This window comes from Streptomyces sp. NPDC005496 (assembly GCF_042872045.1).
Classification (GTDB): Bacteria; Actinomycetota; Actinomycetes; order Streptomycetales; family Streptomycetaceae; genus Streptomyces.
The window spans coordinates 678,522-735,009 of record NZ_JBIAJQ010000002.1 but is presented as its reverse complement, the minus strand read 5'-3'; the positions used below and the strand labels follow the sequence as shown (position 1 = coordinate 735,009).

The window sequence follows — 56,488 nt, the reverse complement described above, 5'->3', positions numbered from 1 at the left end:
ACCCACACCGTGCTTGGGGTCTTGTGTCTACCCCACCGCCCCGCGCCGCCCCGCCGGCCCGCCCGGGCGCCCCGGCCCCGCCCGGCCGGGGGCGCACGGACGGTCCGGGCGGGAGCCCGTGGGCCCCCGCCCGGCCGGTGCTACGGCGCGCTGCGCTGCCCCGGCAGGCTCGGTCGGCCCGCCGCGTAGAAGTCCTGGCCGTGCTTGGCCGGGTCCGTGGACAGCGAGGTGGACGGGCCGATCGCGCCGGCGGCCGCCGTACGCCGGGTCTGCAGCGGCACCGGGCTCTCCTGGTGCAGCGCGGGAGCCGGTCCCGGCGGCCCCGCGGAGCCGTCCAGGTCGGAGGGCCGGTCGCCCTGCGGACGGCGCGCCCGGTAGGCGGCGCGGTACGCGGCGGGCGAGGAGCCGAGCTGGCGGCGGAAGTGCCCGCGCAGCGCCACCGGCGAGCGGAAGCCGCAGCGGCCCGCGACCTCGTCCACCGAGTAGTCCGACGTCTCCAGCAGCCGCTGCGCCTGGAGCACCCGCTGCGTGATCAGCCATTGCAGCGGAGCGCTGCCGGTGAGCGAGCGGAAGCGGCGGTCGAAGGTCCGCCGGCTCATGTAGGCGCGCGCGGCGAGGGTCTCCACGTCGAACTGCTCGTGGAGGTGCTCCAGCGCCCAGGCGACGACCTCGGCGAGCGGGTCGGCGCCGATCTCCTCCGGTAAAGAGCGGTCGAGGTAGCGCTCCTGGCCGCCGCTCCGGCGCGGGGGGACCACCAGCCGGCGGGCCAGCGCGCCGGCCGCCTCGTTGCCGTGGTCCGTCCGCACGATGTGCAGACAGAGATCGATTCCGGCCGCGGTGCCGGCCGAGGTCAGTACGTCCCCGTCGTCCACGAACAGCTCGCGTGGGTCGACGTGCACCGACGGATAGCGCTTGGCCAGCGTCGGCGCGTACATCCAGTGGGTGGTGGCCGGCCGTCCGTCCAGCAGCCCGGCGGCGGCCAGCACGAAGGCGCCGGTGCACAGCCCGACGATGCGGGCCCCCTCCTCGTGCGCCCGGCGCAGTGCGTCGAGCGCCTCCTCCGGTGGCGGCGAGGTGATCGACCGCCAGGCCGGTACGACGACGGTGCCCGCCCGTGAGATCGCCTCCAGCCCGTGTGGCGCGGTGAGTTCGAGGCCCCCTGTGGTCCGCAGTGGGCCTTCCTCACCCGCGCTCACCAGGAGGCGGTAACGCGGTACGCCCGCGTCCTGGCGGTCGATGCCGAACACCGACAGCGGTATGGAGCTCTCGAAGATGGGGCCGCCGCTGAACAGCAGCACCGCGACGATCTCCTTGCGGCGTCGCCCGGAGAGTTTCCGGGCCGCGGCTTCCGGCGCGGCAGCGGAGTCGTGGCTCATACTGCTAAGCCCCCCTCGGTGGTCGCGGCACCCTTAACCTTTCGGGTCTGTCGCTCCAACACGTTTCCCCTCGGTCCTGCACGAGTCCCCCGCCGTAAGACAGTCATGATCGAATCTACTGTGTCGCGTGGTGCCGGCGTGACCAGTTCACCATCCGGCACATTGTCGACATGGCAACTTGGCGTGAAGCATTCGATCACGAAGCGTTGCACTCGTGGGCCGTGCAGGGAAGTGCGCCTTGTGCCGGTGGCCGGTCCCCATAGGGTGCGCATGTCCCCGGCGACCCTGTCCGTGCAGGTGGAACGGGGGTTGGGGGGTCGTTCGACCAAGCCATGCGCCGGTAAGTGAAGTTGGCTGAAAAGAAGCGGGGGCGTGCGCACAAACCGGTCAGTCGACCGGCGTATCTCCCCCTGTTCGACGGCCGCCTCTGTGCGCCCCGGGACCGTTCCTCCCGTGTGCCCCGGCAGCCCCGTGGGAACCACCCCGCCCGCCGTGGCCGCCGGCCATCGCGTGCGCGCCGCCCCGTCCCCACTCGCTCCTGCCGGGGCCCTCGCCCCGCGGCGGACCGGGCCGGCCGTGCCGCCCGCGGTGCTGCGGCTCCTCCTGTGCGCGCAGCCGGGCGGCGCCCCGTTCGGACTGCCTCAGCAGCATCCGGCAGGCGGCGGTCACCGCTCCGAGCCCGAGCGCCGTGCCGGCCGCGCCGGCGAGCGAGGTGCCGTACAGGACGAGCACCACGGGGACCAGGACGCAGCTGAAGGCGGCCCAGCGCACGACGTCGCTCGCCGTGTCCTGCGGGGGCGGCGCGGGCGGACGCGGCGCGGGGGCGGACTGGGACGCGGTCTCTGGTGCGGGCACGCTGTGCTCCCTGGTGCTCCCGTGCTTCCCATGGTCGTGGCTCACCCGGTTCAACGCGTGTTCGAGCGCCCGGTCACTGCCCGGACGCCGAAGACCGGCCGGACCCCGCCCCGCCGCGTCGGGCCGGGGTCCGGGCCGCGCTCGGGTGAACCCCGTGCAAACCGCCTGTACGGGGCAGCAACCATTGCGTTACGGGCGCCCCCTCATGCATGCTCCCTGGAACCCCGCGCGGCAGGCGCGGGATATGGGCAGAGGAGGCGTGCCGCCGTACCCTTGGGGGTATGGGGTTGGGAAGGTGATTCCCGGACACACAGCTCCGCCGCTCTCTGTCGTCCCACCCACGAGGATCCACACGCCGAGACACTCATGGCCGGTCACGAATTCTTCGATCCCGCGGACCGCAAGCGCCCGCTCGCCGATCCCACGGCGGCCGAGCCCTTGGCGGCGGAAGAGCCACGTCGTTCCTGCGACCCCGCGTTCAAGCACGGCGTGGTCGTCGGCTTCGACGGCTCCACGTCCAGCGAGCGGGCGCTCGCGTACGCGATCGGCATGGCCCACCGCTCCGGTTCGGGCCTGATCATCGTGCACGTGGCCAACCGGCTGCCGACCACCGTCTGGGCGGGCTGCGAGCCCCCCGTCTTCGTGGACGTGCCGGACCACCGCACCGAGGTCCTCGGGCTGGAGCTCGCCTGCGCGGAGTACCTGTCCGAGGTGCCCTGGATCCTCGTCGAGCGCGGGGGCGACATCTGCCACGAGCTCGAAGAGGTGGGGCAGGAGTACGAGGCGGACGCGATCGTCGTCGGCTCCACGCACGGCATCGTCGGGCGCATCTTCGGCTCGGTGGCCGGCCGGCTCGCCAAGCGCGCCCGGCGGCCCGTCGTCGTCATCCCCTAGCGCGCCGCGCCCCTCACGCGCCCTTCGAGTGCAACTCGCTCCCGTCCCAGGTGGGATGAGGGGCGGGTAGCTCGGTTCCCTCGCCGTATCGCGTCAATCTACCGACGCGTAGAGGTGTTTGTGCCTTTGTGAAGGGCATATACCGGTCGCCGGTCCCGGTATGTCGGCCCGGGACCCTCGCGGACGCGCCGCCGGCCGGGGGGTGACGGCCACCGGCTGAAGCAGGCGCGGGCCGGGGCAATGGGCGGCCCCGGCCCTGACAGAGCGACCCCCTGCGCGAAGGTGGCACACGCAGGGGGTCGTTCACGCTCCGGCGGGCCCAAGTCCCGTGTCCGGCGGGCGGATTACTCCACCGTCACCGACTTGGCCAGGTTGCGCGGCTTGTCGATGTCCCGGCCCAGGGCCAGCGCCGTGTGGTAGGCGAGGAGCTGGAGCGGGATGCCCATGAGGATCGGGTCGAGCTCGTCCTCGTTCTTCGGGACGACGATCGTCTGGTCGGCCTTCTCCTGCTCGCGGTGGGCGACGGCGAGGATCTTGCCGCTGCGGGCCTTGATCTCCTCCAGCGCGGCGCGGTTCTTCTCCAGCAGGTCGTCGTCCGGGACGATCGCGACGGTCGGCAGCGCGGGCTCGATGAGCGCGAGCGGGCCGTGCTTCAGCTCGGAGGCGGGATAGGCCTCGGCGTGGATGTACGAGACCTCCTTCAGCTTCAGCGAGGCCTCGCGGGCCACCGGGTAGCCGCGCACCCGGCCGATGAAGAGCATCGAGCGGGCCTCGGCGTAGTTCTCGGCCAGCTTCTTGATCTCGTCCTCGCGCTCCAGGATCTCGGAGATCTGGGCGGGCAGCTTGCGCAGGCCCTCGATGATCCGCTTGCCGTCGCGCACCGACAGGTCGCGGGTGCGGCCCAGGTGCAGCGCGAGCAGCGCGAAGGCCACCGTGGTGTTGGTGAAGCACTTGGTGGAGACGACGCACACCTCGGGGCCGGCGTGCACGTACATGCCGCCGTCGGCCTCGCGGGCGATCGCCGAACCGACGACGTTGACCACGCCGAGGACGCGGGCGCCCTTGCGCTTGAGCTCCTGGACGGCCGCCAGCACGTCGTAGGTCTCACCCGACTGGGAGACCGCGACGTAGAGGGTGTCGGGGTCCACGACCGCGTTGCGGTAGCGGAACTCGGAGGCGGGCTCGGCGTCCGCGGGGATACGGGCCAGCTCCTCGATCATCTGGGCGCCGATCATGCCCGCGTGGTACGAGGTGCCGCAGCCGAGGATCTTCACCCGGCGGATCTGGCGCGCCTCGCGGGCGTCCAGGTTCAGGCCGCCGAGGTGCACGGTGGAGAAGCGGTCGTCGATGCGGCCGCGCAGCACGCGGTCCACGGCGTCGGCCTGCTCGTGGATCTCCTTGTGCATGTACGTGTCGTGGCCGCCCATGTCGTACGACTCGGCCTCCCACTCCACGGTGGTCGGCTCGGCCGTGGTGCGGGTGCCCTCGGTGGTGTACGTGCGGAAGTCGTCGGCCTTGAGGGTGGCCATCTCGCCGTCGTCGAGGGTGACGATCTGGCGGGTGTGGGTGACGAGCGCGGCGACGTCCGAGGCGACGAACATCTCCTTCTCGCCTATGCCGAGGACGACGGGGGAGCCGTTGCGGGCCACCACGATGCGCTCGGGGAAGTCGGCGTGCAGGACCGCGATGCCGTAGGTGCCCTCGATGACGCGCAGCGCCTCGCGGACCTTGTCCTCCAGCTTCTCGGCCTGCGAGCGGGCGATGAGGTGGGTGAGGACCTCGGTGTCCGTCTCGGAGAGGAACTCCACGCCGTCGGCCTCCAGCTTCCTGCGCAGGTCGCCGGCGTTGTCGATGATGCCGTTGTGGACGACGGCGACCTTGCCGTCGTGCGAGAGGTGCGGGTGCGCGTTCACGTCGGAGGGGGCGCCGTGGGTGGCCCAGCGGGTGTGCGCGATGCCGGTGGTGCCCTTGAAGCGCGCGGGGACCTTGGCCTCCAGGTCGCGGACCCGGCCCTTGGCCTTCACCATCTTCAGGCCGGCCGCCTTGGGGGTGGTGACGACGATGCCCGCCGAGTCGTAGCCCCGGTACTCCAGGCGCTGCAGGCCCTCCAGGAGCAGTGGTGCCACGTCACGCCTGCCGATGTAACCGACGATTCCGCACATACGTCTTCCGGTTCCCCTCTGTCGTTCTGTTCGCTGTGTCGTCCGGGTCCGCCGTCGGGCGGTCAGCCGTAGACGATGCGGCGCAGCTGCCGGAGCGTGAGCTCGGGAGGCGCGACCGCGCGGTACTTCAGGTCCGCCTCGATCCGTTCGAAGATCGACGTGTTCACCAGGCCCTGGGCCTGGAGCTCGCGGTGGCGGCGACGGACGTATTCCTCGGTCGTCTCGTCGAAGTAGGCGAGCACGTCCTGGACCACCCGCAGTGCCTCGCCCCGGTTCAGGGCGGTGGAGCGCGTCAGGTGATCAACAAGTTCGTCGTGCACCCGTTGATCCTGGGGTACGGGAAGGCGTTTCGCAAGAAACCTGCCCGATATCGGGCAGGGCAGTGTTGAAACTCTTATGGACCGCTGTTTGCGAGCTGTCCACCCTGCGTCCCGCGAAGCGTTGCTTGCCTGGAGCAACTTCTGGCTCCATGGACATACCACGCATGGGCGTACCGGAGCGGCTCGCCGACCGGATGAGCATGGCCGAGCAGCACGAATACCTCCGGGCGCGCTTCTCGCGGCGCACGATGATGCGCGGCGGCGCCGTCACCCTCGGCGCCGTCGCCGGCGGCGTCTTCGTACCGGGCGCGAGCGCGCGGGCCGCGACCGCGTCGTCCGCGGCACCCGCCCGGGCGACGAGCACCGGGAAGGTGGACGGCGCCCTCGTCGCCCCCTTCGGCCGCCACCTCGCCTACGGCGCCGACCCGCGCACCGAGATGACGGTCTCCTGGCAGGTCCCGGTCGCCGTCCGCAGGCCCTACATCCGCATCGGCGCGCACCCCTGGGACCTCTCCCGCAAGATCGAGGCCGAGGTCCGCGAGCTGTTCACGCCGGCCGGCGTCGGCGCGAGCGGCGACCACACCCAGTACTACCTGCACGCCCGCCTCACCCGGCTGCGCCCGGGCAGGACCTACTACTACGGCGTCGGCCACGACGGCTTCGACCCGGCGTCCGCCCACCTCGCAGGCACCCTCGGCACCTTCACCACCGCCCCCGCGCACGCGCGGCCGTTCACCTTCACGGCCTTCGGCGACCAGGGCGTCAGCTACCACGGCCTGGCCAACGACAGCCTGATCCTCGCCCAGAACCCCGCCTTCCACCTGCACGCGGGCGACATCGCCTACGCCGACCCCGCGGGCCAGGGCAAGAGCGCCGACACCGGCTTCGACTCGCGCACCTGGGACCAGTTCCTCGCCCAGACCGAGTCGGTCGCCAAGCAGGTGCCGTGGATGGTCAGTTACGGCAACCACGACATGGAGGCCTGGTACTCGCCCAACGGCTACGGCGGCGAGGAGGCGCGCTGGCAGCTGCCGGAGAACGGCCCGGACAAGGCGAACCTGCCCGGCGTCTACACCTTCACGCACGGCAACACCGCCGTGATCTCGCTGGACGCCAACGACATCTCCTTCGAGATCCCGGCCAACCTCGGCATCTCCGGCGGCACCCAGACGAAGTGGCTGGAGGCGCAGCTCAAGAAGTACCGGGCCGCGAAGGACATCGACTTCGTCGTCGTCTTCTTCCACCACTGCGCGTACTGCACCTCCACCGCCCACGCCTCCGAGGGCGGGGTCCGCGACGAGTGGGTGCCGCTCTTCGAGAAGTACACCGTCGACCTGGTGATCAACGGCCACAACCACGTCTACGAGCGCACCGACGTCGTCAAGGGCGGCAAGGTGGCCAAGGAGCTGCCGATCGGCGGCACCGCGTACCCCGAGACGGACGGCGTCGTGTACGTGACGGCGGGCGCCGCCGGGCGCAGCCTGTACGCGTTCAGCGCCACCGAGTCCTACCAGGGCCACGAGAAGGACCTGGAGTCGGTGTCGTCGTTCGTTTGCGTCGACGGCGACCGGCAGAACGAGACGGTCGCCTGGTCGCGGGTGCGCTACCTCGACTACTCGTTCCTGCGGGTCGACGTGACGCCCGCGCCGAAGGGCCGCACCGCCACGCTGACGGTGCGCGGGATCGCCGAGACGGGCGAGGAGGTCGACCGGTTCACGGTGGCCCGCCGGGTCTGAGCCACCGGGGCGGCGGTCCTCACATCCTCCTGAGGACCGCCTGCTTGGCCAGCGCGAACTCCTCGTCCGTCAGGACGCCCGAGCGGTGCAGCTCGCCCAGTTCACGCAGCCGGCGCAGCAGGGCGTCATGGCCGTCCTCGGCCGGCTCTCCGGCGGTGAGCGCCTTCGGGCTCTCCGGCGGTGCCTCCCGCGCGGCGGCGGCCGGGTGCGGAAGCCGGGCCTGCACCGCCGCCGCCACCAGCGCCATCAGCGGGTCCTTCCGGAAGCCCCACAGCTGCACGGAGTTGGGGTCGTACTTCGGCGGCACCTTCGTCCGCTCGCCGCGCACCGTGAAGCGCAGGTAGCCGTCCTCCAGGCCGACCGAGGGCTGCCACTCCACGCCGATGATGTCGGTGACGGCGAGGGTGCGGGCGCCGGCCGCCGCTTTCGCGTCCTCCGTCTTCCAGTTCCACTCCAGGCGCACCCGCTCCCCGTCGAAGCCCGCCGTGCCGTCGCCCGCGGACACCGACAGCGGCACCGCGGGGCCGGGCAGCAGGTACGAGGCCACCGGGTCCGCCGGAATCCCCTCCAGGAGCAGGGAGTTGCGGACCTCCTCCACCAGGTACTCGGCCACCCCGTAGCGGTCCGACTCGACCACGAGCTGGTACGGGTCGGCCGCGTCGGTGAGCCTGCCTCCGGTCGCCTGGAGCAGCGGGTCCGCGCCCTCGCGCAGCCGCAGCCGCAACCGGCCCGCCTTACGGCCCTGTTCGAAGGAGATGCCCGCCAACGCCTCAAGGGGGACGGTCAGTTCACCCAGTGTCCGGCGCAGCAGGCCGACGCTCTTGTCGCGGCCCGGAGTCAGGCGCAGTGCGTCGCCCTCGAAGGTCCACGTGCCGTCCCGCTGGATGATTTCCGCCATGAGAGGGATTGTTTCACCGGCTGTGCGGGAGAGTGGTCTATACCGATCCGGGTCCAGACCAGGGGACCCCACCGGAGCTCGTGGAGCTTCATGGAAGGGAGCGCATGTGAGACAGCACCACAGAACGCCCCGCCTGCTCGGTACGCTGCTGCTCGTGGTGGCTGCCGGTATCTCCGTCGTCGGCGCGGCTCCTGCCGCGACCGGCGTCCCCGTCCCGCTGGGCCAGGTCGTCCCGGCCCCCCTCTCGGTCGAGGCGAAGGGGGCGCCGTACCGCATCACCGGCGACACCCGCATCCGCGTCGACGACTCGCCCGGGGCCCGCCGCGTCGGCGAGTACCTCGCGGACGTGCTGCGGCCCTCCACCGGCTACCGGCTGCCCGTCACCTCGCGCGGCGGGGACGGCATCCGGCTGCGGCTCGGCTCGAACTCCGCGCGCGCACTGGGCGACGAGGGCTACCGCCTCGACAGCGGCAGATCCGGCGTCACCATCACCGCGCGCAAGGCAGCCGGGCTCTTCCACGGCGTCCAGACGCTGCGCCAGCTCCTGCCGGCCGCGGTCGAGAAGAGGTCCGCGCAGCCCGGCCCCTGGCTCGTCGCGGGCGGCACCGTCAAGGACGCCCCGCGCTACGGCTACCGCGGCGCGATGCTCGACGTCTCCCGGCACTTCTTCACGGTCGCCCAGGTAGAGCGGTACATCGACCAGCTGGCGCTCTACAAGATCAACAAGCTGCATCTGCATCTCTCCGACGACCAGGGCTGGCGCATCGCGATCGACTCCTGGCCGCGCCTGGCCACCCACGGCGGCTCGACCCAGGTCGGCGGCGGAACGGGCGGGTTCTACACGAAGGACCAGTACCGGCGGATCGTACGGTACGCGGCCTCACGCCACCTGGAGGTCGTCCCGGAGATCGACATGCCGGGGCACACCAACGCGGCCCTCGCCTCGTACGCCGAGCTGAACTGCGACGGCGTGGCCCCCGAGCTGTACACCGGCACCGAGGTCGGCTTCAGTTCGCTGTGCGTCGACAAGCCGGTGACGTACGACTTCGTGGACGACGTGATCCGTGAACTGGCCGCGCTCACCCCGGGCCGCTATCTGCACATCGGCGGCGACGAGGCGCACTCCACCAGTCACGCGGACTACGTGGCCTTCATGGAGCGGGTGCAGCCCGTGGTCGCCCGGTACGGCAAGACGGTGATCGGCTGGCACCAGCTGACCGGCGCCACCCCGGTGAAGGGCGCGCTGGCCCAGTACTGGGGACTGGACGACACGAGCGCCGCCGAGAAGGCCCAGGTCGCGAAGGCCGCCCAGAACGGGACGGGGCTGATCCTGTCCCCGGCCGACCGCGTCTACCTCGACATGAAGTACACCGCGGACACCCCGCTCGGCCTCGACTGGGCGGGTCTCGTCGAGGTGCGGCGGTCCTACGACTGGGATCCGGGCGCCTATCTGCCCGGCGCCCCCGCGTCGGCCGTCCGAGGTGTCGAGGCGCCGCTGTGGACCGAGACGATCCTGAACTCGGACCACATCGAGTACATGGCGTTCCCGCGCCTGCCCGGCGTGGCCGAGCTGGGCTGGTCGCCGGCCACGGCCCACGACTGGGACGCGTACAAGGTGCGGCTCGCCGCGCAGGCCCCGCGCTGGGAGGCGCTGGGCATCGACTACTACCGCTCACCGCAGGTGCCCTGGCCCGCCCCCTAGGACGCGGGACGCGGGACGGAGGTGGGGCCCGGGAGGACCGTCTCCCGGGCCCCACCTCGGCTTTCAGAGGCCCGCGATGGGGTTCTTCAGGGTCCCGACGAGCTGAAGCGCGCCGGACGGGTCGGCCAGGTCCACCATCTGCCGGTTGTCGCGCAGCTGGAGCCGGTTGAGGCAGGACAGGGCGAACTCCGGGGCGAACAGGTCGTACTGGCGGAACTTGTCCGCGAGTTCGGGCGTCGCGTCCTGGTACTCGCGCACGCACTCGGCGACCGTCCGCCAGAAGCCGTCCTCGTCGAGGATCCCCTCGGAGGCGAGGTTCGCCGCGAGGAAGCGGAAGAAGCAGTCGAAGACGTCGGTGAAGATCGACAGCAGCTTCGTGTCCTCGGGCACCTCCACGCGGATCCGCTCGACCGCGGGCGGCAGCACCGCGTCCGGGTCCATGACCGCGATCTCCTCGGCGATGTCCTTGTAGACCGCCCGCCGGACCGCGCCGTCCTCCAGGACCAGGATCACGTTCTCGCCGTGCGGCATGTAGACGAGGTCGTAGGCGTAGAAGCTGTGCAGCAGGGGCGTGAGGTAGGCCCGCAGGTAGCCGCGCAGCCACTCGACCGGGGTCAGGCCCGACCGCTCGATCAGCGCGCCCGCGAAGGACGCCCCCTCGTGGTCGACGTGGACGAGCGAGGCCATCGTGGCCAGCGACTCGCCCTCCCTGAGCGAGGTCACCGGACTCTCGCGCCACAGCGCGGCGAGCATCTTGCGGTAGGGGGAGTAGCGGTCGGTGGCGGCCTCGTACTCCAGGTGGCGGTAGCCGACGGCGGCCCGCTCGCGGATGACCGTCAGGCCGGTGGACTTGAGCACCGGGTCGTTGTCGACGAGCTGCGCGAGCCAGTCGTTGATGGCCGGGGTCGCCTCCATGTAGGCGGCCGACAGCCCTCGCATGAAGCCCATGTTGAGGACCGACAGCGCGGTCTTCACGTAGTGCTTCTCCGGGTTGCTCGTGTTGAAGAACGTCCGGATCGACTGCTGGGCCAGGTACTCGTCGTCGCCCTCGCCGAGGCAGACCAGGTGCCGCCGGGCGACCTCGGCCGCGAAGGTCACGGTGAGCTTGTTCCACCACTGCCAGGGGTGGACCGGGATGAAGAGGTAGTCGGCCGGGTCGAGTCCCTCGGCGGTGAGCGTGGCGTGGAAGCGCCGGACGGTCTCCTCGCCCAGCTCCTCGCGCACGAACGACTCGTACTCGATGCCGACGCCCGCCGTGAAGGCGGCCCGCGAGCGGTGCGCGGCCAGCCACACCAGCCGGACCGGGCTCGCGGTCTCCGGCGCGTACGAGAGGTACTCGTGCACGCCGAAGCCGAGCCGGCCGTTGTTGGCGACGAAGCAGGGGTGGCCCTCGGTCATCCCGGTCTCGATGGCCTGGAAGCCGCTCCTCGCCAGGTCGGCGGAGCTGGTCCGCGGCTTGGTGAGCTTGAAGCAGGTGCCGGACAGGGTGGAGGAGATCTCCTCCAGGTAGACCGGCAGGACCTCGTCGCTCAGGCCCAGCGACGACCGCAGCTCGATGACGAAGTCCAGCGCGGCGAGCGGGAGTTCGCGTCCGTCGCGGTGACGGGTGACGGACGCCGCGTCCACCTCCCAGTGGTCGAGCGCGCGGCGGCGGGCGGTGAAGCCGTAGCGGGTGAGCCCGTCGTCGCTGTGGACGGTGTAGCGGTCGCCGCCCCGCGGCAGCGGCGTGATCAGCCGCTCGTGGGCGAACTCGGCGAGCGCCTTGCGGATCAGCAGGCGGTTGGCCTCGGCCCAGCGCTCGGGGGAGAGGTGGGCCACGGCGTCGGACAGGGTCATGTCGCCACTCCTCGGACGGCGGCGAGGACCGCCGCCTCGCGGGCCGTCAGGTACTGCTCCCGGGTGCAGAAGCTCAGCAGCGCCCGCTTCTCCGGCTTGTCTATCTCGCGGTCGGGGACGAAGCCGACGGCCGCGTTCAGCGCGTGCACGGCCTTGTTGGACACGTCGGGCTCGACCACGACCCGCCGGGTGCGCGGGTCGGCGAACAGCTCGTCCATCACCGCGGTGATCACCGCCCGGGTGAACCCGTGCACGGGGGTGTCGGTCGGCGGCACCAGGAAGTGCATGCCGACGTCGCCCGGCTCGGGCTCGTACAGGCCGACGAGCTCGACGTACCTCGGGTCGTAGCGCTCCATCAGGAACGCGGGCTCGCCGTCCGACAGCCCGAGGAACGCGTCGTGGTGCTCGTGCGCGGCGATCGCCATGTACTCGCGCTCGACGTCCTCGAGTGCGGCGTCCTGCATCATCCAGAAGGCCGCCTTGGGATGCGTGACCCAGCCGTGCAGCAGCACGGCGTCCTTCAGGGGGTCGAGCGGGCGGAAGGTGAAACGGGTGCTCATACAGCGAACTCCTGGAACGCGATCGTCTTCTCGACGGGGTAGTACTCGGTGCCGAGCAGCTCCCGGATGATGTACGCGTTGCGGTACGCGCCCATGCCCAGGTCGGGACTCGTGATGCTGTGGGTGTGCACGCCGGCGTTCTGCAGGAAGACCCCGCGGCCGGTGACGTCGACGGCGTAGTTGCGGGCCACGTCGAAGTTGTTGCGGGAGTCGTAGCGCAGCCGGTCCCGGACCGGCTTGAGGAACTCCGGCTCGGTGTACTTGTAGCCGGTGGCCAGGATCAGCCCCTCGGAGGCGAGCTCGTAGTCCTTCTGCTGCTCCTCCTGGCGCAGTCCGAGCGTGTACGTGCCGTCCCGGTACTCCGCCCTGTGCAGCGAGGAGTTGGTGAGCAGCCGGGTGGGGACCGGGCCGCCGACGTTCTTCTGGTAGAGCAGGTCGAAGATCGCGTCGATCAGCTCCCCGTCGATGCCCTTGAACAGGCCCTTCTGCTCCTCCTGGAGGCGGTAGCGGGTCGGCTCGGGCAGCGCGTGGAAGTAGTCGATGTACTCCGGGGAGGTCATCTCCAGCGTCAGCTTGGTGTATTCGAGCGGGAAGAAGCGCGGCGAGCGCGTCACCCAGTTCAGCTGGTAGCCGTGGACGTCGATCTCGCTCAGCAGGTCGTGGTAGATCTCGGCAGCGGACTGGCCGCTGCCGACCAGCGTGATCGACTTCTTCCGCTGGAGCTCCCGCTTGTGCTGCATGTAGCGGGAGTTGTGGATGAAGTCGCCGCCGAGGCCGGCGCACGCCTCGGGGACGTACGGGGGAGTGCCGGTGCCGAGGACCAGGTGGCGGGCGCGGTACGTCTCGCCGCCCTCGGTGCGCACGGCGTACACCTCGGCGCCCTCGTCGTACGTCACCTCCGCCACCGTCGTGCCGAAGCGGACGCAGCTCAGCTTGGAGGCGGCCCAGCGGCAGTAGTCGTCGTACTCGACGCGCAGCGGGTAGAAGTTCTCCCGGATGTAGAACGCGTACAGACGGCCCGATTCCTTCAGGTAGTTGAGGAAGGAGTACGGGGAGGTCGGGTCGGCGAGCGTGACGAGGTCCGACATGAAGGGGGTCTGGAGGTGGGCGCCCTCCAGGAACATCCCGGAGTGCCACTCGAAGTCCGGCTTGGACTCCAGGAAGACGCCGTCCAGTTCGGCGATCGGCTCGGTGAGGCAGGCGAGGCCGAGGTTGAAGGGACCCAGCCCGATCCCCACGAAGTCGTGCACGCGGGTGGATTCAGGAAGCGCGGTCAAGGGACTCTCCCAGGTACTGCTCGGCGTGGCCGGCGATCAGACCGAGTACGGCGGCGATGTCGTCGGCCGTGGTCTCGGGATTGAGCAACGTGAACTTCAGGTAGTGGCGGCCGCCGACCTTGGTGCCCGCGACGACGGCGTCACCGGAGGCGAACAGGGCCTTGCGGGCGTACAGGTTGGCGCGGTCGATCTCGGCGGGGTCGGTGACGGCGGCCGGGATGTAGCGGAAGACGAGGGTGGACAGCGACGGCCGGACGACCACGTCGAAGCGCGGGTCGGCGGCGAGCAGCTCCCAGCCCTCGGCGGCCAGGTCGCAGACCTCGTCGAAGAGCTCCCCGATGCCGTCGGCGCCCATCACGCGCAGCGTCATCCACAGCTTGAGGGCGTCGAAGCGGCGCGTGGTCTGCAGGGACTTGTCGACCTGGTTGGGGATGCGCTCCTGCACCATGCGCCGGGGGTTGAGGTACTCCGCGTGGTAGGTGGCGTGGCGCAGCGTGGAGGCGTCGCGGACCAGCACCGCGGAGGAACTCACGGGCTGGAAGAAGGACTTGTGGTAGTCGACGGTGACCGAGTCGGCGCGCTCGATGCCGTCGAGGCGGTCCCGGTTCTTCAGCGAGGTGAGCAGTCCGCAGCCGTAGGCGGCGTCCACGTGCATCCAGGCGCCGGACCGGGCGCACAGCTCCGCGATCTCGGGGAGCGGGTCGATGGAGCCGAAGTCGGTGCTGCCGGCGGTGGCGACGACGGCCATGGGGGTGAGGCCCTCGCGCTTGCAGCGGTCCAGTTCGTGCGCGAGGGCAAGGGTCTGCATCCGCTTGTCGTGGTCGACGGGGACGGAGACGACGCTGTCCGCGCTCAGGCCGAGGAGTTTGGCGGACTTCCGGACGCTGAAGTGGCTGACCTCGGAGGCGAAGATGCGCAGGGACCCGAGGTCGTCGGCCTTGGCCTCCTCGCGGGCCAGCAGCAGCGCCTGGAGGTTGGACTGGGTGCCGCCGCTGGTGAAGACGCCGTCGGCGGCCGGGCCGAGGCCGATGCGCTCGGCGGTCCAGTCGACGAGCCTGCGCTCGATGAGGGTGCCGCCCGCGGACTGGTCCCAGGTGTCGAGTGAGGAGTTGACGGCGGACAGGACGGCCTCGCCGAGCACGGCCGGGATCACGACCGGGCAGTTGAGGTGCGCGAGGTAGCGGGGGTGGTGGAAGTAGACGGCGTCCCGGAGGTAGACCTCCTCCAGTTCGTCGAGGACCGCGGTGGTGTCGTGCAGCGGGCGGTCCAGGTCGATCCGGTCGATGCGGGGCGCGAGTTCGTCGACCGTGACGCCGGTGAACGGACGGCCGGTGGTGGCGAGTTTGGCCGCCACCCGCTCGACTCCTTCAATCACGGAACGGCGGTACCGCTCCGCGGTCGTGTCATTGAGCAGGTGCGAGCGCATGTGGGGGTCCTCCGTGCGGGAGAGTCCGAGCCGGACGGGAGCGGGGCGGGACAAGGGAAAGGGGCGAAGTCGCGCTTTCAACTTAGGTTAGCCTAACCTAAGTCGATCGTGCGACCCCACCCCACCTGCGTCTTTCAGGGGCGAGCGTCTCGGCGCGGCTCGCGACTCACTCCCGCTCCCGCAGCTGCTCCTCGGTCAGCCCGCGCCGCCAGTAACCGACGAACGTGACCCGGCGGCGGTCGACGCCGCACTCGCGCACGAGGTGGCGGCGCAGCGCCTTGACGCAGCCGGACTCGCCGGCGATCCAGGCGTACGGCGCGCGGGCGCAGGGGAGTCCGGCGTCCCGGATCGCGTCCAGGGCGAGGGGAGTCGAGGCGTCCTCGGCGCTCGCGGCGCGGGAGGTGTCGGCGCGCACCAGCCAGGTGATCTCGGCGTCGGCGTCGGTCACCACGTCCTGGATGTCGCCGGCGGCGGGGACCTCCAGCCAGGCGCGGACGCGCGTGCCGGCCGGCAGCGACTCCAAGACGGCGGAGGCCGCGGGCACGGCCGTCTCGTCGGCCCACAGGACCACCAGGTCGGTGTCCTCGGGCGGGCGGAAGCGGATCGCCCTGTTGTCCTCGACGGCCGGTCCGAGCAGCAGGACGCGGTCACCGGCCCGCGCGCCCGCCGCCCAGCGCGAGGCGGGACCGGCGGGGGAGGCCGCGCCCGGGTCCACGCCGTGCAGCGCGAAGTCGATGTCGATCTCGGTGGTGCGGCCCAGCGCGTCGCGGCGCAGTCCCCGCAGCGTGTACGAGCGCATCACCGCCCGTACGTCGTCCGGGAGTTCGCGCCAGCCCTGCCACCAGCCGTCGCCGAGCTCGACCGGGACGGCGGGCTCGCTCTGCCCGGGATGCGGCAGGAAGAGCGACAGGCTCTGATCGCGGCCGTCGGAGAGGAAGGCGTGCAGGTCGGAGCCCGCGAAGGTGACCCGGAGCAGCGACGGGCCGAGCCGCCTCGTCCGTGCCACCTGGAGGGAGAAGAAACGGAACGGGGCGGCCACGGCCGTCGTCATGTGTGCTCCTGAGTCGTCGTCAGGGGGCGGTTGTCGTCCGGGCGGCCCGGCCGGGGGCCGGGCAGCCCGCGGCGGGTCAGCTGACCTTCTTGGCCTTCTCGATGGCGGCCGCGAGGTCCTCGAGGATCGGGGCGCACTTGTCGTAGGAGAAGATCGGCTCCGTGACCCGGGGGATCACCTGGCCCGCCTTCACGGCCGGGAGCTTCTTCCAGGTGCCCTTGGTGATGTCGGCGGGCTGGATGGTCGCGGAGCGGTTGTCCATCATGATGATGTCCGCGTCGTACTTGTCGACGTTTTCCCAGCTCAGGTTCTCGAACCAGCCGCCGCTGGCCTTCAGGGTCTTCGCCGGGGGCTCGACGATGTTCACGCCGAGCGCCTTGAAGTACTCCAGGTCCACGGAGAGGTTGGAGCCGGAGACGTAGAAGATGTCCTGGCTCGCGGAGCCGATGAGGACCTTGATGTCCGGGTTGGCCTTGGCGGCCGCGCGCAGTTTGGCGGCCGCGTCCTCGAAGCGCTTCTTGGCCTTGGTGACCTTGGCGGACGTGACGTCGGCGCCGAGCGACTCGGCGAGCGCGAGCATCCGCTCCAGGGGGCCGGTCATCTGCCGGTCGTAGACGGAGATGCCGACGCTCGGGGCGCCGACCTTGGCGATCTTGTCCTTGGACTCCGCGGGGACGTACCAGAGCGTGCCCGCGTCGTCGAACATCGTGGAGATCAGGACGTCGGGCGCGAGGGCCGCGTACTTCTCGATGTTGAACTGGCCGTACTCGTTGCCGAGGATCGTCAGCTTGCTGATGTCCATGTCGCCGGCCTGGACGTCGGCCTTGCCGTCCTTGGTCTTCGTCGGGCCGAAGACGCCCTTGACCTCGATGCCGTAGTCGAACAGCGCGGCGGCGACACCGGTGAAGGCGACGATGTTCGCCGGGACCTTGTCGGCCTTGGCGGTCTGGCCGCGGTCGTCCTTGAAGGACCAGGGGCCGGACTTGCCCGACGTCGAGGCCTTGCCCGAGCCACCGCTTTTCGCGTCGTCGTCGCCGCACGCGGCGAGCGCGGCGCCGAGGCCGAGGGCGCCGCCCGCGGCCAGGATGCCGCGGCGGGAGAGGAGGTTGGCACGGGGCTTGGGCATGAGTGTGGCTGCTTTCGGCACGGGGCGATCCGCCCGCCGGACAAGTTCGAAGGTAGGTTAGCCTAACCTCAGAAGTTGTCCAGAGGGCGGGTCGCCGGGCACCGGCCCACGGGCCCGCGCGCGGAGGTGCCGGTGCGTCAGCCCACGAGGCCCAACTCCCGGGCGATCAGCATCCGCTGGACTTCGCTGGTGCCCTCGCCGATCTCCAGGATCTTGGAGTCGCGCCACATCCGGGCCACCGGGTACTCGTTCATGAAGCCGTACCCGCCGTGGATCTGCGTCGCCTCGCGCGCGTTGTCGACGGCCACGGTGGACGAGTACAGCTTGGCGAGCGCCGCCTCCTTCTTGAACGGCTCCCCGCTGACCAGCCGGGACGCCGCGTCACGCCAGGCGAGCCGGGCCGTGTGCGCCTTCATCTCCATGTCGGCGATCTTGAACTGGATCGCCTGGTACGCGCCGATGCTGCGCCCGAACGCGTGCCGTTCCTTCGCGTACTTCACCGACTCGTCCACACAGCCCTGCGCGAGACCCGTCGCGAGCGCCGAGATGGCTACGCGCCCCTCGTCCAGGATGCGCAGGAACTGCGCGTACCCGCGGCCCTCCTCGCCGAGCAGGTTCGCCGCCGGTACGCGGACGTCGGCGAAGGACAGCTCACGGGTGTCCGAGGCGTTCCAGCCGACCTTCGAGTACGGGGCGGCGACCGTGAACCCGGGGGTGCCGGACGGCACGATGATCGAGGAGATGCGCGGCCGGCCGTCCGCCTTGCGGCCGGTCACCGCGGTGACCGTCACCAGTCCGGTGATGTCCGTACCGGAGTTGGTGATGAAGCACTTGGTGCCGTTGATCACCCATTCGTCGGTGTCCTCGTCGAGCCGCGCCGTCGTCCGCGTCGCGCCCGCGTCCGAGCCGCCGTCGGGCTCCGTCAGGCCGAAGGCGCCGAGCATCTCGCCGGAGCACAGCCGCGGCAGCCACTCGGCCTTCTGCTCGGGCGTGCCGAAGAGGTGCAGGGGCATCGCCCCGAGCGAGACGCCGGCCTCCAGCGTGATGGCCACCGAGGAGTCCACCCGGGCCAGTTCCTCCAGGGCGATGCCGAGCGCCAGGTAGTCACCGCCCATGCCGCCGTACTCCTCGGGGAACGGCAGGCCGAACAGCCCCATGCGGCCCATCTCCCGCACGATCTCGTACGGGAACTCGTGCCGCTCGTAGAAGTCACCGATCTTCGGCGCGACGACGTCGTGCGCGAACTCCTCGACCGTACGCCGGAGTTCTTCGAGCTCGGGGGAGAGGCGGTGGTCCATGGGGTCACGGCTCCTTGTGGGAGAGGGCTTTGACGGTGCGGGAGGGGCTGGGTCGGCCCAGTTGTCCGGCCATCCACACGCTGGTGGCGGTGAGGCGGCCGAGGTCGACACCGGTCTCGATGCCGAGGCCCTGGAGCATCCACACCAGGTCCTCGGTGGCGAGATTGCCGGTGGCGGACTTGGCGTACGGGCAGCCGCCGAGGCCGCCCGCGGAGGCGTCGACGGTCGTCACGCCGTACTGGAGGGCGGCCAGGGTGTTGGCGAGCGCCTGTCCGTAGGTGTCGTGGAAGTGCACGCCCAGCGCGCCCACCGGGACGCCCGCCTCGCCGAGCGCGGAGAGCAGCGCGAGCACGTGACCGGGGGTCGCCACACCGATGGTGTCCCCGAGGCTCAGCTCGTCGCAGCCCATGTCGAGCAGCGCGCGGCACACGCGCACGACCTGCGGGACGGGCACGGCCCCCTCCCAGGGGTCGCCGAAGCACATGGACAGGTAGCCGCGGACGTGGACGCCCTCCGCGCGCGCCCGCTCGACGACCGGCGCGAACATGGCGAGCGCCTCGTCCACCGTGCGGTTGAGGTTGGCGCGGGCGAAGGACTCCGTCGCGCTGGCGAAGACGGCGACGCGGCGGGCGCCGAGCGCGAGGGCGCGGTCGAGCCCGCGTTCGTTCGGCACCAGCACGGGAAGGTCCACCGGGAGCCCGCTGATCAGGGGGAACAGCTGCTCCGCGTCCGCGAGTTGGGGCACCCACTTGGGATGCACGAAGCTCGTGGCCTCGACGGTGCCGAGGCCCGCGTCGGCCAGGCGCCTGACGAACTCGGCCTTCACCTCGGTCGGGACGGTCGCCTTCTCGTTCTGCAGGCCGTCGCGTGCGCCGACCTCGTGGATGCGCACCCGCGCGGGCAGGCCCGGCGCCGGTACGGTCATGGGAAGGCCGGGCTGGGGCGTGGTCATGAGGTCTCCTCCAGTGCCGGAGCCGCCGCGGCCGCGGGGATCGCCGCGTTCGCCGGGGCCTCCTCCGCCGGGGTGACGACCGCCAGGACCTGGTCCATGGCGACGGTCGAGCCCGGCGTCACGTCCAGCTCGCTGACGACGCCGGCGTGCGGCGCGGAGACGACGTGCTCCATCTTCATCGCCTCGACCACCAGCAGGCTCTGCCCGGCGCTCACCTCGTCGCCGACGGCCACCTTGACGACCGTCACCGTGCCGGGCATGGGGGCGGTGAGCGAGTCGGCGCCCGCGTGCCCGGCGCCCGTGAGGGAGGCGGCCACGGGGTCGTGGTCGCGCACCTGCCAGGCGTCGCCGTCGCGGCCGATCCAGTCGCCCGCGCGGTGGAAGCTGTGGCGGACGCCGTCCAGGGTCACGGAGACCCGGTCGGCGGTGACGGTGTGGCGGCCGCGCGGGCGGTGGGCGACCGCTTCGAGTCCCGGCACCCGCAACGGGAAGGCGGGCGGGGCCGGTTCGCCGCCCAGCCGCCAGCCGTCCGGCACCGAGAAGGGGTCGGTCCAGCCGGTGCCGCGCGGGGCGAGGGCGTCGAGGCGGACGGCCGCCGCTGCCTCGTACACCTCCTCGGGGACGTCGCCCGGGAGCAGCGAGTCCGCCTCCCGCTCGACCAGCCCGGTGTCCAGCTCGCCCGCCACGACCGCCGGATGGGCCAGCAGCCGCCGCAGGAACCCGGCGTTGGTCTGCACGCCCAGCGTGACCGTCCCGGCGAGCGCGGCGCGCAGCCTGCGCAGCGCCGTGGCCCGGTCGGGGCCGTAGGCGATGACCTTGGACAGCATCGGGTCGTAGAGGCTGCCGACCTCGGTGCCCTCGGACAGGCCCGAGTCGGTCCGCACGCCGTCGCCCTGCGGCTCCCGCAGGGCCAGCACCGTGCCGCCCGAGGGCAGGAAGCCGCGGGCCGGGTCCTCGGCGCAGATCCGCGCCTCGACCGCGTGGCCGGTGAGCGAGATGTCCTTCTGCTCGTACGGCAGGCGTTCGCCCGCCGCGACGCGCAGCTGCCACTCGACCAGGTCCAGGCCGGTGACCAGCTCGGTCACCGGGTGCTCGACCTGCAGGCGCGTGTTCATCTCCATGAAGTAGTACGAGGACGGGTCGCCGCCGGGCACGATGAACTCCACCGTGCCCGCCCCGCGGTAACCGCAGGAGCGGGCGGCCTGGACGGCGGCCTCACCCATCGCGGCGCGCGTCGCCTCGTCCAGGAGCACGCTCGGCGCCTCCTCGATGATCTTCTGGTGGCGGCGCTGGAGGGAGCACTCGCGCTCGCCCAGGTGCACCACGTGGCCGTGGCCGTCGGCCAGGACCTGGATCTCGATGTGCCGGGGCCGGTCGACCCAGCGCTCGACGAGGAGGGTGTCGTCGCCGAACGAGGCGCGGGCCTCGCGCCGTGCGGCGGCGATCTCGTCGGCGAGCAGCGCCTCCTCGCGCACCAGCCGCATGCCCTTGCCGCCGCCGCCCGCCGACGGCTTCAGCAGCACGGGCATGCCGATCTCGCGGGCGGCGTCGGCCAGTTGGCCGTCGGTGAGCCCGCTGCCCGAGGAGCCCGGGACGACGGGGACGCCCGCCGCCCGCACGGTCTCCTTGGCGCGGATCTTGTCGCCCATGAGGTCGATGGCGGAGGCGGGCGGCCCGATGAAGACCAGCCCGGCGTCCTCGCACGCCTGGGCGAACGCGGCGTTCTCCGCGAGGAAGCCGTACCCGGGGTGGACGGCTTGGGCGCCCGTGCGCGCGGCGGCCTCCAGCAGTCTGGGCACGGACAGATAGCTCTCGGAGGCGGGCGCGGGCCCGATCCGCACCGCCGTGTCCGCCTCGCGCACATGGCGGGCGTCGGCGTCCGCGTCGCTGAAGACGGCCACCGACCGCACGCCCAGCTCCCGGAGCGTGCGGATGACCCGGACGGCGATCTCGCCGCGGTTGGCCACAAGTACCGTGTCGAACATCGTCAGGGGTCCCCTCACATCCGGAAGACGCCGAAGCCGGGATCACCCAGCGGGGCGTTGGCGCACGCGGTCAAGGCGAGGCCCAGCACCTGCCGGGTCTCCACGGGATCGATCACACCGTCGTCCCAGAGCCTGGCCGTCGCGTAGTAGGCGTTCCCCTGCTGCTCGTACTGGGCGCGGATCGGGTCCTTGAAGGCCTCTTCCTCCTCGGCCGGCCAGGACTCCCCGCGCGCCTCCGCCTGGTCCCGCTTGACGGTGGCGAGGACGGACGCGGCCTGCTCGCCGCCCATCACGGAGATCTTCGCGTTCGGCCACATCCACAGGAAGCGCGGCGAGTACGCCCGGCCGCACATCGAGTAGTTGCCCGCGCCGTACGAGCCGCCGATCACCACGGTCAGCTTCGGCACGCGCGTGCAGGCGACAGCCGTGACCATCTTGGCGCCGTGCTTGGCGATGCCGCCGGCCTCGTACTGGCGGCCCACCATGAACCCCGAGATGTTCTGCAGGAACACCAGCGGGATGCCGCGCTGGTCGCACAGCTCGATGAAGTGGGCGCCCTTCTGCGCGGACTCGGAGAAGAGGATGCCGTTGTTCGCGACGATGCCGACCGGGTGCCCGTGGATCCGGGCGAAGCCGGTCACCAGGGTCTGCCCGAACTCCGCCTTGAACTCGGCGAAACGCGAACCGTCGACCACGCGGGCGATGACCTCGCGCACGTCGTACGGGGTGCGCGAGTCCACCGGCACCGCGCCGTACAGCCCGGCGGGGTCCACCTTGGGCTCGACGGCCGGCTCGACCGTCCAGGGCAGCTCCCCGCGCGCGGGGAGCGTCGAGGCGATGGTCCTGACGATGCGCAGCGCGTGCGCGTCGTCCTCCGCGAGGTGGTCGGTCACGCCGGACACGCGCGAGTGCACCTCGCCGCCGCCCAGCTCCTCGGCGGTGACCACCTCGCCGGTCGCGGCCTTCACCAGCGGCGGCCCGCCGAGGAAGATCGTGCCCTGGCCGCGCACGATCACGGCCTCGTCGCTCATCGCCGGGACGTAGGCGCCGCCCGCCGTGCAGGAGCCGAGCACCGCGGCGATCTGGGGGATGCCGGCGCCCGACATCCGCGCCTGGTTGTAGAAGATCCGCCCGAAGTGGTCCCGGTCGGGGAAGACCTCGTCCTGCATCGGCAGGAACGCGCCGCCCGAGTCGACCAGGTAGATGCAGGGGAGGCGGTTCTCCAGCGCCACCTCCTGGGCGCGCAGGTGCTTCTTCACCGTCATCGGGTAGTACGTGCCGCCCTTGACCGTGGCGTCGTTGGCGACGACCACGCACTCGCGGCCGCTCACCCGCCCGATCCCGGCGATCACCCCGGCGGCCGGTGCCGCTCCGCCGTACATCCCCTCGGCCGCCAGCGGCGCCAGCTCCAGGAAGGGCGAGCCCGGGTCGAGCAGCGTGTCCACCCGGTCGCGGGGCAGCAGCTTGCCGCGCGCGGTGTGCCGCTGCCTGGCCCGCTCACCACCGCCGAGCCGGGCCGCGGCCAGCCTGCGCCGCAACTCCTCGCCCAGCGCGTGGTGCGCCGCCTCGTTGGCCCGCCAGGCCTCCGACGCGGGGTCTGCCGCGCTCGTCAGCTCCGGTGCCTCGTGCATCCTGCGGTCCCCTCACCTTGTTAATGAGCGTTAACGCATTTCCTCCAGGTTAACGACCGCTAACCTCCCTGTCTAGAATTGCTTCCATGGCCACCAGAACCGACGCCCCCACCCGTCGCGAGCAGATCCTCAGGGAGGCCGCCCGGCTGTTCGCCGAGCGCGGCTTCCACGGCGTAGGAGTGGACGAGATAGGAGCGGCCGTCGGCATCAGCGGACCCGGCCTGTACCGGCACTTCGCGGGCAAGGACGCGATGCTCGCCGAGCTGCTGGTGGGCATCAGCGGCCAGCTGCTGACGGGCGGCAGGCGCCGGGTCGCCGAGGCCCGGGGCGGCTCGGAGGCGGTCCTCGACTCGCTCATCGAGGGGCACATCGACTTCGCGCTCGACGACCGTCCATTGATCACCCTGCACGACCGTGAGCTGGACCGCCTCCGGGACAGCGACCGCAAGCTCGTGCGTCAGCTCCAGCGCCAGTACGTGGAGCTGTGGGTGGAGGTCGTCCGCGAGGTCTACCCGGACCTCGCCGAGCCCGCGGCGCGCTCCGCCGTGCACTCCGTCTTCGGGCTCCTCAACTCCACGCCCCACCTGGGCCGCCCCGGCGCCCTGCCCGGCCGCGCGGGCACCGCGGAGCTGCTGCACCGCATGGCGCGCGGGGCCTTCCAGGCGGCCGGAGCGGCCCCCGTGGCGTGACGAGGGTCATGGGGTGACCGCTCTGGACGACCGTCGTGACCGACGGGTAACCTGAGATCTGAGCAAGCGCTTAGACAGATACCCCAGACGGAGGTGGCGGCGGTGCGCCGTACGGTGTTCAACGAGGATCACGAGGCGTTCCGGGAGACCCTCCGGGCCTTCATCGAGGCCGAGGTCGTACCCGTCTACGACGAGTGGTTCGCCGCGGGCCAGGCGCCGCGCGACTTCTACTACAAGCTCGCCGAGCTGGGTGTCTTCGGTATCCGCGTCCCCGAGGAGTTCGGCGGCGCGGGCATCGACTCGTACAAGTTCGAAGCCGTCATGTACGAGGAGACCGCGCGCGCGGGCGTCCAGTTCGGCGGCTCCGGCGTGCACGTGCTGCTCGGCCTGCCCTACATCAAGATGCTCGCCACCGACGAGCAGAAGAAGCGCTTCCTGCCGAAGTTCGTCTCCGGCGAGGAGATGTGGGCCCTCGCGATGACCGAGCCGGGCACCGGCTCCGACCTCGCGGGCATGAAGACCACCGCCAAGCTCTCCGAGGACGGCACGCACTACGTCCTCAACGGCTCCAAGACCTTCATCACCGGTGGCGTCCACGCCGACCGCGTGATCGTCTGCGCCCGCACCTCCGCGCCGACGGCCGAGGACCGCCGCCACGGCATCTCCCTGTTCGCCGTGGACACCAAGTCCGAGGGCTACTCCATCGGCCGCAAGCTGGACAAGCTGGGCCTGAAGACCTCCGACACCGCAGAGCTGGCGTTCGTCGACGTCAAGGTCCCCGTCGAGGACCTCCTCGGCGAGGAGAACAAGGGCTTCTACTACCTCGGCCACAACCTCGCGTCCGAGCGCTGGGGCATCGCCTTCGGCGCCTACGCGCAGGCCGCCGCGGCCGTCCGGTTCGCCAAGCAGTACGTCCAGGACCGCACCGTCTTCGGCAAGACCGTCGCCTCCTTCCAGAACACCAAGTTCGAGCTGGCCGCCTGCCAGGCCGAGGTGGACGCCGCGCAGGCCGTCGCCGACCGCGCCCTGGAGGCCCTCGACGCGGGCGAGCTGACCCCGGCCGAGGCCGCGTCCGCGAAGCTGTTCTGCACCGAGGTCGCGCACCGCGTGATCGACCGCTGCCTCCAGCTGCACGGCGGCTACGGCTTCATGAACGAGTACCCGATCGCCCGCCTGTACGCCGACAACCGCGTCAACCGGATCTACGGCGGCACCAGCGAGATCATGAAGACGATCATCGCCAAGGACATGGGTCTGTAAGGCCCGCGAAAAAAGTTCACGGTACAACTGACCCCATGAGTCAGGCACTTGAGTCCCTGCTCGATCTGCTCGACCTCGAGCGGATCGAGCAGGACATCTTCCGCGGCCAGTCCCGCTCCGCCGTCGTCCCCCGCGTGTTCGGCGGGCAGGTGGCGGCGCAGGCGCTGGTCGCCGCGGGCCGCACCGTCCCCGCGGACCGGCCCGCCCACTCCCTGCATGCGTACTTCCTGCGCGCCGGGGACCCGGGCGCGCCCATCGTCTACACCGTCGACCGCATCCGCGACGGGCGCTCCTTCACCACCCGCCGCGTCGTCGCCGTCCAGCACGGGCAGCCGATCTTCCACCTCTCCGCGTCCTTCCAGGCGTACGAGGAGGGGCTGGAGCACCAGGCCGCCATGCCGCCGGCCCCGGACCCCGAGACGCTGCCGACCACGGCCGAGATGCTGCCGCGCTACGCCGACGTCTTCGCCGATCCCGGCGTGGCCCGGCGTCTCGCCGAGGCCCGCGAGGCCGTCGACCTGCGCTACGTCGACGCGCCGCCCTTCGGCAGCGTCGGCGAGGCGCGCGAACCCCGCTCCCAGGTGTGGTTCCGCACCAACGGCAAGCTGGGCGGCGCCATCGACGAACCCCTGCTGCACGTCTGCCTCGCCACCTACGTCTCCGACATGACGCTCCTGGACTCGGTGCTGCTGCCGCACGGGCGCGGCGGCTGGGCGATCGGGGACGTCGTCGGCGCCTCGCTGGACCACGCCATGTGGTTCCACCGGCCGTTCCGCGCCGACGAGTGGCTGCTGTACGACCAGGAGTCCCCGTCCGCCTCCGGTGGCCGCGGGCTCGGCCAGGCCCGGATCTACACCCAGGACGGGCGGCTCGCCATCACGGTGATCCAGGAAGGCGTCGTCCGCGTTCCTCGGTGAGACTGGGCCGCATGGGAGCAGCGCGGGAACAGGAACCGGGCGGCGGCGAGAGCACGTTCACCGTGATCGTCGCCGCCGTCGCCAACCTCGGGACCGCGCTGGCCAAGGCCGTCGCCGGTGTCGTCAGCGGATCCAGCGCGATGCTGTCCGAGGCCGCGCACTCGGTGGCGGACACCGTCACCGAGGTGCTGCTGCTCACCGCGCTGAAGCGCAGCGAGAAGCCGGCCGACGAGGACCACCCGCTCGGCTACGGGCCCGAGCGCTACATCTGGGCGATGCTCGCCGCCGTCGCCACCTTCGTCGGCGGCGCGGTCTTCTCGCTCTACGACGGCGTCCACACCCTCGTCGCGGGCGAGGACCTCGGCGACCCCCTCGTCTCGTACGTCGTGCTGGCGGTCGCCTTCCTGCTGGAGGGCTACTCCCTGCGCACCGGCGTCCGCCAGGCGCGGGGCGAGGCCGACCGCTCCGGGACACCGTTCGTCCACTATCTCCGGCGCACCCCGGACACCGCGGTCAAGGCCGTCGTCATGGAGGACTCGGCCGCCCTGGTGGGCCTGGTGCTCGCCGCGGGCGGACTGCTCGGCGGGCAGCTCACCGGCTCCGGCGTCTGGGACGGCGCCGCCTCCCTCTGCATCGGCGTCCTGCTGCTCTACGTCGCCTGGGTCCTCGGCCGTTCCAACGCGGAGCTGCTCATCGGGCGGCCGCTGCCCCGGCCGGTGCGGGAGCGGATCCGCGCCGAGCTGCTCGCCGTGGAGCACATCGAGGCGGTTCTCGAACTGACCACGCTGGTGCAGGGGCCGCGGGAGGCGCTGGTCGCCGCCAAGGTCGACTTCCGGGACGCCTCGACCGCCGCCCAGATCGAGTGGGCCTGCGAACAGGCCGAACGGCGGCTGCGCGAGACGTTCCCCGCGGTCGGCCGCGTGTACCTGGACCCGACGCCGGGGTACGCCCAGCGCCGGAGGGAGGGACTCAGCCCGTGGCCGTGAACCGGCGGCCCGCCCGCCGGCGCGGACCGGGCCGGTGCTACTCCAGGCCCGCCGCGTTCAGCAGGTACGCCGTCATCGGGTCGTAATGGCGGGGGCTGGTGACGTGGTCGTCGAGGGGGATCGTCACCTGGAGCGTGCCCTCGGCCTCGGCGAGGAAGAGCGCCGGGTCGTTGCAGTCGGCGTACCCCATGGAGTCGATGCCGGCCTGGCCCGCGAAGCCCGCCCAGCCGTGGTCGGCGACGACCAGGTCGGGCAGCGGGCGGCCGTCCCGCTCCAGGCCGGCCAGGATCGCGCGCATCGGCTCGCCCGAATGGGTGTGCCACAGCGAGGCCCCGTGCTCCAGGACCGCGACGTCCGCGAACTGGAAGACGTACCCCTCGTCCGTCTGGAGCCCCGCCGGGATGACGACGATCTCGCAGCCGGCTCCGCGCAGGGCGTCGGCGGTCGCGCGGTGCACGTCGAGCAGGCCGCCGGGGTGCCCGGTGGCGAACAGCACCCGCTCCTCGCCGGCCGCCGCCTTGCGCAGCCGCGCGGCCATCCGGTCCAGGGCGTCGACGGTCAGCTCCGGGTCGATGGTGTCCTGGCCGTAGCGGTACTCCGGGTCGTCGTTCACACCGCACCGCTCCGCCATCACGGCGAGCACGTCCTGCTCGTCGCTCCAGCGGTCGCCGAGCTCAAGCCCGAGCCAGAAGTTGCGGTCGCCGTTCGCCAGCTTGCGGTAGTGGGAGAGGTTGTTCTCGCGGGGCGTGGCGACATCGCCCGCGATACGTGTCCGTACGAGGTGGTCGACGAGCTCGGCGCGGCTGGGAGTCCCGGGTATCGGCATGCCTCCCATTGTGCCGGGGCGGCCCGTCCGGGGCGCCGGTGTCCCGAGCCCTGGGACGTGCGTCACTCCTCACCGTGACCCCGGTGACCTCCCTCGTTCACCCCTCCCTCAGGGCGAACCACAGCTCCATCCGCACGTCCGGGTCGTCGAGGTCCGCCGCCAGCAGGGCCGCGCACCGCGTGATGCGCTGACGCACGGTGTTGCGGTGCACCGACAGCGCCACCGCCGTGCGGTCCCAACTCCCGTGCAGGGAGAGCCAGGTGCGCAGGGTCTCGGTCAGCGCGGGCTGCCCGGCGACGGGGGCGAGCAGGGCCCGCGCGTGCGCCTCGGCGTCGGAGGCGGGCACGAGGTCCGCGAGCGCCGGGCGCTCCCCGTGACGCACCAACGCCGCGCGGGTGGCACGGGCGCGGGCCAGGGCGCGGGCGGCCTGGGTGTCCGCGGCGGCCCACCCGTCCGGGGCGGCGGGGGCGCTGACCCCGCAGGTCCAGCCGGGCTGCGGGGCCGGTTCGCGGCCGGCCGGGACGAGGACGCGTACGACGTCGTCGCCCACGTCGACGAGCGTGGAACCGAGGGCGGCGCCCAGCGCGGAGGCCGCGACGGCGTCCGGCGCGGGAGCGTCCCCGGCGGGCCGGGCGTGCACCACGAGGAGGCGCTCGGCGCCGAGCAGCGGCGCCACCTCCCCGGGAGTCGCCCCGAGCAGTAGCCGGACCAGCGCCGCCGAGCGGGCCGCCCCGGTCCCGCTCTGGTGTTCCCCGGTGAGCAGCGACAGCAGGACGGCGGCCACGGAGGCGATGGTGTGGTCACCGGGGGCGCGCCCGGCCCCGGCGACCCCGAGGACGAAGCCCTGGCCCGCCCCGAGGGCGTAGGCGGCGAGGTGGACGCCGCCCACGGTGTCGGTGGCGGACGAGGGCCCCGGCGGGACCGCGCCCCCCGCTCGCCCGCGCGGCCGCACCACCCCGGCCAGCTCCCGCAACGCCCCCACGACCCAGCCCTCGGCGTCCGCCGCGCCGGGTACGGAGCCGGCCGGCCGGGGGCCGGGTGCCGTCGCGTCCTGTGTGGCCCCCGCCGGGCGGGGCCCGGAAGTCGCCGCGCCCTGTGCGGAGCCGGCCGGACGGGCCTCGGGTGCCGTCGCGCTCTGTCCGGAGCCCGCCGGACGGGGGCGTGGTGGCGCCGTGCTCTGCGCGGTTTCCGCCGGACGGGGGCCGGAAGCCGTCGCGTCCTGTGCTGGCCCCGCCGGACGGGCGCCGGGGTCCGTCGCGCCGGCTGCCGGGGCCTGCGTCCCAGGTGCCCGGTCGGCGGCCTCGGGCGTCGCCGTGCGCGGGGCGGACCGCGAGGCCGTGTCCGGTGCCGGGGTCCGCGGGACGCGTCCCGCGGTGGCGAGTTCCCGGCCCTCGGGGCCGTACAGGGCCGCCCAGCCGTCGGTGTGCCGGGCGAGCCGGCGCAGCACGGCCGGGACCGGGTCGGGCCGGGCGGCGGCCGCGGCGAGGCTCTGCTGGGCCTCCGTCACGCGGCGCAGCTCCGCCAGGCGGGCCTGGGCCATCAGCTGCCAGACCGCGCGGGCCACGCCCGAGAACGTGGTCTGCGGCGGCACCTCCAGCAGAGGCAGCCCGTACGCGTCACAGGCGGCGACCAGCGCCCGCGGCACCGTGTCGTGCACCGGGGCCAGACCGAAGCCCAGGGCCGCCCCGCCCGCGGCGACGATCCGGGACACGTAGTCGTCGAAGTAGGTCCCCGAGCCCGCCGCCTCCGGGATGTGCACCCCGGCGGTCAGCAGCAGCTCGCCGCCCAGCAGGTACGGGTACGGGTCGGCCATCTCCGAGGTGTGCGCCCAGTGGATCACCGTGTCGGGGTCGGCGGGGCCCGCGATCCGGCGCAGCCCCAGGTCGTCCCGGGCCAGCAGCGCGCCCAGCGGCACCGGCGGGGTCGGCGGGACGGGCGGTACTGCCGGGTCCGGCACGGTGGACGTTCCCTCCATCCGGAGCGGTTCGAGTGGATGAAACGTACACTTCGCAGTCGCTTTCCGGCCACCTAGGGTCAGAGCCGTCGGTAGCCGCGGGTACGGGCGGATGTCCCCGCGACCAGCTGCCGTACCGCCGGCCGCGCGACATGCGCCGGCCGCGTTCCCGCCGCACGACACGCCACCGAGAGTGCGCGAAGGAGGCCCCCATGGCCGTCGACTACACAGTGATCGTCGTCTATCTGGCCGGCATGCTGGCCATGGGCTGGTGGGGCATGCGCCGCGCCAGGTCCAAGAGCGAGTTCCTCGTCGCGGGCCGCCGCCTCGGGCCCGCGATGTACTCCGGCACCATGGCCGCGATCGTGCTCGGCGGCGCCTCCACCATCGGCGGTGTCGGCCTCGGGTACCAGTACGGGCTCTCCGGCGCCTGGATGGTCTTCACCATCGGCCTCGGACTGCTGGCCCTGTCCGTCTTCTTCTCCGCCCGCATCGCCCGGCTGAAGGTCTACACGGTCTCGGAGATGCTCGACCTGCGCTACGGCGGCCGGGCCGGCGTTATCTCGGGCGTGGTCATGTGGGCGTACACCCTGATGCTCGCGGTGACCTCGACCATCGCGTACGCCACCATCTTCGACGTCCTCTTCGACATGAACCGCACGCTCGCGATCGTCCTCGGCGGTTCGATCGTGGTCGCGTACTCGACGCTCGGCGGCATGTGGTCCATCACGCTGACCGACATGGTGCAGTTCGTGGTCAAGACGATCGGCGTGCTGCTGCTCCTGCTGCCCATCGCCGTCGTCAAGGCCGGCGGATTCGGCGAGATGAGGGCGAAGCTGCCCACCGAGTACTTCGACCCGCTGGGCATCGGCGGCGAGACGATCTTCACCTACGTGCTGATCTACACGTTCGGCATGCTGATCGGGCAGGACATCTGGCAGCGCGTGTTCACCGCCCGCAGCGACACCACGGCCAAGTGGGGCGGCACCGTCGCCGGCACCTACTGCCTGGTGTACGCGCTGGCCGGCGCCGTCATCGGCACGGCCGCCAAGGTCCTCTACCCCAAGCTGCCGAGCGCCGACGCCGCCTTCGCGACCATCGTCAAGGACGAACTCCCGGTCGGCGTGCGGGGCCTGGTGCTGGCCGCCGCGCTCGCCGCGGTCATGTCGACGTCCTCCGGCGCGCTGATCGCCTGCGCCACCGTCGCCAACAACGACATCTGGTCGCGGCTGCGCGGCGCCGTCACCCGGGACGGGGACGGGGAACGCGACGAGGTGCGCGGCAACCGCGCGTTCATCCTGATCATGGGCGTCGCGGTGATCTGCATCGCCATCGCGCTCAACAGCGTGGTCGAGGCGCTGACCGTCGCCTACAACCTGCTCGTCGGCGGACTGCTCGTCCCCATCCTCGGCGGTCTGCTGTGGAAGCGGGGGACCGCGCCCGGCGCGCTCGCCTCCGTCGCGGTGGGCGGTATCGCCGTCGTCGGCCTGATGGCCGCCTACGGCATCCTCGCCAACGAGCCCGTCTACTACGGCCTGCTCTCCTCGCTGGCCGCCTACGTGGTGGTGTCCCTGGCGACCAGGCCCACCGAGCCCGCCGTCCTCGCCGCCTGGCGGGAGCGCCTGGCCGGCCGCGGCTCCGAACCCTTGTCCGAACCCGTCCCGGCTCACCAGTAGAGTCGTACCAGTCGTACATACGCGACGAAGCGTAGGAAAGAGAGCACCCATCATGAGCAGCAACGAGACGCCCCGCGGCCCCGTCGACTCGTCCCGCATCCCGCGGTACGCGGGTCCCGCGACCTTCGCCCGGCTGCCGCGCCTGGACGAGGTCGGCTCGGCCGACGTCGCGGTGGTCGGCGTCCCGTTCGACTCGGGCGTCTCGTACCGGCCGGGCGCCCGCTTCGGCGGCAACGCGATCCGCGAGGCGTCCCGGCTGCTGCGGCCCTACAACCCGGCGCAGGACGCCTCGCCCTTCGCCCTCGCGCAGGTCGCCGACGCCGGTGACATCGCCGCGAACCCGTTCAACATCAACGAGGCCGTGGAGACCGTCGAGGCGGCGGCCGACGAGCTCCTCGGCACCGGCGCCCGCCTGATGACCCTCGGCGGCGACCACACCATCGCGCTGCCGCTGCTGCGCTCGGTCGCCAAGAAGCACGGCCCGGTCGCCCTGCTCCACTTCGACGCCCACCTCGACACCTGGGACACCTACTTCGGCGCCGAGTACACGCACGGCACCCCGTTCCGCCGCGCCGTCGAGGAGGGCATCCTCGACACCGAGGCGCTCTCCCACGTCGGCACCCGCGGCCCGCTGTACGGCAAGCAGGACCTCACCGACGACGAGAAGATGGGCTTCGGCATCGTCACCTCCGCCGACATCTACCGCCGGGGCGCCGACGAGGTCGCCGACCAGCTGCGCCAGCGCATCGGCGACCGCCCGCTGTACATCTCCATCGACATCGACTGCCTCGACCCGGCGCACGCCCCCGGCACCGGCACCCCCGAGGCGGGCGGCATGACCTCCCGCGAGCTGCTGGAGATCCTGCGCGGCCTGTCGTCCTGCCACCTGGTCTCCGCGGACGTCGTCGAGGTCGCGCCCGCCTACGACCACGCCGAGATCACCGCGGTCGCCGCGTCCCACACGGCGTACGAGCTGACGACGATCATGTCCCGCCAGATCGCCGAGGAGAAGGCCGCGAAGTGACTCACGACCACGACCTGGACCTGCGGCCGACCGCCGCCCAGACCGAGGCGGCGCTCAACCCCCCGCCGGGCCGCAACGGCGGGGACCTGGTCGTGGAGACCCTCGCCGGTCTCGGCGCGACCACCGTGTTCGGACTGCCCGGCCAGCACGCGCTGGGCATGTTCGACGCGCTGCGCCGCTCGCCCCTGCGGTACGTGGGGCTGCGCGTCGAGAACAACGCGGGGTTCGCGGCCGACGCCTACGGCCGGATCACCGGCGAGGCGGCGCCGCTGCTGCTGTCGACCGGCCCCGGGGCGCTGACCTCGCTGGCCGCGCTCCAGGAGGCGGCCGCCGCCTCGGCGCCCGTCCTCGCGATCAGCAGCCAGGTCCCGACCGCGGGACTCGGCGGCGGCCGCCACGGCTATCTGCACGAACTCCCCGACCAGCAGGCCTCGTTCCGGGGCGTGGTGAAGTCCGTCCACACGGTCCGTACGCAGTCCCAGATCCCGTCCGCGATCGCGGCGGCCTGGGAGTCGGCGCTGACGGCCCCGCACGGCCCGGTGTGGGTGGAGATCCCGCAGGACGTGCTGCTGGCCGAGGCCCGGCTGCCCGTGGTGACCGCGATGGACGCGACGCCCGAGGACGTCGTCCCGCGCCCCGAACTGACGGCGCTGGCCGCCGACCTGCTGTCCCGCGCGAAGCGCCCGGCGATCATCGCGGGCGGCGGTGTCGTACGGGCGGACGCGTCCGGGAAGCTGAGGGCGCTGGCCGAGAAGCTGGACGCGCCGGTGGTCACCACCTTCGGCGGCAAGGGCGCCTTCCCCTGGACGCACCCGCTCTCGCTCCAGTCCTGGCTGGAGGACCGGCACACCACGGACTTCCTGGAGGACGCGGACGTCCTGCTGGTCGTCGGCTCCGGCCTCGGTGAACTCTCCTCGAACTACCACACGTTCGCGCCGCGGGGCCGCGTCGTCCAGATCGAGGCCGACCTCGGCAAGCTGGAGGCCAACCACCCGGCGCTGGGCATCCACGCCGACGCGCGGCCGGCGTTGCAGGCGCTGCTGGAGACGGTGTCGCCGAGGAAGGACGAGGGGGCCGCCGAGCGGGTCCGCACCGTCCTCGCGAAGGTCGCCGACCGCATCGCCGGCCAGGAACTCGCCCTGGAGCAGCGGGTGCTGGCCTCGGTCCGCAAGGCCCTGCCCGCCGGCTCGCCGTCCTTCTGGGACATGACGATCCTCGCGTACTGGGCCTGGTCGGCGTTCGACGCCGAGGGCCCCAACCTCATGCACTCCGCCCAGGGCGCGGGCGGCCTCGGCTACGGATTCCCGGCGGCCCTGGGTGCCGCCGTGGCCGACCCGACGCGGCCCGTCCTGGCGGTGTCCGGCGACGGCGGCGCGCTGTACTCGATCGCCGAGCTGGCCACGGCGAAGCAGTACGGGCTGGACGTCACCTGGCTGATCGTCGACGACGGCGGCTACGGCATCCTGCGCGAGTACATGACGGACACCTTCGGCGAGGCCACGGCGACGGAACTGGCGCGGCCCGACTACGTCGCGCTCGCCGAGTCGTTCGGGGTCCCGGGCGTCCGGACGACGCCCGAGGCCCTGGAGGCGGACCTCGCGAAGGCGCTCGGCACGCCGGGCCCCTCGGTGGTCGTGCTCCCCGCGGTGCTGCGGATGTTCGCGCCGACCCACCTGGGCTGACCGGCGGTGGGGGCGGGGCGCGGACGCCCCGCCCCGCCCGTCAGCGCAGGGGGGCGCCGAACAGGGCGTCCGTCGCGGGCGCGGACAGCTTCGCGGCGCCGAAGGCGAGCGCCGACGTGGTGGTGAGCCCGGACGAGGTGCCGCGCAGGATCCAGACCGCGCCGTCGGTGCCGTTCTCGGCGGTGGAGCCCGCGGCCAGGTCGCGGTGGCCGTTGCCGTCGACGTCCAGCAGCGCGGTGCTCACGCCGAACCGGTCGTCCGTCTCGGCGACTCCGGGGACGCCCGCGGTGTCCTGGTGGAACACCTGGGTCCCGGCGCCCGTGACGCCGGTCGGGCCGCCGTGGAGCAGCGCGACCGAGCCGGCGTCGGCGATGTCCTCGACGTCCTCGCCCGCGATGCCGAGCGCGATGTCCGCGTAGCCGTCGCCCGTGACGTCGGCGACCGAGACGGAGGTGCCGAGTCCGTCGCCCTCCTCCTCGACGCCGGGGAAGCCGGGCAGATCCTGGTCGAAGGACTGCACCCGCGTCTCGGACAGGCCGGAGGCCGAGCCGAACGCGATCCGCGCCTTGCCGTTCCAGCCGTCGCCGCCGACCACGACGTCGTCGTAGCCGTCGTGGTCGACGTCGCCGATGCCGGTGCCCACGCCCTCGCGGGAGGTGTCCTCGCCGGGGGCGCGGCCCTTGACGAAGCCCGAAGTGCCGCCGTAGAGCAGGCGGTTGCCCCACACGCCGTCGCCCTCGTACCGCCACTGGACGAGGTCGTCCTTGCCGTCGCCGTTGATGTCGCCGACCTGGCCGGAGACGACGGGACCGGTGATCGAGTCGCCGTCCTCCTCGCAGCCGCCGCCGGTGGCGCAGGAGGCGTCGTCCTCGTCGTTGCCCCACCAGCCGGACTTGTCCAGGATGTTGAGGACGGCGGCCGGGCGGCCGGTGCGGGAGAGCGGGCCCTTCCACAGGGCGGCCGGGGCGCCCGCGGGGTCGTCGCCGCCGACGGACCGGGCGGCGAACAGGGCGAGGTCCGTGGTGCCGTCGCCGTCGAAGTCGCCGGCCTGGGGCGCGGCCCCGTATCCGGCGAGGGCGGTGCCGCCGGTGAGGCCGGAGGCGGAGCCCCACAGGACGACCGAGCCGGCCGTGCCGCCGGATATCACGAGGTCGATGAAGCCGTCCTTGTCCAGGTCGCCCTTGGCGAAGGTCGATCCGAAGCGCTGGTTGGCGGTGGCGGCGCCGGGCACCCCGCTGGTGGAGCGGCTGACGATCTTCTTGTCCGTGGTGGAGAGGCCGCCGGGGGAGCCGTACATGACGGCCACGTAGCCCGCCTTGGCCTGGCTCGACACCGTCGCGCCCGGGGCCCCGACCACCAGGTCGGCGTAGCCGTCCCCGTTGAAGTCGTCCCGGGCGTCCGCCGATCCGCCGGCGGCCTGGGCGGTGGCGCCGGTGAGGGCCCAGGTGCCGATGCCGCCGGCCAGCAGGGCGGCTGCGGCCAGGGGCGCGGTCAGTCGCGCGGAGCGGGTCCTTCGTCGTGCTCGGGACATCGAGTGCCTTTCGTCGTTCCGGTGGACGCGGTGGTCCGACGCGTCCGGACAGTGCGACTCGGGCGGGGCGTCACTGGTTGTACGCCTGTCGGCCATTCATCGGTCACCCGGTGGTGGCCCGGAACGACGGATACCGCCTGAACTCCCCTCTTCACGGAGGGAGTTCAGGCGATTACCGCTCCCTACCAGATCGCCTCGACCCATTCCGGGTGGTCGATGAAGGGGTTGCGGTTGTGCTGGTAGGTGTCGTAGATGACCTGGTTGCGCTTCTCCTCGAAGGCGCTCGGCGGGTCCTCGTCGTTCCACTGCTTGAGCACGGCGAGCCTGCCCATGTAGGGGTTGCTGCCGTTGCTGACGCTCTCGTTGGGTTCGAGGTCGGCGAAGCCGTCGCCGCCGTCGTAGCGCACCGCCATGTAGAGGATCATGCGGGCCACGTCGCCCTTGTCCGCGTCGCGCGGCTCGAAGGAGTCGGAGTCGGTGAGGCTGCCGCCCCCGCCGCTGACCGTGCTCCCGCCGTTGTCGAAGTCCTTGTTGCCGCGGATGCTGTTCACCTGGACGTCCGCCGGGCGCAGGTGGTGCAGGTCCGTGCCGGGGCCGGTCACCTCGCCGAAGTCGCCGTGGGACTTGGCCCAGGTGTGCTCGCGGTTCCAGTCCCCGAGGTCGCCGCCGTTGAGCGACTTGGCGCGCGAGACCCCGCTGTAGAGCAGGATCACGTTGTTGCTGTTGTTCGGGTCCTGGTCGGTGACCTTGAGCGCGTTCCAGACCGCGGAGTACGAGATCTTGCTCTGGCTGCTGATGATGGTGTGCAGCGAGGACTTCAGGCTCGACCCGGTCTTGCCGACGGCGTTCTTGTAGTACGTGGTGTCGTACGCCGTCGTCGTGGCGCTCGCGGGGGAGGCGGTCACCGTCGGGACGGCGAGCGCGACGAGCACGGCTGAGGCCGACAGCGCCAGCGTCTTCCAGCGGCGTGTGTGCGTGGCGGGCATGTGGGGACGTCCGTTCTACGCGGGTTGATTGAGCGGGCAATCGGGAGCGTGACATGGACATGCGCTTCTAGGGGTGAACGAGATGTGACCGTTGTGTGTCGGAAGCGGGCAAGTCGACGGCAGCGCCCGCGACTTGCCCGCTCTGCCGGATCCGGTCCCTGAGGCGGGCGCCGAAAGGAACCGGTCCCGTCGCGCGACTCGTACAACTTTTCGTGCCCTTGCCCGGTCAAAGGGGGGCGGGTGTGCAGGGGGCGCACCCGTATCGCCTCAGGGGATGGGAACCTTCATGACTCACCGGATATCCGGGCGCGCCCGTGTGCTCGCGGCCGGCCTCGGCGTCGGCGTGCTCGTGCCGCTGGTCGCCGCCGCGACGCCGGCCTCGGCCACGGCCGCGCAGGTCACCTGCACGTCGGACCGGGCGGGCCTCGCCGAGAAGCTCCAGCGCGACATCACCGCCGCGCTCGCCGGCCGCCGGGGCACCGTCGCCGTCGGCCTCCGCGACCGTACGACGAACACCACCTGCACGCTGCGCTCCACCAGCGCCTTCGACTCCGCCAGCGTCGTCAAGGTGACCGTGCTCGCCACGCTGCTGTGGGACGCCAAGAAGCACAACCGCTACCTCACGCAGCGCGAGACCGACCTCGCCACCGCCATGATCACCAGGTCGGACAACGCCGCCACCAGCACCCTGTGGCGCCAGCTCGGCCTCACGAAGATCAAGGGCTTCCTCACCGCGGCCGGCATGACCCAGACCAAGCCCGGCGCCGACGGCTACTGGGGCCTGACCCAGATCACCGTGCGCGACGAGCAGAAACTGCTCGCGCTGCTCACCGCCCGGAACACCGTTCTCAGCGACAACGCCCGCGCCTACGTCCTGAAGCTGATGGGCAAGGTCGTCTCCTCGCAGCGCTGGGGCACCCCGGCCGGCGCGCCCTCCTCGGTCGCCGTGCACGTCAAGAACGGCTGGCTGTCGCGCGCCACCAACGGCTGGCGCGTGCACAGCGTCGGCACCTTCGACGGGGCCGGCCACGACTACACGATCTCCGTGCTCACCCACGGCAACAGCACGATGGACTACGGCGTCGCCACCATCCAGGCCGTGGCCAAGGCCATCCACCGGGACCTGGTGCCGAGCGTGAGCACCGCCCAGAGGTACACGCCGACCGAGACACCGCGCGAGGCGTTCCCGGCGGTGCCGGCCGCCGGCTGACGCCCCGCACGCCCCGCCGCCCGGCCGTCCCGCCTGCCCTTCGCCGCGCCGCGAATGTTGCGGAGGGATGAAATCCGCCCCGATCCGTGTTGGTGCCTTCCGGCGGAACAGGAACGACGGAAGGCATCTGCGTGGCAGCGGAACAGGGCGGGGCGGGCGAGCCCGGCTGGGTGCGGCGACTGGCCGGGTACGCATGGCGCTACCCCAAGGACGTCGTGCTGGCCCTCGGCTCGTCCCTCGGGGGCATGGCCGTCCTGGCACTGGTCCCGCTCGTCACCAAGGTGATCATCGACGACGTCGTGGGGAACCACACCAGGGACATGGCCCCCTGGGCCGGCGCCCTCATAGGCGCCGCCGTGCTCGTCTACGTCATGACGTACATCCGCCGCTACTACGGCGGACGGCTCGCCCTGCACGTCCAGCACGACCTGCGCACGGACATGTACGCGACGATCACCCGGCTCGACGGCCGCCGCCAGGACGAGCTGTCCACCGGCCAGGTCGTGGGCCGGGCCACCAGCGACCTCCAGCTGATCCAGGGCCTGCTCTTCATGCTGCCGATGACCATCGGCAACGTCCTGCTCTTCCTGATCTCGCTCGGGATCATGGCCTCGCTGTCCCTGCCGCTCACCGGGGTCGCCCTCGCCGTCGCCCCCGCTCTCTGGTTCATCGCCAAGCGCAGCCGCACCAGGCTGCACCCCGCCACCTGGTACGCGCAGGCCCAGGCCGCCGCCGTCGCCGGGGTCGTCGACGGCGCCGTCAGCGGCGTCCGCGTCGTCAAGGGCTTCGGGCAGGAGGACCAGGAGACCGGGAAGCTCCGGGAGGTCGGGCGCAGGCTCTTCGCGGGCCGGATGCGCACCATCGGGCTCAACGCGAAGTACACCCCGGCGCTGCAGGCCGTGCCCGCCCTCGGCCAGGTCGCGATGCTCGCCCTCGGCGGCTGGCTCGCGGTGCGCGGACAGATCACCCTCGGCACCTTCGTCGCCTTCTCGTCCTACCTCGCGCAGCTCGTCGGGCCGGTGCGGATGCTCGCCGTGGTCCTCACCGTCGGACAGCAGGCCCGCGCGGGCGCCGAGCGCGTCCTGGAGCTGATCGACACCGAGCCGTCCATCGAGGACGGCACGAAGACGCTGCCCGCCGACGCGCCCGCCACCGTCGAGTTCGACGACGTCTCCTTCGGCTACGAGGAGGGCCGCCCCGTCCTCGACGGCCTCTCCTTCGAGATCCGCCCCGGCGAGACCCTCGCCGTCGTCGGCTCCTCCGGCTCCGGCAAGTCCACCGTCTCGCTGCTGCTGCCGCGCTTCTACGACGTGACCCACGGCGCCGTCCTGGTCGGCGGCCACGACGTCCGCGAGCTGACCCAGGAGTCGCTGCGCGCCGCGATCGGGCTGGTCCCCGAGGACTCCTTCCTGTTCTCCGGCACCGTCCGCGCCAACATCGCCTACGGCCGCCCGGACGCCACGCAGGAGGAGATCGAGACCGCCGCCCGCGCCGCCCAGGCCCACCGCTTCATCGCCGAGCTGCCCGACGGGTACGACACGACCGTCGGCGAGCACGGACTGACCCTCTCCGGCGGCCAGCGCCAGCGCATGGCCCTCGCCCGCGCCATCCTCACCGACCCGCGGCTGCTCGTCCTCGACGACGCCACCTCCGCCGTGGACGCCCGCGTCGAGCACGAGATCCACGAGGCCCTCGCGCACGTCATGCGGGGCCGCACCACCCTCCTCATCGCGCACCGCCGCTCCACCCTGAACCTCGCCGACCGCATCGCCGTGCTCGACGGCGGCCGGCTCGCCGACATCGGCACGCACGAGGAGCTCCAGGAACGCTCCGCGCTGTACCGGCGGCTGCTCACCGACCCGGACGAGCTGGGCGGCGTCTCGCCCGGCCGGGCCGCGCCCGCCGCCGAGCGGGAGGACACGTCCGTCCGCGACGAGCTCGACGCCGAGTTCGACGCCGAGCGCGGCGTCACCCCGCACCTGTGGACCGGCGACCGCAAGCCGAAGGACAACGCGATCGCCGGGATGCCCGCCACCCCGGAGCTGCTCTCGCAGGTCGAGGCGCTGCCCCCGGCGACCGAGACCCCCGGCATCGACGAGGCCCGCGCGGTCATGCCGGAGGAGTCCTACGGGCTGCGCCGGCTGCTGCGCGGCTTCGGGCTGCCGCTGCTCGTCAGCCTCGGCCTGGTCGCCCTCGACGCCGGCATGGGCCTGCTGCTGCCGGTGATGATCCGCCACGGCATCGACGAGGGCGTCTCGCAGCTCTCCCGCGCCGCGGTGTGGACGGCCGCCGTCCTCGCCCTGCTCACCGTGCTCGTCCAGTGGGCGGCCCAGATCGGCGAGACCCGGATGACCGGGCGCACCGGTGAGCGGGTCCTCTACTCGCTCCGGCTCAAGATCTTCGCGCAGCTCCAGCGGCTCGGGCTCGACTACTACGAGCGCGAGCTGACCGGCCGGATCATGACCCGGATGACGACGGACGTGGACGCGCTGTCCACCTTCCTGCAGACCGGCCTGGTCACCGCGTTCGTCTCGGTCGTCACCTTCTTCGGCATCATGGGCGCGCTCCTGGTGATCGACGTGCAGCTGGCGCTGGTGGTCTTCGCCACGCTGCCCCCGCTGATCGTCGGCACCTTCTTCTTCCGCCGGGCCAGCGTGAAGGCGTACGAGCTGGCCCGCGAGCGCGTCTCGGTGGTCAACGCCGACCTCCAGGAGTCCGTCTCCGGGCTGCGCATCCTCCAGGCGTTCCGGCGCGAGGAGGCGGGCCGCAAGCGCTTCGCGGACGGCAGCGACAGCTACCGCCAGGCACGCATCCGCGGCCAGCGCCTGATCTCCGTGTACTTCCCCTTCGTGCAGCTGCTGTCCTCGGTGGCCGCGGCGGGCGTCCTGATCGTGGGCGCCCACCGGGTGGACGCCGGCACACTGACCACCGGCGCCCTGGTCGCCTACCTCCTCTACATCGACCTGTTCTTCGCGCCCGTGCAGCAGCTCTCCCAGGTCTTCGACGGCTACCAGCAGGCGACCGTCTCGCTGGGCCGCATCCAGGAACTGCTGCGCGAGCCGACGTCGACGCGGTCCGCGGCCGAGCCGCTCGACGTGCTCTCCCTGCGCGGGGAGATCGCCTTCGAGGACGTCGACTTCGCCTACGGCGACGACGAGGAGGCCCTCAGCGGCGTCGCGCTGACCGTCCCCGCCGGGCAGACCGTCGCGTTCGTCGGCGAGACCGGCGCGGGCAAGTCGACCCTGGTGAAGCTGGTGGCCCGGTTCTACGACCCGACCGGCGGGCGCGTCACCGTCGACGGCACCGATCTGCGCGACCTCGACCTCACGTCCTACCGGCACCGGCTCGGCGTCGTCCCGCAGGAGGCGTACCTCTTCCAGGGCACGGTCCGCGACGCCATCGCCTACGGCCGCCCCGACGCCACCGACGCCGAGGTCGAGGCGGCGGCCCGCGCCGTCGGCGCCCACGACATGATCGCCACCCTCGACGGCGGCTATCTGCACGAGGTCGCCGAGCGCGGCCGGAACCTGTCGGCCGGTCAGCGCCAGCTGATCGCGCTGGCCCGCGCCGAACTCGTCGACCCGGACATCCTGCTCCTCGACGAGGCCACCGCCGCCCTGGACCTCGCCACCGAGGCACTGGTCAACCAGGCCACCGACCGGATCGCGGGCCGCCGTACGACGCTGGTGGTGGCCCACCGGCTGACCACGGCCGCCCGCGCCGACCGGGTGGTCGTCATGGACCACGGCCGCGTCGCCGAGGACGGCACCCACGAGGAACTGCTGCGCCTCGGCGGCCGGTACGCCGAGCTGTGGCGCACCTTCGTGGGCGCGCCCGAGCCCGGGGAGCCGGTCCGCTCCACGGCCTGACGGCCCGTCCCCTCCCGCGCAACCATCCGACGTACGTCCTGCGTCCGTACACCAGTACGCTGATTGCTGCGGGAGGGACGACAGTGGACAGTGGTGCGATACGCAGGCGGCTGGCGCTCGGCACGGCCGTGCTGACCGCGTCCGGGCTGCTCGCCCTCGCCGGGCCGGGCAGCGCGGAGGCCGCCTCCTACTGCTCGGGACGCAAGGTCCGCACCCTGCCCTTCTCCACCGGCTCCGTGCAGGTCTACAAACGCAGTGGCTACGTGTGCGCGGTGACGTTCCCCAAGCGGCAGGGCTCGCGCAAGTCGATGTCGGTGAGCGTGCAGGCGCGCGGCAGCCGCCCCGTCGCCGACAAGGGGCGCTACACGCACCACGCCGGCCCGGTGACCGTGCACGCCGGACGCCGCTGCGTGCGCGTCGAGGGTTCCGTGGGCTCGGGCTCGGTCAGTTCGGGCTGGATCCTCTGCTGATCCTGTGCTGAACGGGGCCCGGACCGGCCCCCGCGGCGGTCCGCTTCCGGTCCGGAGCCCCGGCCGTTTGCGGCCGATCCGGCACATTTCCGGCACGTCGACTCAACATCCCCTGGTGCACCGGGTGTTGCTCCGCTAGGTTCCGGCGGACATCCGCGTATTTCCCAGGGGAGGGTGCATGCGCAAGGCGCTCAGATGGCTGCTGGCGCTCACGGTGCTCATCGGCACGTTGAGCACGGCCGGGGCGGCCACCGCCGCCCAGCCGGAGGCCACCGGCACCACCGGCACCACCGGTACGGACATCAAGGACCAGCTGCTCGCGATACCGGGCATGAGCCTGATCGAGGAGAAGCCCTACACCGGGTACCGCTTCTTCGTCCTCAACTACACCCAGCCCGTCGACCACCGGAACCCGTCCAAGGGCACGTTCCAGCAGCGGATCACCGTGCTGCACAAGGACACCGCCCGCCCGACGGTCTTCTACACCGGCGGCTACAACGTCTCCACCAACCCCGGCCGCCGCGAGCCGACCCAGATCGTCGACGGCAACCAGGTCTCCATGGAGTACCGCTACTTCACGCCGTCCCGTCCGGCCCCGGCCGACTGGAGCAAGCTGGACATCTGGCAGGCGGCCAGCGACCAGCACCGCATCTTCACCGCCCTCAAGCCGATCTACGGCAAGAAGTGGCTCTCCACGGGCGGCTCCAAGGGCGGCATGACCGCCACGTACTACGAGCGCTTCTACCCGCGCGACATGGACGGCGTCGTCGCCTACGTCGCCCCGAACGACGTGGTGAACGACGAGGACTCCGCCTACGACCGCTTCTTCGCGAACGTCGGCACCAAGGAGTGCCGCGACCGGCTGAACGCGGTGCAGCGCGAGGCGCTCGTCCGCCGCGAGCCGCTGGAGAAGAAGTACGCCGATCTGGCCGCTGCCGAGGGCTACACCTTCACCACCATCGGCAGCCTGGACCGGGCCTACGAGGCGGTCGTCCTCGACTACGTCTGGGGCTTCTGGCAGTACAGCCTGCTCTCCGACTGCGGGGACATCCCGGCCGACGCGGCGCACGCCACCGACGACGAGATCTGGACCTCGGTCGACACGATCTCCGGCTTCTCCGCCTACACGGACCAGGGCCTGACCACGTACACGCCGTACTACTACCAGGCCGGTACGCAGCTCGGAGCGCCCACGATCAAGTTCCCGTACATCGAGAAGCGGTTCATCCGCTACGGGTACCAGCCGCCGCGGAACTTCGTGCCGCGCGACATCTCCATGAAGTTCCAGCCGTGGGCGATGCGCGACGTCGACACCTGGGTGCGCCACAACGCGCGCCACATGCTGTTCGTCTACGGCCAGAACGACCCGTGGGGCGCCGAGCGCTTCCGCCTCGGCAAGGGCGCGAAGGACTCGTACGTGATGACGGCGCCCGGACTGAACCACGGCGCCAACGTCGCCGGACTCGTCGCCGACGAGAAGGCGTTCGCCACCGCCCGCATCCTGGAATGGGCGGGAGTCGCCTCGGCGGCCGTCCAGGCGGACCCGGCGGCCGCGAAGCCGCTGGCGAAGTTCGACGCCAGGCTGGACAAGCGGGACGTCGAGCGCGAGCCCGCGCTGCGTCCGTAACACCCGTGCCGCGCCCGTCCGGTCACCGCACCGGACGGGCGCAGCCCACCGGCTCACCGCCGCCGGGCCCTGACGGCTCGTCAGGAGCGCCGAGGCCGGCGCGTACGGCGCCGGCACGCCCGGCAGGGCACGTCCGACCCGCTCGGCCCCCATGGCTCCCCCCGGTACGACCCCGCCCGGCGTGGCCCGCCCGCACGGGGCCACGCCGGACGTTCGGGGTGCTCGGGGGCCGACGGCGGGGTCCCGCGGCGGGCGGGGCGCAGGGCTAGTACGACAGCCCGTACCCGAGGGGGTACAGCACCTGGGCCGGATCGTCGGCCCGCTGCACGGGCACCGGCAGCTTCCCGGTCGGGGACACCGCCCCCGCGATCACCCGTGCCGCCGCGCGCAGTTCGACGTCCGTCCAGGAGTACGCGGCCAGATACGCGCCGACACCCGGGAGCTGGGCCACGTCGTACGGGTTGCGGATGGCCACGGCGACCACCGGGACGCCCGTGGCGACCAGCCGTTCCACCAGGGTCCGCTGGGCGCTGGTCGCCGTCACGTTGTACGTGCCGACCACCACGGCGTCCGCGCTCCCGGCCGCCGCCACCGCCTTGTCGACGGTCGCCTGCGAGGGTGCCGTACCGGTGGACAGCGCGGTCGCCGAGAAGCCGAGTCCGGTGAGCGCGGCGGCGAGCACGGTCGTCGGGGGCCCGTCGGAGCCGGAGGGCGAGGCCGGGTCGGCGCCCACCACGAGCACGTTCCGGTGCGTCCGCCGGGACAGCGGGAGCAGGCCGTCCTTGTTGACCAGCAGGGTCGTCGTGCGGTCCGCGATCCGGTCGGCCGTCCTCAGGTGGGCCCGGGTGCCCACCGTGCGCTCGACGGCGCCGTCGGGGACGTAGGCGTCCCTCAGGAGGCCGAGCTTCGCCTTGAGGCGCAGGATGCGCAGGATCGACTCGTCCAGCCGGGCCTCGGTCAGCTCGCCGCCCCGGACCGCCGTGAGCACCGCGTTCCACGCGACGTCCAGAGAGGGCGGGTTGAGGAGCTGGTCGACGCCCGCCTTCAGCGCCAGTACGGGGACGCGGTCGTCGCCGTACTTCGTGCGGACGCCCTCCATGCCGAGCGAGTCCGTCACCACCACGCCGTCGTAGCCGAGTTCGCCGCGCAGGATGCCGGTGAGGATCGGGTGCGAGAGGGTGGCCGGGTCGCCGGCCGGGTCGAGCGCCGGCACCATGATGTGCGCGGTCATGATCGAGTCGATGCCCGCCCTGATCGCCGCCCGGAACGGCACGGCGTCCAGCTCGGACCACAGCTCCCGGCTGTGCCCGATGACCGGGAAGCCGGTGTGGCTGTCGACGGCGGTGTCGCCGTGCCCGGGGAAGTGCTTGGACGTCGCCGCGACACCGGCGCTCTGATAGCCCTTCACCTGCGCCGCCACCATCCCGGCGACCGCCTCGGGGTCGGCCCCGAAGGACCGTACGCCGATGACCGGGTTGGCCGGGTTCACGTTCACGTCGGCGACCGGCGCGTAGTCCTGGCGGATGCCGAGCGCGCGCAGTTCGGCGCCGGCGACGCGGCCGGCCGTGCGGGCGTCCTCCCGCGAGCCTCCGGCGCCGAGGGCCATCGCGCCGGGGAAGAGCGTCGCGGGCTTGCCCACCCGTGCCACTATCCCGTGCTCCTGGTCCGTCGAGATGAGGACCGGCAGGCCGCGGGGCAGACCCAGGGACGCCTTCTGGATGCCGTCCGACAGGTCCGCGATCTGCTGCGGGCTGCGGGTGTTGTGCGCCCAGGCGAAGTAGATGATGCCGCCGACGCGGTACTTGGCGACCAGTTCCGCGGCCGTCCTGACGCCGATCTCCTTGAGGTTGGCGTCGATGTCGGCCTGGTCGGGCGCGGTGGCCGAGTGGCCGTACACCCGCATCACGAAGAGCTGGCCGACCTTCTCCTCCAGCGTCATCCGCGAGATGAGCGCGCGCAGTCTCCGGTCGTCGTGCGGGGTGCCGTCGGCGGCGGCGTACGCGCCGCCCCCGGCGGCGAGGGCGGCGGTGACGCCCGCCGTCGCGGTGAGAACGGAACGTCTGGACGGTCTTGCGGTGCTTCCCGTGCCGGAGTCGCGCACGTGCGCCCCTTCCCTCATGAAGGAAACTTCCGAGGAATCACGAATATCCGGGAAGTTTCTTCCAGTCAAGGGTGTGCACAGTAACCGGGAACGGGCCGCCACCGGCCTGGTCGCAGGGAGGCGCGCCGGTGACGGGGTGCCGTCGGCCGCGGGCGGCTGAGCCGCCGGGGTGGTCCCGCGGGTGCCGCGCTGGTCGTCGCGGTCGGGGGCCAAGTGATGGTTGAAACCTGTTCCTTTTTGATCAGCTGTGCCGTTACAGTGACGCAGCTGTCGCAGAGGAACGTGAGGTTTCCGTTCCGCACCCGAGAGGTGAACGACAGCTCTCTTTCATCACCTTTGTGGGGGCACATGAAGATTCGAAGACGCCGCGTCCTCGCGGCGCTGGGCACCGCCGTCGCCGTGGCCGCCGGTATGGCCACCGCGCCGGGCGCCGCCGCGGCGAACCCCGTCACCTGGCAGGCCGCGGACGGCACGCTGATGTTCCTCAACGGCGCGCGCAACGTCCTGCAGACGAACCAGCCCGGCACCGGCACGTACACCGACTTCGTCGCCGACGCCCGGCAGCCGTCCTGGTCGCCCGACGGCAGCCGCGTCGCGTACGTGAAGGACAACCGGGTCGAGACCCGGCGCTACACCGGCTCCACCCTGGTCAAGATCCAGGAGCAGGGCTCCATGACGTCGGTGGGCGACCCGACGTTCCTCTACAGCGGCAGCACGGTCGTCTACTCCGGCGGCGGCCGCCTGCGCTACGCCCCCTCGGACGGCTCCCGCTACGCCCAGCCGCTGTTCTCCACCTCGGAGGACGGCTGCGACCGCAAGCCGAGCGCGGCCGCCAACGGGCTGATCGCCTTCGTCCGCACCGGCGACACCTGCGGTTCGCCGACCGGTTCGGCGATCTGGCTCTACGACGACACCACCGGCGGCTTCACCAAGCTGGCCGACACCGGCGACGACCCGGCGATCTCGCCCGACGGCACCCAGGTCGCCTTCGTACGCGAGTCGGGCGGCCTCAGCCGGCTCTTCGTCGTGAACGTCGACGGCACGGGGGAGCGCCAGCTCACCTTCGAGGACGCCGCGTACGCCCCGGCGTGGGCGCCCACCGGCACGCGCATCGTCGTCACCAACGGGACCGACGAGGACGTCGCGATCCCCCGGATCGTGGACGTCGCCACCGGCGACGTCACCAAGATGCCGCTGCCTCCGGGCACGTCGTCGGTCCTCGACCCGGCGTGGCAGCCGCTGCGCGGACAGAGCGTCGGCCGGGTCTGGGGCGCGGACTCCTACGCCACCAACGTGGCCGCGTCGCGCTGGAGCTGGAACACGGTCGGCCAGAGCGAGCCCGGTCTGATCGACGCCAAGTCGGCCGTCCTCGTCAGCAAGGACAGCCCGTCCTACGCGCTGACCGGGCAGAGCCTCGCCGGCCAGAAGCAGGGTCCCCTGCTGATGACCTCGGAGACCTCGCTGTCGACCGCCGTGCAGACCGAGCTGAAGCGCACGCTGAAGCCCGGCGCGACGGTCTACCTGGTCGGCGGTACCGACATCCTCTCCAGCACCGTCGCGAGCAAGGTCAGCTCCCTCGGCTTCACGCCGAAGCGGCTGTCGGGCACCTCGCGCTACTCGACGTCCGTGGCGGTCGCCAAGGCCGTCACCGGCGCGCCGGAGTACGTGTTCCTCGCCACCGGCACGGACTACCACTCCGCGATGGCGGCCTCCGCGGCGGCCGGTGCCCTCGGGTACGGCGGCAAGGGCACGGTCGTCCTCAATGACGGCAACTCGCTGTCGTCGTCGGTGAAGTCGTACCTCAACTCGCTGGACCCCGACCAGACGATGGTCATCCCCGTCGGCGCCTCGGCGAAGTACGCGCTCACGCACACGTACCTCTCCAACTGGCCCGACACCTGGTCGTACTACCCGATCAGCGGCAGTGGCCACGACGGGACCTCCGCCGCGCTCGCCCGCTTCTGGTGGACCTCGCCGTCCGTGGTGGGCCTCGCCTGGTCGGACAGCTGGCGCGGGGGCGTCTCCGCGAGCACCGGCATGCTCGACTACGGACCCATCCTGTGGACCGACGAGACGACGCTGACGGACGCCGACGCGACGTACCTGCGCGAGCAGGCGGCCGGGGTCAACATCGTCGTCGCCTTCGGCGGGACGGGGTCGGTCTCCGCGTCCGAGCTGACGGCGGCGGGGTCCGCCATCAGTGCGGGCAGCTCCCTCGTCAAGTACACGCCGTACTACGACGGGATCGTCCCGCAGCAGACCGCGCAGAAGTCGGCGCTGTCGGCGGGTGCCCGGAGCGGGGCCGGCCCGGTCCTGCCCCGGGGCACGGGCGGGGCGCCGGTGCCCGACCTGGACTCGGTGCGGACGACCAACAAGTAGCGGGGGCCACCGGGCGGTGGAGCGTGGCGGCGACGGCGGTCGCCGTCCCCGCTCCGGTCCGCCCGGTGCGCCTCGACACCGGCTCCCGGGTGTGCGTTCCGCACCCGGGGGCCGGTTTGCTCATTCCGGGCGTGGGTTTCGGGCGTGGCGTTTCGGGGGCGCGCCGGCTACGCCGAGTCGTTCAGCAGGCGGGCCAGGTGGTCGCGGCCCGGGGTCAGCAGCGGCTCCAGCGGCTCGGCGGACTCGTACCACCGCTTCTCGTACTCCCAGCACAGCCAGCCGTCCCAGCCCTCCCGGGAGAGGAGCTCCACGCACTCCGTGAGCGGCAGGACGCCGGTGCCGAGGAGCAGCGGGGTCGTGTCCTCGGGCGAGGCGATGTCCTTCACCTGGACGTAGCCCAGGTGCGGGGACAGGGCGGCGTACGTGGTGGACGGCTGTTCGCCGCCCAGCCAGGTGTGCATCACGTCCCAGAGGGCGCCCACCCGGCGGTGGCCCACCGGGCCCAGGACGCGGATGACGTCGGCGCCGGTGCGGTGGGAGTCGTGGGTCTCCAGCAGGATGCGTACGCCGAGGTCCGTCGCGTACTCCGCGGCGGTGCCGAGGCGCCGGGCGGCCGTCGCGTCGGCCTCCTCCGGGCTCTGGTCCTCGCCGGCGCCCGGGAAGACGCGGACGAAGGGGGCGCCGACGTCTCTGGCCAGCTCCAGGAGGTCGCGGATCTCGCGCAGGACGGGGGTGTCGTCGCCGGGGGCCGCGACGCGGGCGTATCCGGCGAGGCCGAGGATCTCTACGCCGGCCGACTTGAACTCGGCCGCGACGTCGGCGCGTTCGGCGAGGGTGAGGCCGGGGTGGACCGGTTCCTCGGGGTGCGCCCGCAGTTCGACGCCGTGGTAGCCGTGCGTCGCGGCGAGCCGTACGACGTCGGGGACGGGGAGTCCCGGGACGCCAAGGGTGGAGAAGGCCAGTTTCACTTTGCACACCTCGCTACGGAGCCCCGGGCACGCGGGCCCGGCCGGGGGTCCGGTGCCCCCCGGGACAGCAGAGCATGCGCCGGACCCTACCCGCATCACGGACGCGCACGGGCGTTGCGGCGGGCGTCGGGCGCTTTCGGTCCGGTGGGTGGGTCGGGTCCGTGCCGGTACATCCGGCCGTCGGTAGTTGGTGTCGGCGTCCGTCACCAGCGTTCCTCGGCCGGATACGTCCCCGTCTCGACGGCCATTTGATGTACCGGCACGGCCCCTTCGGTCGCATGGCGGCTTGCGGTTCGTGGGGGCTGAGCTGCGGGGGCGCGGGCTCGGTGGCTCGGGTGCGGGCCGGTGGGCGATGCCCACCTGGCGGACGGGCGTGCGGCGTGGGGCGGCGCCCACCCACCCGGCTGGCGCCGGCGGGCCGCCCGCTCCAGCTGCGGGCATGCGTGCCGCTAGGGGCGGCACGGGTGGGCGCAGGCGGCACCCCGCTGGCGCCGGGCTCGCCGACCCACCCGACGCCAGCTGAGGCACCGGGTGCTGATGCGGGTGAGGGGGAGTGGGCCCACCCTGGGCGGCACCCAGTGGACGCCGGGTTCGCCGACCGGCCTCGAGGGCAGCCCAAGCACCGGGTGCCGATGCGGGCGACGTACGCGGCGTCCCGTGGGCCTCGGGGGGAACGGCGTCCCGAGAGGGGCGGGGACCCCGGACGGGGGCGAACTTGGCGTTGGTCAGGGGCGCGGGGCGTCGGTGGAGCCGCGGACCATCAGTTCCCCCCGTACCATGGCGATCCCCCCGGGCGGCGCCTCCTCCCGCCCCATGGCGATCCGCCCGGCCCGCGCCCCCGCCTCGGCCAGAGGCAACCGCACGGTGGTGAGCGCCGGCACCACGTCGATGCTGAAGGGGAGATCGTCGAACCCGGCCACGGACACGTCCGCCGGAATCCGCAGACCGGAGTCGCGCAGCGCCGCACACGCCCCCAGCGCGACGGTGTCGTTGGCGGCGACGACAGCGGTCAACGACGGCTCACGGCGCAGGAGTTCGAGCGTCGCCTCGTACCCGGCCCGCCGGTCGTACCGGCCGTGCACGGTACGCCGCGGATCGTCCTCGATCCCGTGCGCGGCGAGCGCGGCCTGGTGCCCCTCCAGCCGGTGCCGGGTCGTCGTCCGCTCCTCGGGACCGGCGATGTATCCCATGCGCCGGTGCCCGAGCCCGATCAGATGCTCCGTCAGCCGCTGCCCGCCCCCGCGGTTGTCGAAGGTGAGCGCGACCGCCCCGGTGTCCTCGGGCGCGGGCGGCCGCCCGCACAGCACGATCCGGGTCCCCGCCTCGGCCAGCCTGCGCAGCTTCGCCGCGACCGCCGCCCCGTGCCGCGCGTCCTCGACGGCGCCGCCGGTCAGCACCACCGCGGCGGCCCGCTGGCGCTGGAGCAGCGTCAGGTAGGTCAGCTCACGCTCCGGGTCGCCGCCCGTGTTGCAGACGACGCCGAGACGCTCACCGCCCGCGCGCCCGCCGCCGAGGACCCCGGAGGAGTGCCCGGGGGGCCCGCCGATCTCCGCCTGGATGGCGCTGGCCATGATCCCGAAGAAGGGGTCGGCGATGTCGTTCACGAGGATGCCGACCAGGTCGGACGTGGCGGCGGCCAGCGAACTCGCGGGCCCGTTCAGCACGTAGTCCAGCTCGTCCACGGCCCGCAGCACCCGCTCGCGCGTGGAGGCCGCCACCGGATAGTTCCCGTTCAGCACACGCGACACGGTCGCGGGCGAGACCTGCGCGCGCGCCGCCACGTCCGCCAGGGTCACCGTCATCTCGTCTTTCCTCCGGTCGCGCGTCTCTCGGTCGGTCCCGGGGACCCGGCCGGCCGTGCGTGTGCCCTGCCCCCGCCGCGTGACCGTACCTCCTGTCCGCCCCGTCGAACATCTCGCGGCCCACACGGTCTTGTCCGATCGGCGGCGCAGCGGCTAGCGTCTCTGGCATAGAAAGCGCTTGCTGCCGCGCTCACCTGTGAGCGTACGCGGCGCCGGACGCATACGGAGGGAATGACGTGACACGCAAGACGGTGCGTATCGCCATGAACGGTGTGACGGGGCGCATGGGGTACCGCCAGCACCTCGTCCGCTCCATCCTCGCCCTGCGCGAGCAGGGCGGACTCGACCTCGGCGACGGCACCGTGCTGTGGCCCGAGCCGGTGCTCGTCGGGCGCCGCGAGCACGCCCTGAAGACCATCGCGGAACGGCACGGCCTGGACCACTGGTCGACGGACCTGGACGCCGTGCTCGCCGACCCGGCCGTCGACATCTACTTCGACGCGCAGGTCACCTCCGCCCGCGAGGAGGCCATCCGCAAGGCCGTCGCCGCCGGCAAGCACGTCTACACGGAGAAGCCGACCGCCACCGGCCTCGACGGCGCCCTGGAGCTGGCCCGGCTGGCCGCGGGGAAGGGCATCCGGCACGGCGTCGTGCAGGACAAGCTGTTCCTGCCGGGCCTGCTCAAGCTGAAGCGGCTCGTCGACGGCGGCTTCTTCGGCCGGGTCCTGTCCGTGCGGGGCGAGTTCGGCTACTGGGTCTTCGAGGGCGACTGGCAGTCCGCCCAGCGCCCCTCCTGGAACTACCGCGCCGAGGACGGCGGCGGCATCGTCGTCGACATGTTCCCGCACTGGGAGTACGTGCTGCACGAGCTCTTCGGTCGGGTCACCTCCGTGCAGGCGCTCACCGCCACCCACGTCCCGCAGCGCTGGGACGAACAGGGCAAGCCCTACGACGCCACCGCCGACGACGCCGCGTACGGCGTCTTCGAGCTGGAGGGCGGCGCCGTCGCCCAGATCAACTCCTCGTGGGCGGTGCGCGTGAACCGCGACGAGCTCGTGGAGTTCCAGGTGGACGGCACGGAGGGGTCCGCGGTCGCCGGCCTGCGCAACTGCCGTGTCCAGCACCGTGGTTCGACCCCGAAGCCGGTCTGGAACCCGGACATCCCGGCGACCTATTCCTTCCGCGACCAGTGGCAGGAGGTCCCGGACAACGCCGAGTTCGACAACGGCTTCAAGGCCCAGTGGGAGCTGTTCCTGCGGCACGTCTACGCGGACGCGCCGTACCACTGGGACCTGCTGGCCGGCGCCCGAGGCGTCCAGCTCGCCGAGCTGGGTCTGCGCTCCTCCGCCGAGGGCCGCCGTCTCGACGTACCGGAGATCTCGCTGTGACCCTCCGACTGCCGCGCGCGAACGGGGAGTTGGTCACCTACACCCCGCGCCCCGAGCCGCTCGCCCTCTCGCCCGGCGGCCCCCTCACCTCCCGTACGGTCTTCTCCGCCGCGCACGTCGTGGCCGACCCGTACGCCGACACGAGCCCCGGCTCCCCGGCCGCCGTCGACTGGGACGCGACCCTCGCCTTCCGCCGGCATCTGTGGGCGCAGGGGCTCGGGGTCGCCGAGGCGATGGACACCGCGCAGCGCGGGATGGGCCTGGACTGGGCCACGGCCGCGGAGCTGATCAGGCGCTCCGCCGCCGAGGCGAAGGCGGTCGGGGGCCGTATCGCGTGCGGGGCGGGCACCGACCAGATCGCCGCCGGCTCACTGGCCGACGTACGGGCCGCCTACGAGGAGCAGCTCGCGCACGTGGAGGGGACGGGCGCGCAGGCGATCCTCATGGCGTCCCGGGCGCTGGCCGCGGCGGCGACGGGCCCCGAGGACTACCTCGCGGTCTACGGCCATCTCCTGCGCCAGTCCGCCGAGCCCGTGATCCTGCACTGGCTCGGCCCCATGTTCGACCCGGCGCTGGAGGGCTACTGGGGTTCCACGGACCTCGACACCGCGACCGGCACGTTCCTGGAGGTGATCGCCGCGCACCCCGACAAGGTCGACGGCGTCAAGGTCTCCCTGCTGGACGCCCGGCGGGAGACCGACCTGCGCCGCAGGCTCCCGCGAGGCGTGCGCTGCTACACCGGCGACGACTTCCACTACCCCGAGCTGATCGCGGGCGACGAGCACGGCTTCAGCCACGCCCTGCTCGGCATCTTCGACCCGCTGGGACCGCTCGCCGCCGAGGCGGTGCGCGTGCTGGACACCGGTGACACCAAGGGCTTCCGTGAACTCCTCGATCCCACCGTCGAGTTGTCCCGCCACCTGTTCCAGGCGCCGACCCGCTTCTACAAGACCGGGGTCGTCCTCCTCGCCTGGCTCGCGGGCCACCAGTCCCACTTCACCATGGTGGGCGGGCTGCAGTCGGCGCGCTCCCTGCCGCACCTGGCCCGCGCCTACGAACTCGCCGACGGGCTCGGCCTGTTCCCCGACCCCGAGCTGGCCCGGTCCCGTATGGAACACCTGCTCGCCCTGTACGGAGTCGCCCAGTGAGCACCCCGGATCTCTCCCGTCTCTCCATCAACCAGATGACGGTCAGGCAGCTCTCGCTGCCCGAACTCGTGGACGCCTGCGCACAGCTCGGCGTGCCCGGCGTCGGCCTGTGGCGCGAGCCTGTCCGGGCGTACGGCGTCGAGGCGGCGGCGAAGCTGGTGCGCGACGCGGGACTCACCGTGACCACGCTGTGCCGCGGCGGCTTCCTCACGGCGACCGGGGCGGACGAGCGGGCCCGGTCCCTGGACGACAACAGGACGGCCGTCGACGAGGCGGCGGCCCTCGGCACGGACACGCTCGTGCTCGTCTCGGGCGGCCTGCCCGCGGGTTCCAGGGACCTGCACGGCGCCCGCGAGCGGATCGCCGACGCCCTCGCGGAGCTGGGCCCGTACGCGGCCGAGCGCGGTGTCCGGCTGGCCGTCGAGCCGCTGCACCCCATGTTCGCCGCCGACCGCTGCGTGGTCTCCACCCTCGGCCAGGCCCTGGACCTCGCGGAGCGCTTCCCGGCCGACCAGGTGGGCGTCACGGTGGACACGTACCACCTGTGGTGGGACGACACCGCGCCCGCCCGGATCGCCCGGGCCGGGGCGGGCGGCCGCATCCACACCTTCCAGGTCGCCGACTGGGTCACCCCGCTGCCCGAGGGCGTCCTCAACGGGCGCGGGCAGCTCGGCGACGGCGCCGTCGACCTGCGCGAGTGGCGCGGGTACGTGGAGGCGGCGGGCTACCGCGGACCCATCGAGGTCGAGCTGTTCAACGAGGGGCTGTGGGCCCGGGACGGCCGCGAGGTGCTGGCGGAGACGGCGGCCCGGTTCGCGGCGCACGTCCTGTGAGGCGGGGCGGCCGGTGACGGGTCACCGGCCGCCGGTCAGCCCCGCTTCAGGTGCCGGGTGAGCTGCTGGAGCGTCGTCCACGACTGCGGGTCGCTCCCGTCGCCCAGCGGATAGTGCAGCGCGGGCCGCGAGGGAGCACCCAGCCGGACCGGCCGCAGCGCGACGGGCGGACGGCCGGCGTGGTCGAGGCCGATGGCGCGCACGTCGTCCGGGCCGAGCGTGAACGCGAACGGCACGGGCGGCGCCTCCAGCCGCGGCGGCGTCACGAGGTCCCGGCCCGCGCGGCGCACCGACACCAGCATGGTGACCAGGCCGTGTTCACCGACGAGGGTCTCGGCGAGGCCCTGGACCGCGTCCAGCGGCAGGCCCTCGTCCGCGCCGAAGCCGAGGGTCAGGTGCACGTCCTCCTCCACCCCCGCCCCGGTACGCGTCACCCGGAGCGTCCCGACCGCCGGACGGTCCGGGGCGCCCACGGCGACCAGGTGCGTGGCCTGCGGAGCGCGCTCCTGCGCCAGGTCCGTCAACTGCCGCGGCGACCACGGCAGGTTGACCGGTTCCGCCGTGCCCCAGCCGGCCGGCGGCGCACCGGTCAGCGTCCGCCACGCCGTCTCCAGCGCCCCGCCCAGGAGCAGGTTCGGGTCGGCGGCGTGCCGCGTGCGGAACGCGACGTGGAGCTGGCGCTCGGCCGAAGGCCCGGTGTCGGTGAAGGCCTTGGCGACCGTCGACTTCCCCTCGGCCGTGAGGGCGGGCGTGAAAGTGCCGTCCTGCCAGCGCAGCACCGCCCCGGAGAGCCCGTCGTAGTACCCGCAGTCCGGGTCCTGGACGACCCAGCGGTTGGGCACCTGCGCCAGCGTGGTGCGGGCGGCCGGGCTCAGACGTACGTCGGGCGGGGTCACGATCTGCAGGGCCCGGCGCGAGCCGGACGCCGCACGCAGCACCTCCGAGAGCCAGGAGGTCAGGGCGATCACCGGCCGGTCGGCCAGGACCACGGCGGTGCTGTCGGTGAGCACGTCCACGGCGGGCAGACCCACGGCCGCGCGCGCCGTCACCTCGCCCTCCCCGTCCGGCGCCCCGTCTGCCTCCGCGCCCTCCGGCGGCTCCCCCTCCGCGCCGGGCACGGTCTCCGGCGCCGGGACGCCGGAGGTGTCCACCACCTCGGTGCGCGCCGCCCCCGCGGGCCAGGTGATGCCGCCCAGCAGGGCGTTGAGGCGCCCGCACACCGAGGCGGCGAGCCGTTCGGCCTCCGGGACCGCCGTCGCGGCGCGGGCCTCGGTCCACCAGAACGGCAGCGGCACGCCGTCGGCCGACGGGCCGAGCAGCCGCCGCGCCTCGCCGGGCACCTGGACGAGGACCGGCGCCTCCACGGAGACGAGCGGGCGGCCCCCGGGACCGTGCAGCTGGACGACCGCGCCGTCGGCCGCGGCGGACACCCCCAGGTCGGGGCCGCCCGCGTACAGGCCGGTCAGCAGGTCCCAGATGTCGGGCATCTTCGGGGTGAGGGCGATGACGTCCTTGGTCACGGGCGTTCTGCTTCCTCGGTGTCGGAGAGGGCGGTCTGGACGAGCTGGTGCCGGCGGCCGCGGCGGACGATCGTGCCGCGTCCCGGCGGCTGCGGGGAGGCGTACAGACCGGGGAAGAGCTGCCCCTCGGTCCGGTCGCCGGTCATCACGAGCGCCGCGGTCCCGGTCTCGCGCAGTGTCGTCAGCAGCGGTTCGTACAGCGCGCGGGAGGACCCGGCGACGCGGCGGGCGATGACGAAGTGCAGGCCGATGTCCTGCGCGGAGGAGACGTACGGCAGGAAGGGGTTCAGCGGCTGCTGCCCCGCGGTCGTCAGGATGTCGTAGTCGTCGACGAGGATCACGATCCGCGGCCCGCTGAAGGCGGGTTCGGTGCCGAGCGTGTCCGGGTCCGCGCTCTCCGGCAGCCGCTTCTCCAGCTCGGCCGCGATGCCCGAGGCCAGCGCGGCGGACAGCTTCGCGTTGTGCGCGTAGCCGCCGCGGTACGCCTCCGGGATCACCCCGCGCAGCCCGCGGCGCGGGTCGAAGACCCCGAACACCAGCTCCTCGTCGCTGTACCG

General features: G+C 72.6%; 42 protein-coding genes (1 of these 42 running past the window's edge). 18 read left to right on the top strand and 24 right to left on the bottom strand.

The window, feature by feature from the left end; translation table 11 throughout:
* Positions 1-140: 140 nt before the first annotated feature.
* Both ACFYQQ_RS07705 and ACFYQQ_RS07700 read right to left on the bottom strand, forming a co-directional pair.
* Positions 141-1,376, bottom strand: a complete 1,236-nt coding sequence (locus ACFYQQ_RS07705; protein WP_356164665.1) for a helix-turn-helix domain-containing protein — start codon at positions 1,374-1,376, stop codon at positions 141-143.
* Between the two features lie 387 nt (positions 1,377-1,763).
* Positions 1,764-2,231 (bottom strand): hypothetical protein, encoded by a 468-nt coding sequence (locus tag ACFYQQ_RS07700; protein ID WP_388903863.1) that lies wholly within the window; start codon positions 2,229-2,231, stop codon positions 1,764-1,766.
* A gap of 366 nt (positions 2,232-2,597) precedes the next feature.
* Between ACFYQQ_RS07700 and ACFYQQ_RS07695 the strand changes: the two genes are divergently transcribed.
* Positions 2,598-3,125 carry a universal stress protein gene (locus ACFYQQ_RS07695; protein WP_355781740.1) on the top strand — a complete coding sequence of 176 codons (528 nt, stop codon included), beginning with the start codon at positions 2,598-2,600 and terminating at the stop codon, positions 3,123-3,125.
* 344 nt (positions 3,126-3,469) lie between these two features.
* On the opposite strand, the gene glmS is transcribed toward ACFYQQ_RS07695, so the two are convergent.
* A complete protein-coding gene (gene glmS, locus ACFYQQ_RS07690; protein ID WP_355781743.1) occupies positions 3,470-5,287 on the bottom strand; it encodes a glutamine--fructose-6-phosphate transaminase (isomerizing) in 1,818 nt (605 codons plus the stop codon).
* A 62-nt stretch (positions 5,288-5,349) separates the two neighbouring features.
* On the bottom strand, positions 5,350-5,607 hold the full coding sequence (locus tag ACFYQQ_RS07685; RefSeq protein WP_356164669.1) for a hypothetical protein: 258 nt from the start codon (positions 5,605-5,607) through the stop codon (positions 5,350-5,352).
* Between the two features lie 164 nt (positions 5,608-5,771).
* Between ACFYQQ_RS07685 and ACFYQQ_RS07680 the strand changes: the two genes are divergently transcribed.
* Positions 5,772-7,343, top strand: coding sequence for a metallophosphoesterase family protein (locus tag ACFYQQ_RS07680; RefSeq protein ID WP_356165062.1), 1,572 nt, complete (start codon positions 5,772-5,774; stop codon positions 7,341-7,343).
* A gap of 19 nt (positions 7,344-7,362) precedes the next feature.
* Here the strand turns inward: ACFYQQ_RS07680 and ACFYQQ_RS07675 are convergent, their stop codons facing one another.
* A complete protein-coding gene (locus ACFYQQ_RS07675; protein ID WP_356237644.1) occupies positions 7,363-8,241 on the bottom strand; it encodes a DUF4429 domain-containing protein in 879 nt (292 codons plus the stop codon).
* A 106-nt stretch (positions 8,242-8,347) separates the two neighbouring features.
* On the opposite strand from ACFYQQ_RS07675, the gene ACFYQQ_RS07670 reads away from it, so the two are divergent.
* The gene (locus tag ACFYQQ_RS07670; RefSeq protein ID WP_388903860.1) at positions 8,348-9,943 is read left to right on the top strand and encodes a beta-N-acetylhexosaminidase; all 1,596 of its coding nucleotides are present in this window, start codon (positions 8,348-8,350) and stop codon (positions 9,941-9,943) included.
* Positions 9,944-10,006: 63 nt separating this feature from the next.
* On the opposite strand, the gene ACFYQQ_RS07665 is transcribed toward ACFYQQ_RS07670, so the two are convergent.
* From ACFYQQ_RS07665 to ACFYQQ_RS07620, 10 genes are all read right to left on the bottom strand, one after another.
* Positions 10,007-11,779, bottom strand: coding sequence for an IucA/IucC family siderophore biosynthesis protein (locus tag ACFYQQ_RS07665; protein WP_356164678.1), 1,773 nt, complete (start codon positions 11,777-11,779; stop codon positions 10,007-10,009).
* Complete coding sequence (locus ACFYQQ_RS07660; protein WP_355787205.1) at positions 11,776-12,339, bottom strand: GNAT family N-acetyltransferase; 564 nt, start codon at positions 12,337-12,339, stop codon at positions 11,776-11,778. Before ACFYQQ_RS07660 ends, ACFYQQ_RS07665 begins: the two co-directional genes overlap by 4 nt.
* Positions 12,336-13,616, bottom strand: a complete 1,281-nt coding sequence (locus tag ACFYQQ_RS07655; RefSeq protein ID WP_355787202.1) for a SidA/IucD/PvdA family monooxygenase — start codon at positions 13,614-13,616, stop codon at positions 12,336-12,338. Before ACFYQQ_RS07655 ends, ACFYQQ_RS07660 begins: the two co-directional genes overlap by 4 nt.
* Complete coding sequence (gene desA, locus ACFYQQ_RS07650; RefSeq protein ID WP_355787199.1) at positions 13,600-15,042, bottom strand: lysine decarboxylase DesA; 1,443 nt, start codon at positions 15,040-15,042, stop codon at positions 13,600-13,602. Before desA ends, ACFYQQ_RS07655 begins: the two co-directional genes overlap by 17 nt.
* A 166-nt stretch (positions 15,043-15,208) precedes the next feature.
* Positions 15,209-16,093, bottom strand: coding sequence for a siderophore-interacting protein (locus tag ACFYQQ_RS07645; RefSeq protein WP_355787196.1), 885 nt, complete (start codon positions 16,091-16,093; stop codon positions 15,209-15,211).
* A 76-nt stretch (positions 16,094-16,169) separates the two neighbouring features.
* Positions 16,170-17,219, bottom strand: coding sequence for an ABC transporter substrate-binding protein (locus ACFYQQ_RS07640; RefSeq protein WP_355787193.1), 1,050 nt, complete (start codon positions 17,217-17,219; stop codon positions 16,170-16,172).
* A 137-nt stretch (positions 17,220-17,356) separates the two neighbouring features.
* Positions 17,357-18,517, bottom strand: coding sequence for an acyl-CoA dehydrogenase family protein (locus ACFYQQ_RS07635; protein ID WP_356164689.1), 1,161 nt, complete (start codon positions 18,515-18,517; stop codon positions 17,357-17,359).
* Between the two features lie 4 nt (positions 18,518-18,521).
* Positions 18,522-19,469 carry a hydroxymethylglutaryl-CoA lyase gene (locus tag ACFYQQ_RS07630; protein WP_355786387.1) on the bottom strand — a complete coding sequence of 316 codons (948 nt, stop codon included), beginning with the start codon at positions 19,467-19,469 and terminating at the stop codon, positions 18,522-18,524.
* The gene (locus tag ACFYQQ_RS07625) at positions 19,466-21,454 is read right to left on the bottom strand and encodes an acetyl-CoA carboxylase biotin carboxylase subunit (protein WP_355786384.1); all 1,989 of its coding nucleotides are present in this window, start codon (positions 21,452-21,454) and stop codon (positions 19,466-19,468) included. The genes ACFYQQ_RS07630 and ACFYQQ_RS07625 overlap by 4 nt, the downstream gene beginning before the upstream one ends.
* A gap of 14 nt (positions 21,455-21,468) precedes the next feature.
* On the bottom strand, positions 21,469-23,085 hold the full coding sequence (locus ACFYQQ_RS07620; RefSeq protein WP_356164692.1) for a carboxyl transferase domain-containing protein: 1,617 nt from the start codon (positions 23,083-23,085) through the stop codon (positions 21,469-21,471).
* 86 nt (positions 23,086-23,171) lie between these two features.
* On the opposite strand from ACFYQQ_RS07620, the gene ACFYQQ_RS07615 reads away from it, so the two are divergent.
* The 4 genes from ACFYQQ_RS07615 (at position 23,172) to ACFYQQ_RS07600 (ending at position 26,937) form a co-directional block, all read left to right on the top strand.
* Positions 23,172-23,774 carry a TetR/AcrR family transcriptional regulator gene (locus tag ACFYQQ_RS07615; RefSeq protein WP_355788934.1) on the top strand — a complete coding sequence of 201 codons (603 nt, stop codon included), beginning with the start codon at positions 23,172-23,174 and terminating at the stop codon, positions 23,772-23,774.
* 102 nt (positions 23,775-23,876) lie between these two features.
* The gene (locus ACFYQQ_RS07610; RefSeq protein ID WP_355788931.1) at positions 23,877-25,034 is read left to right on the top strand and encodes an acyl-CoA dehydrogenase family protein; all 1,158 of its coding nucleotides are present in this window, start codon (positions 23,877-23,879) and stop codon (positions 25,032-25,034) included.
* 35 nt (positions 25,035-25,069) lie between these two features.
* A complete protein-coding gene (locus ACFYQQ_RS07605; protein ID WP_355788928.1) occupies positions 25,070-25,951 on the top strand; it encodes an acyl-CoA thioesterase II in 882 nt (293 codons plus the stop codon).
* A gap of 11 nt (positions 25,952-25,962) precedes the next feature.
* Positions 25,963-26,937 carry a cation diffusion facilitator family transporter gene (locus ACFYQQ_RS07600; RefSeq protein WP_355788925.1) on the top strand — a complete coding sequence of 325 codons (975 nt, stop codon included), beginning with the start codon at positions 25,963-25,965 and terminating at the stop codon, positions 26,935-26,937.
* Between the two features lie 37 nt (positions 26,938-26,974).
* On the opposite strand, the gene ACFYQQ_RS07595 is transcribed toward ACFYQQ_RS07600, so the two are convergent.
* Entirely contained in the window at positions 26,975-27,763 is a 789-nt protein-coding gene (locus tag ACFYQQ_RS07595; RefSeq protein ID WP_355788922.1) for a phosphatase, read from the bottom strand.
* A 97-nt stretch (positions 27,764-27,860) separates the two neighbouring features.
* The gene (locus ACFYQQ_RS07590; RefSeq protein ID WP_388903851.1) at positions 27,861-29,738 is read right to left on the bottom strand and encodes a PucR family transcriptional regulator ligand-binding domain-containing protein; all 1,878 of its coding nucleotides are present in this window, start codon (positions 29,736-29,738) and stop codon (positions 27,861-27,863) included.
* Between the two features lie 191 nt (positions 29,739-29,929).
* Between ACFYQQ_RS07590 and ACFYQQ_RS07585 the strand changes: the two genes are divergently transcribed.
* From ACFYQQ_RS07585 to ACFYQQ_RS07575, 3 genes are read left to right on the top strand one after another with little or no spacing between them, the layout of a single operon-like run.
* Positions 29,930-31,393: a sodium:solute symporter gene (locus ACFYQQ_RS07585; protein WP_355780771.1), complete on the top strand. Its 1,464-nt coding sequence runs from the start codon at positions 29,930-29,932 to the stop codon at positions 31,391-31,393.
* A gap of 52 nt (positions 31,394-31,445) precedes the next feature.
* Positions 31,446-32,417: an agmatinase gene (speB, locus tag ACFYQQ_RS07580; RefSeq protein ID WP_355780768.1), complete on the top strand. Its 972-nt coding sequence runs from the start codon at positions 31,446-31,448 to the stop codon at positions 32,415-32,417.
* Complete coding sequence (locus ACFYQQ_RS07575; RefSeq protein ID WP_355780765.1) at positions 32,414-34,099, top strand: thiamine pyrophosphate-binding protein; 1,686 nt, start codon at positions 32,414-32,416, stop codon at positions 34,097-34,099. Before speB ends, ACFYQQ_RS07575 begins: the two co-directional genes overlap by 4 nt.
* 40 nt (positions 34,100-34,139) lie before the next feature.
* On the opposite strand, the gene ACFYQQ_RS07570 is transcribed toward ACFYQQ_RS07575, so the two are convergent.
* Entirely contained in the window at positions 34,140-35,630 is a 1,491-nt protein-coding gene (locus ACFYQQ_RS07570) for a hypothetical protein (protein WP_388903848.1), read from the bottom strand.
* Positions 35,631-35,812: 182 nt separating this feature from the next.
* Positions 35,813-36,616 (bottom strand): endonuclease, encoded by an 804-nt coding sequence (locus ACFYQQ_RS07565; protein WP_355794233.1) that lies wholly within the window; start codon positions 36,614-36,616, stop codon positions 35,813-35,815.
* A 286-nt stretch (positions 36,617-36,902) separates the two neighbouring features.
* On the opposite strand from ACFYQQ_RS07565, the gene ACFYQQ_RS07560 reads away from it, so the two are divergent.
* The 4 genes from ACFYQQ_RS07560 (at position 36,903) to ACFYQQ_RS07545 (ending at position 43,792) form a co-directional block, all read left to right on the top strand.
* A complete protein-coding gene (locus tag ACFYQQ_RS07560; protein WP_356164713.1) occupies positions 36,903-37,826 on the top strand; it encodes a serine hydrolase in 924 nt (307 codons plus the stop codon).
* Positions 37,827-37,957: 131 nt separating this feature from the next.
* On the top strand, positions 37,958-41,695 hold the full coding sequence (locus tag ACFYQQ_RS07555) for an ABC transporter ATP-binding protein (RefSeq protein ID WP_388903845.1): 3,738 nt from the start codon (positions 37,958-37,960) through the stop codon (positions 41,693-41,695).
* A gap of 83 nt (positions 41,696-41,778) precedes the next feature.
* On the top strand, positions 41,779-42,165 hold the full coding sequence (locus ACFYQQ_RS07550; protein WP_355794359.1) for a hypothetical protein: 387 nt from the start codon (positions 41,779-41,781) through the stop codon (positions 42,163-42,165).
* Positions 42,166-42,343: 178 nt separating this feature from the next.
* The gene (locus tag ACFYQQ_RS07545) at positions 42,344-43,792 is read left to right on the top strand and encodes a S28 family serine protease (RefSeq protein ID WP_356237649.1); all 1,449 of its coding nucleotides are present in this window, start codon (positions 42,344-42,346) and stop codon (positions 43,790-43,792) included.
* Between the two features lie 265 nt (positions 43,793-44,057).
* On the opposite strand, the gene ACFYQQ_RS07540 is transcribed toward ACFYQQ_RS07545, so the two are convergent.
* A complete protein-coding gene (locus ACFYQQ_RS07540; RefSeq protein ID WP_355787240.1) occupies positions 44,058-45,911 on the bottom strand; it encodes a glycoside hydrolase family 3 protein in 1,854 nt (617 codons plus the stop codon).
* 330 nt (positions 45,912-46,241) lie between these two features.
* Here ACFYQQ_RS07540 and ACFYQQ_RS07535 point away from each other — a divergent pair, with 330 nt between their 5' ends.
* On the top strand, positions 46,242-48,272 hold the full coding sequence (locus ACFYQQ_RS07535; protein ID WP_355787237.1) for a cell wall-binding repeat-containing protein: 2,031 nt from the start codon (positions 46,242-46,244) through the stop codon (positions 48,270-48,272).
* A gap of 167 nt (positions 48,273-48,439) precedes the next feature.
* On the opposite strand, the gene ACFYQQ_RS07530 is transcribed toward ACFYQQ_RS07535, so the two are convergent.
* Together ACFYQQ_RS07530 and ACFYQQ_RS07525 are read right to left on the bottom strand one after the other, a co-directional pair.
* A complete protein-coding gene (locus tag ACFYQQ_RS07530) occupies positions 48,440-49,240 on the bottom strand; it encodes a sugar phosphate isomerase/epimerase family protein (RefSeq protein WP_355787233.1) in 801 nt (266 codons plus the stop codon).
* Between the two features lie 725 nt (positions 49,241-49,965).
* Complete coding sequence (locus ACFYQQ_RS07525) at positions 49,966-51,042, bottom strand: LacI family DNA-binding transcriptional regulator (protein ID WP_355788101.1); 1,077 nt, start codon at positions 51,040-51,042, stop codon at positions 49,966-49,968.
* A gap of 236 nt (positions 51,043-51,278) precedes the next feature.
* Between ACFYQQ_RS07525 and ACFYQQ_RS07520 the strand changes: the two genes are divergently transcribed.
* Genes ACFYQQ_RS07520 through ACFYQQ_RS07510 form a run of 3 tightly spaced genes read left to right on the top strand, consistent with a single transcriptional unit; the run spans position 51,279 to position 54,411 of the window.
* Positions 51,279-52,430: a Gfo/Idh/MocA family oxidoreductase gene (locus tag ACFYQQ_RS07520; protein WP_355788104.1), complete on the top strand. Its 1,152-nt coding sequence runs from the start codon at positions 51,279-51,281 to the stop codon at positions 52,428-52,430.
* The gene (locus ACFYQQ_RS07515; RefSeq protein ID WP_355788107.1) at positions 52,427-53,578 is read left to right on the top strand and encodes a dihydrodipicolinate synthase family protein; all 1,152 of its coding nucleotides are present in this window, start codon (positions 52,427-52,429) and stop codon (positions 53,576-53,578) included. Before ACFYQQ_RS07520 ends, ACFYQQ_RS07515 begins: the two co-directional genes overlap by 4 nt.
* A gap of 35 nt (positions 53,579-53,613) precedes the next feature.
* The gene (locus ACFYQQ_RS07510) at positions 53,614-54,411 is read left to right on the top strand and encodes a sugar phosphate isomerase/epimerase family protein (RefSeq protein ID WP_355788113.1); all 798 of its coding nucleotides are present in this window, start codon (positions 53,614-53,616) and stop codon (positions 54,409-54,411) included.
* A gap of 35 nt (positions 54,412-54,446) precedes the next feature.
* Here the strand turns inward: ACFYQQ_RS07510 and ACFYQQ_RS07505 are convergent, their stop codons facing one another.
* Both ACFYQQ_RS07505 and eccCa read right to left on the bottom strand, forming a co-directional pair.
* Positions 54,447-55,931 (bottom strand): DUF6177 family protein, encoded by a 1,485-nt coding sequence (locus ACFYQQ_RS07505; RefSeq protein ID WP_356164737.1) that lies wholly within the window; start codon positions 55,929-55,931, stop codon positions 54,447-54,449.
* Positions 55,928-56,488, bottom strand: partial view of a type VII secretion protein EccCa gene (eccCa, locus tag ACFYQQ_RS07500; RefSeq protein WP_355789354.1) — the end only. It continues 3,429 nt past the right edge of the window; the window shows 561 of its 3,990 coding nt (coding positions 3,430-3,990); the start codon falls outside the window, past its right edge; its stop codon occupies positions 55,928-55,930. Before eccCa ends, ACFYQQ_RS07505 begins: the two co-directional genes overlap by 4 nt.

Excerpts from the sequence above, each read along its gene's own strand:
- ACFYQQ_RS07705 (WP_356164665.1), bottom strand. The coding sequence starts at position 1,376 with ATGAGCCACGACTCCGCTGCCGCGCCGGAAGCCGCGGCCCGGAAACTC.
- ACFYQQ_RS07695 (WP_355781740.1), top strand. The coding sequence starts at position 2,598 with ATGGCCGGTCACGAATTCTTCGATCCCGCGGACCGCAAGCGCCCGCTC.
- glmS (WP_355781743.1), bottom strand. The coding sequence starts at position 5,287 with ATGTGCGGAATCGTCGGTTACATCGGCAGGCGTGACGTGGCACCACTG.
- ACFYQQ_RS07680 (WP_356165062.1), top strand. The coding sequence starts at position 5,772 with ATGGGCGTACCGGAGCGGCTCGCCGACCGGATGAGCATGGCCGAGCAG.
- ACFYQQ_RS07675 (WP_356237644.1), bottom strand. The coding sequence starts at position 8,241 with ATGGCGGAAATCATCCAGCGGGACGGCACGTGGACCTTCGAGGGCGAC.
- ACFYQQ_RS07665 (WP_356164678.1), bottom strand. The coding sequence starts at position 11,779 with ATGACCCTGTCCGACGCCGTGGCCCACCTCTCCCCCGAGCGCTGGGCC.
- ACFYQQ_RS07660 (WP_355787205.1), bottom strand. The coding sequence starts at position 12,339 with ATGAGCACCCGTTTCACCTTCCGCCCGCTCGACCCCCTGAAGGACGCC.
- desA (WP_355787199.1), bottom strand. The coding sequence starts at position 15,042 with ATGCGCTCGCACCTGCTCAATGACACGACCGCGGAGCGGTACCGCCGT.
- ACFYQQ_RS07645 (WP_355787196.1), bottom strand. The coding sequence starts at position 16,093 with ATGACGACGGCCGTGGCCGCCCCGTTCCGTTTCTTCTCCCTCCAGGTG.
- ACFYQQ_RS07640 (WP_355787193.1), bottom strand. The coding sequence starts at position 17,219 with ATGCCCAAGCCCCGTGCCAACCTCCTCTCCCGCCGCGGCATCCTGGCC.
- ACFYQQ_RS07635 (WP_356164689.1), bottom strand. The coding sequence starts at position 18,517 with ATGGACCACCGCCTCTCCCCCGAGCTCGAAGAACTCCGGCGTACGGTC.
- ACFYQQ_RS07630 (WP_355786387.1), bottom strand. The coding sequence starts at position 19,469 with ATGACCACGCCCCAGCCCGGCCTTCCCATGACCGTACCGGCGCCGGGC.
- ACFYQQ_RS07625 (WP_355786384.1), bottom strand. The coding sequence starts at position 21,454 with ATGTTCGACACGGTACTTGTGGCCAACCGCGGCGAGATCGCCGTCCGG.
- ACFYQQ_RS07620 (WP_356164692.1), bottom strand. The coding sequence starts at position 23,085 with ATGCACGAGGCACCGGAGCTGACGAGCGCGGCAGACCCCGCGTCGGAG.
- ACFYQQ_RS07615 (WP_355788934.1), top strand. The coding sequence starts at position 23,172 with ATGGCCACCAGAACCGACGCCCCCACCCGTCGCGAGCAGATCCTCAGG.
- ACFYQQ_RS07605 (WP_355788928.1), top strand. The coding sequence starts at position 25,070 with ATGAGTCAGGCACTTGAGTCCCTGCTCGATCTGCTCGACCTCGAGCGG.
- ACFYQQ_RS07600 (WP_355788925.1), top strand. The coding sequence starts at position 25,963 with ATGGGAGCAGCGCGGGAACAGGAACCGGGCGGCGGCGAGAGCACGTTC.
- ACFYQQ_RS07595 (WP_355788922.1), bottom strand. The coding sequence starts at position 27,763 with ATGCCGATACCCGGGACTCCCAGCCGCGCCGAGCTCGTCGACCACCTC.
- ACFYQQ_RS07590 (WP_388903851.1), bottom strand. The coding sequence starts at position 29,738 with ATGGAGGGAACGTCCACCGTGCCGGACCCGGCAGTACCGCCCGTCCCG.
- ACFYQQ_RS07585 (WP_355780771.1), top strand. The coding sequence starts at position 29,930 with ATGGCCGTCGACTACACAGTGATCGTCGTCTATCTGGCCGGCATGCTG.
- speB (WP_355780768.1), top strand. The coding sequence starts at position 31,446 with ATGAGCAGCAACGAGACGCCCCGCGGCCCCGTCGACTCGTCCCGCATC.
- ACFYQQ_RS07570 (WP_388903848.1), bottom strand. The coding sequence starts at position 35,630 with ATGTCCCGAGCACGACGAAGGACCCGCTCCGCGCGACTGACCGCGCCC.
- ACFYQQ_RS07565 (WP_355794233.1), bottom strand. The coding sequence starts at position 36,616 with ATGCCCGCCACGCACACACGCCGCTGGAAGACGCTGGCGCTGTCGGCC.
- ACFYQQ_RS07560 (WP_356164713.1), top strand. The coding sequence starts at position 36,903 with ATGACTCACCGGATATCCGGGCGCGCCCGTGTGCTCGCGGCCGGCCTC.
- ACFYQQ_RS07545 (WP_356237649.1), top strand. The coding sequence starts at position 42,344 with ATGCGCAAGGCGCTCAGATGGCTGCTGGCGCTCACGGTGCTCATCGGC.
- ACFYQQ_RS07540 (WP_355787240.1), bottom strand. The coding sequence starts at position 45,911 with ATGAGGGAAGGGGCGCACGTGCGCGACTCCGGCACGGGAAGCACCGCA.
- ACFYQQ_RS07535 (WP_355787237.1), top strand. The coding sequence starts at position 46,242 with ATGAAGATTCGAAGACGCCGCGTCCTCGCGGCGCTGGGCACCGCCGTC.
- ACFYQQ_RS07525 (WP_355788101.1), bottom strand. The coding sequence starts at position 51,042 with ATGACGGTGACCCTGGCGGACGTGGCGGCGCGCGCGCAGGTCTCGCCC.
- ACFYQQ_RS07510 (WP_355788113.1), top strand. The coding sequence starts at position 53,614 with ATGACGGTCAGGCAGCTCTCGCTGCCCGAACTCGTGGACGCCTGCGCA.